52 protein-coding genes and 1 other annotated feature (1 of these 53 running past the window's edge) are annotated in these 57,671 nt (G+C 41.8%); of the genes, 30 read left to right on the plus strand and 22 right to left on the minus strand.

Annotation, left to right across the window (positions count from 1 at the left end):
• The coding region (gene rne / locus AB4298_RS16240; protein WP_371987491.1) for a ribonuclease E at positions 1–2,773 on the minus strand (2,773 nt) is incomplete at its 3' end.
• A gap of 600 nt (positions 2,774–3,373) precedes the next feature.
• Here rne and rluC point away from each other — a divergent pair.
• Together rluC and AB4298_RS16250 are read left to right on the plus strand one after the other, a co-directional pair.
• Positions 3,374–4,333, plus strand: coding sequence for a 23S rRNA pseudouridine(955/2504/2580) synthase RluC (gene rluC, locus AB4298_RS16245; RefSeq protein WP_248997440.1), 960 nt, complete (start codon positions 3,374–3,376; stop codon positions 4,331–4,333).
• Positions 4,330–4,977, plus strand: coding sequence for an HAD family hydrolase (locus AB4298_RS16250; RefSeq protein ID WP_248997439.1), 648 nt, complete (start codon positions 4,330–4,332; stop codon positions 4,975–4,977). The genes rluC and AB4298_RS16250 overlap by 4 nt, the downstream gene beginning before the upstream one ends.
• 130 nt (positions 4,978–5,107) lie before the next feature.
• On the opposite strand, the gene AB4298_RS16255 is transcribed toward AB4298_RS16250, so the two are convergent.
• Positions 5,108–6,469, minus strand: a complete 1,362-nt coding sequence (locus tag AB4298_RS16255) for a sensor domain-containing diguanylate cyclase (protein ID WP_371987492.1) — start codon at positions 6,467–6,469, stop codon at positions 5,108–5,110.
• A 199-nt stretch (positions 6,470–6,668) separates the two neighbouring features.
• Positions 6,669–7,250, minus strand: a complete 582-nt coding sequence (locus AB4298_RS16260; protein ID WP_371987494.1) for a Maf family protein — start codon at positions 7,248–7,250, stop codon at positions 6,669–6,671.
• 319 nt (positions 7,251–7,569) lie between these two features.
• On the opposite strand from AB4298_RS16260, the gene AB4298_RS16265 reads away from it, so the two are divergent.
• The 12 genes from AB4298_RS16265 (at position 7,570) to AB4298_RS16320 (ending at position 16,880) form a co-directional block, all read left to right on the plus strand.
• On the plus strand, positions 7,570–7,779 hold the full coding sequence (locus AB4298_RS16265) for a hypothetical protein (protein ID WP_248997436.1): 210 nt from the start codon (positions 7,570–7,572) through the stop codon (positions 7,777–7,779).
• Between the two features lie 582 nt (positions 7,780–8,361).
• Entirely contained in the window at positions 8,362–8,886 is a 525-nt protein-coding gene (gene yceD / locus AB4298_RS16270) for a 23S rRNA accumulation protein YceD (protein WP_248997435.1), read from the plus strand.
• 17 nt (positions 8,887–8,903) lie between these two features.
• On the plus strand, positions 8,904–9,074 hold the full coding sequence (gene rpmF / locus AB4298_RS16275) for a 50S ribosomal protein L32 (protein ID WP_020913118.1): 171 nt from the start codon (positions 8,904–8,906) through the stop codon (positions 9,072–9,074).
• A gap of 15 nt (positions 9,075–9,089) precedes the next feature.
• Positions 9,090–10,118 carry a phosphate acyltransferase PlsX gene (plsX, locus tag AB4298_RS16280; RefSeq protein ID WP_248997434.1) on the plus strand — a complete coding sequence of 343 codons (1,029 nt, stop codon included), beginning with the start codon at positions 9,090–9,092 and terminating at the stop codon, positions 10,116–10,118.
• Positions 10,119–10,128: 10 nt separating this feature from the next.
• Positions 10,129–11,088 carry a beta-ketoacyl-ACP synthase III gene (gene fabH / locus AB4298_RS16285; protein ID WP_248997433.1) on the plus strand — a complete coding sequence of 320 codons (960 nt, stop codon included), beginning with the start codon at positions 10,129–10,131 and terminating at the stop codon, positions 11,086–11,088.
• Positions 11,089–11,142: 54 nt separating this feature from the next.
• Positions 11,143–12,069: an ACP S-malonyltransferase gene (fabD, locus tag AB4298_RS16290; RefSeq protein WP_248997432.1), complete on the plus strand. Its 927-nt coding sequence runs from the start codon at positions 11,143–11,145 to the stop codon at positions 12,067–12,069.
• 9 nt (positions 12,070–12,078) lie between these two features.
• Complete coding sequence (gene fabG, locus AB4298_RS16295) at positions 12,079–12,825, plus strand: 3-oxoacyl-ACP reductase FabG (RefSeq protein WP_248997431.1); 747 nt, start codon at positions 12,079–12,081, stop codon at positions 12,823–12,825.
• Positions 12,826–12,984: 159 nt separating this feature from the next.
• Positions 12,985–13,218, plus strand: coding sequence for an acyl carrier protein (gene acpP, locus AB4298_RS16300; protein WP_011496723.1), 234 nt, complete (start codon positions 12,985–12,987; stop codon positions 13,216–13,218).
• Between the two features lie 242 nt (positions 13,219–13,460).
• A complete protein-coding gene (gene fabF, locus AB4298_RS16305; RefSeq protein ID WP_371987497.1) occupies positions 13,461–14,699 on the plus strand; it encodes a beta-ketoacyl-ACP synthase II in 1,239 nt (412 codons plus the stop codon).
• A 235-nt stretch (positions 14,700–14,934) separates the two neighbouring features.
• Positions 14,935–15,303, plus strand: a complete 369-nt coding sequence (locus tag AB4298_RS16310; protein ID WP_248997429.1) for a hypothetical protein — start codon at positions 14,935–14,937, stop codon at positions 15,301–15,303.
• 64 nt (positions 15,304–15,367) lie between these two features.
• On the plus strand, positions 15,368–15,868 hold the full coding sequence (locus AB4298_RS16315) for an acyl-CoA thioesterase (RefSeq protein ID WP_248997428.1): 501 nt from the start codon (positions 15,368–15,370) through the stop codon (positions 15,866–15,868).
• 136 nt (positions 15,869–16,004) lie between these two features.
• A complete protein-coding gene (locus tag AB4298_RS16320; RefSeq protein ID WP_371987499.1) occupies positions 16,005–16,880 on the plus strand; it encodes an NAD(P)-dependent oxidoreductase in 876 nt (291 codons plus the stop codon).
• A gap of 88 nt (positions 16,881–16,968) precedes the next feature.
• Here the strand turns inward: AB4298_RS16320 and cdd are convergent, their stop codons facing one another.
• Both cdd and sbcB read right to left on the minus strand, forming a co-directional pair.
• The gene (gene cdd / locus AB4298_RS16325) at positions 16,969–17,859 is read right to left on the minus strand and encodes a cytidine deaminase (protein ID WP_371987500.1); all 891 of its coding nucleotides are present in this window, start codon (positions 17,857–17,859) and stop codon (positions 16,969–16,971) included.
• Positions 17,860–17,954: 95 nt separating this feature from the next.
• A complete protein-coding gene (gene sbcB / locus AB4298_RS16330; RefSeq protein WP_371987502.1) occupies positions 17,955–19,367 on the minus strand; it encodes an exodeoxyribonuclease I in 1,413 nt (470 codons plus the stop codon).
• 366 nt (positions 19,368–19,733) lie between these two features.
• On the opposite strand from sbcB, the gene rlmA reads away from it, so the two are divergent.
• Both rlmA and AB4298_RS16340 read left to right on the plus strand, forming a co-directional pair.
• Positions 19,734–20,540, plus strand: coding sequence for a 23S rRNA (guanine(745)-N(1))-methyltransferase (gene rlmA, locus AB4298_RS16335; protein ID WP_371987504.1), 807 nt, complete (start codon positions 19,734–19,736; stop codon positions 20,538–20,540).
• A gap of 304 nt (positions 20,541–20,844) precedes the next feature.
• Complete coding sequence (locus AB4298_RS16340; RefSeq protein WP_012155714.1) at positions 20,845–21,051, plus strand: cold-shock protein; 207 nt, start codon at positions 20,845–20,847, stop codon at positions 21,049–21,051.
• A 669-nt stretch (positions 21,052–21,720) separates the two neighbouring features.
• Here the strand turns inward: AB4298_RS16340 and AB4298_RS16345 are convergent.
• The 4 genes from AB4298_RS16345 to AB4298_RS16360 all read right to left on the minus strand — a co-directional run bounded on the left by AB4298_RS16345 (position 21,721) and on the right by AB4298_RS16360 (position 25,233).
• Entirely contained in the window at positions 21,721–22,620 is a 900-nt protein-coding gene (locus AB4298_RS16345) for an ABC transporter ATP-binding protein (RefSeq protein WP_371987507.1), read from the minus strand.
• Positions 22,617–23,426, minus strand: coding sequence for an ABC transporter permease (locus AB4298_RS16350; protein ID WP_371987625.1), 810 nt, complete (start codon positions 23,424–23,426; stop codon positions 22,617–22,619). Before AB4298_RS16350 ends, AB4298_RS16345 begins: the two co-directional genes overlap by 4 nt.
• A gap of 162 nt (positions 23,427–23,588) precedes the next feature.
• Positions 23,589–24,281 (minus strand): YceH family protein, encoded by a 693-nt coding sequence (locus AB4298_RS16355; RefSeq protein ID WP_371987508.1) that lies wholly within the window; start codon positions 24,279–24,281, stop codon positions 23,589–23,591.
• Between the two features lie 118 nt (positions 24,282–24,399).
• A complete protein-coding gene (locus tag AB4298_RS16360; RefSeq protein ID WP_248997421.1) occupies positions 24,400–25,233 on the minus strand; it encodes a CvfB family protein in 834 nt (277 codons plus the stop codon).
• A gap of 627 nt (positions 25,234–25,860) precedes the next feature.
• Here AB4298_RS16360 and speA point away from each other — a divergent pair.
• From speA to AB4298_RS16395, 7 genes are all read left to right on the plus strand, one after another.
• Positions 25,861–27,774, plus strand: coding sequence for a biosynthetic arginine decarboxylase (gene speA / locus AB4298_RS16365; RefSeq protein WP_248997420.1), 1,914 nt, complete (start codon positions 25,861–25,863; stop codon positions 27,772–27,774).
• A gap of 175 nt (positions 27,775–27,949) precedes the next feature.
• Positions 27,950–28,870, plus strand: coding sequence for an adenosylmethionine decarboxylase (locus AB4298_RS16370; RefSeq protein ID WP_371987509.1), 921 nt, complete (start codon positions 27,950–27,952; stop codon positions 28,868–28,870).
• A gap of 25 nt (positions 28,871–28,895) precedes the next feature.
• A complete protein-coding gene (speB, locus tag AB4298_RS16375) occupies positions 28,896–29,825 on the plus strand; it encodes an agmatinase (protein WP_248997418.1) in 930 nt (309 codons plus the stop codon).
• Between the two features lie 154 nt (positions 29,826–29,979).
• Positions 29,980–30,618, plus strand: a complete 639-nt coding sequence (pdxH, locus tag AB4298_RS16380) for a pyridoxamine 5'-phosphate oxidase (protein ID WP_371987510.1) — start codon at positions 29,980–29,982, stop codon at positions 30,616–30,618.
• Positions 30,619–31,074: 456 nt separating this feature from the next.
• Positions 31,075–31,650 carry a YceI family protein gene (locus tag AB4298_RS16385; RefSeq protein ID WP_371987511.1) on the plus strand — a complete coding sequence of 192 codons (576 nt, stop codon included), beginning with the start codon at positions 31,075–31,077 and terminating at the stop codon, positions 31,648–31,650.
• Between the two features lie 285 nt (positions 31,651–31,935).
• A complete protein-coding gene (locus AB4298_RS16390) occupies positions 31,936–32,289 on the plus strand; it encodes a DUF3802 family protein (RefSeq protein WP_248997415.1) in 354 nt (117 codons plus the stop codon).
• Between the two features lie 556 nt (positions 32,290–32,845).
• A complete protein-coding gene (locus AB4298_RS16395; protein ID WP_371987513.1) occupies positions 32,846–33,718 on the plus strand; it encodes a putative ATP-dependent zinc protease in 873 nt (290 codons plus the stop codon).
• A 160-nt stretch (positions 33,719–33,878) separates the two neighbouring features.
• Here AB4298_RS16395 and AB4298_RS16400 read toward each other — a convergent pair whose 3' ends face one another.
• Together AB4298_RS16400 and AB4298_RS16405 are read right to left on the minus strand one after the other, a co-directional pair.
• Complete coding sequence (locus AB4298_RS16400) at positions 33,879–36,488, minus strand: PDC sensor domain-containing protein (RefSeq protein WP_371987514.1); 2,610 nt, start codon at positions 36,486–36,488, stop codon at positions 33,879–33,881.
• Between the two features lie 204 nt (positions 36,489–36,692).
• The gene (locus tag AB4298_RS16405) at positions 36,693–38,189 is read right to left on the minus strand and encodes a methyl-accepting chemotaxis protein (protein WP_371987515.1); all 1,497 of its coding nucleotides are present in this window, start codon (positions 38,187–38,189) and stop codon (positions 36,693–36,695) included.
• 440 nt (positions 38,190–38,629) lie between these two features.
• On the opposite strand from AB4298_RS16405, the gene pheS reads away from it, so the two are divergent.
• From pheS to lpxM, 4 genes are all read left to right on the plus strand, one after another.
• Entirely contained in the window at positions 38,630–39,613 is a 984-nt protein-coding gene (gene pheS / locus AB4298_RS16410) for a phenylalanine--tRNA ligase subunit alpha (protein ID WP_220761390.1), read from the plus strand.
• Positions 39,614–39,629: 16 nt separating this feature from the next.
• A complete protein-coding gene (pheT, locus tag AB4298_RS16415; protein WP_371987517.1) occupies positions 39,630–42,017 on the plus strand; it encodes a phenylalanine--tRNA ligase subunit beta in 2,388 nt (795 codons plus the stop codon).
• Positions 42,018–42,021: 4 nt separating this feature from the next.
• Complete coding sequence (gene ihfA, locus AB4298_RS16420) at positions 42,022–42,318, plus strand: integration host factor subunit alpha (protein WP_012142935.1); 297 nt, start codon at positions 42,022–42,024, stop codon at positions 42,316–42,318.
• A gap of 78 nt (positions 42,319–42,396) precedes the next feature.
• The gene (lpxM, locus tag AB4298_RS16425; protein ID WP_371987518.1) at positions 42,397–43,335 is read left to right on the plus strand and encodes a lauroyl-Kdo(2)-lipid IV(A) myristoyltransferase; all 939 of its coding nucleotides are present in this window, start codon (positions 42,397–42,399) and stop codon (positions 43,333–43,335) included.
• Positions 43,336–43,407: 72 nt separating this feature from the next.
• On the opposite strand, the gene AB4298_RS16430 is transcribed toward lpxM, so the two are convergent.
• From AB4298_RS16430 to hisG, 10 genes are all read right to left on the minus strand, one after another.
• Positions 43,408–44,511 (minus strand): phosphoribosylaminoimidazolesuccinocarboxamide synthase, encoded by a 1,104-nt coding sequence (locus tag AB4298_RS16430; protein ID WP_371987519.1) that lies wholly within the window; start codon positions 44,509–44,511, stop codon positions 43,408–43,410.
• Between the two features lie 173 nt (positions 44,512–44,684).
• Complete coding sequence (locus AB4298_RS16435) at positions 44,685–45,464, minus strand: transporter substrate-binding domain-containing protein (RefSeq protein WP_371987521.1); 780 nt, start codon at positions 45,462–45,464, stop codon at positions 44,685–44,687.
• Between the two features lie 425 nt (positions 45,465–45,889).
• Entirely contained in the window at positions 45,890–46,525 is a 636-nt protein-coding gene (hisIE, locus tag AB4298_RS16440; RefSeq protein ID WP_371987522.1) for a bifunctional phosphoribosyl-AMP cyclohydrolase/phosphoribosyl-ATP diphosphatase HisIE, read from the minus strand.
• Positions 46,526–46,583: 58 nt separating this feature from the next.
• A complete protein-coding gene (gene hisF / locus AB4298_RS16445) occupies positions 46,584–47,357 on the minus strand; it encodes an imidazole glycerol phosphate synthase subunit HisF (protein ID WP_371987524.1) in 774 nt (257 codons plus the stop codon).
• On the minus strand, positions 47,339–48,076 hold the full coding sequence (gene hisA, locus AB4298_RS16450) for a 1-(5-phosphoribosyl)-5-[(5-phosphoribosylamino)methylideneamino]imidazole-4-carboxamide isomerase (protein WP_371987526.1): 738 nt from the start codon (positions 48,074–48,076) through the stop codon (positions 47,339–47,341). The genes hisF and hisA overlap by 19 nt, the downstream gene beginning before the upstream one ends.
• A complete protein-coding gene (gene hisH, locus AB4298_RS16455) occupies positions 48,073–48,801 on the minus strand; it encodes an imidazole glycerol phosphate synthase subunit HisH (protein ID WP_371987527.1) in 729 nt (242 codons plus the stop codon). The genes hisA and hisH overlap by 4 nt, the downstream gene beginning before the upstream one ends.
• The gene (gene hisB / locus AB4298_RS16460; RefSeq protein WP_371987528.1) at positions 48,798–49,892 is read right to left on the minus strand and encodes a bifunctional histidinol-phosphatase/imidazoleglycerol-phosphate dehydratase HisB; all 1,095 of its coding nucleotides are present in this window, start codon (positions 49,890–49,892) and stop codon (positions 48,798–48,800) included. Before hisB ends, hisH begins: the two co-directional genes overlap by 4 nt.
• 136 nt (positions 49,893–50,028) lie before the next feature.
• Positions 50,029–51,093, minus strand: a complete 1,065-nt coding sequence (hisC, locus tag AB4298_RS16465) for a histidinol-phosphate transaminase (RefSeq protein ID WP_371987529.1) — start codon at positions 51,091–51,093, stop codon at positions 50,029–50,031.
• Positions 51,093–52,409, minus strand: a complete 1,317-nt coding sequence (hisD, locus tag AB4298_RS16470) for a histidinol dehydrogenase (RefSeq protein WP_371987531.1) — start codon at positions 52,407–52,409, stop codon at positions 51,093–51,095. The genes hisC and hisD overlap by 1 nt, the downstream gene beginning before the upstream one ends.
• Positions 52,410–52,413: 4 nt before the next feature.
• The gene (gene hisG / locus AB4298_RS16475; RefSeq protein WP_220781009.1) at positions 52,414–53,313 is read right to left on the minus strand and encodes an ATP phosphoribosyltransferase; all 900 of its coding nucleotides are present in this window, start codon (positions 53,311–53,313) and stop codon (positions 52,414–52,416) included.
• Between the two features lie 56 nt (positions 53,314–53,369).
• Positions 53,370–53,489: a sequence feature (His leader region), on the minus strand.
• A 412-nt stretch (positions 53,490–53,901) separates the two neighbouring features.
• Between hisG and yoaA the strand changes: the two genes are divergently transcribed.
• Entirely contained in the window at positions 53,902–55,827 is a 1,926-nt protein-coding gene (gene yoaA, locus AB4298_RS16480; protein ID WP_527251185.1) for a DNA repair helicase YoaA, read from the plus strand.
• Here yoaA and AB4298_RS16485 read toward each other — a convergent pair.
• Positions 55,820–56,245 (minus strand): hypothetical protein, encoded by a 426-nt coding sequence (locus tag AB4298_RS16485; RefSeq protein ID WP_248997398.1) that lies wholly within the window; start codon positions 56,243–56,245, stop codon positions 55,820–55,822. The genes yoaA and AB4298_RS16485 overlap by 8 nt on opposite strands.
• A gap of 355 nt (positions 56,246–56,600) precedes the next feature.
• Between AB4298_RS16485 and tsaB the strand changes: the two genes are divergently transcribed.
• Entirely contained in the window at positions 56,601–57,317 is a 717-nt protein-coding gene (gene tsaB / locus AB4298_RS16490) for a tRNA (adenosine(37)-N6)-threonylcarbamoyltransferase complex dimerization subunit type 1 TsaB (RefSeq protein WP_248997397.1), read from the plus strand.
• 215 nt (positions 57,318–57,532) lie between these two features.
• A protein-coding gene (locus tag AB4298_RS16495) for a hypothetical protein (RefSeq protein ID WP_371987533.1) crosses the window boundary here: on the plus strand, positions 57,533–57,671 show its 5' end (the start). It continues 179 nt past the right edge of the window; the window shows 139 of its 318 coding nt (coding positions 1–139); it begins with the start codon at positions 57,533–57,535; the stop codon falls past the right edge of the window.

Raw genomic sequence — 57,671 nt, forward strand, 5'->3', positions numbered from 1 at the left:
CTTTCACTTCAACAGGCGCTGCAACTTTAATTTCAACAACTGGCTCAGCTTTCACTTCAACAGGCGCTTCAACTTTAGTTTCAACCACTGGCTCAGCTTTCACTTCTGCAGGTGCTTCAACTTTAGCTTCAACAACTGGCTCAGCTTTCACTTCAACAGGTGTTTCAACATGTGGCATCTGTACTGATGCAACTTCAATTGGCTCTACGATAGTTTCAGCAACGACAACTACTGGCGCTGGTGTTTCTGCTGGTTTCTCAAGTGCAACCTCAACAGCGGTTTCTACCTCATTAGGTACAAAAGCGGGGACAGCTGAGCCATCTTCATTATTTTGAGCATCTTCATCACGACGACGACGTTGACCAGCGGCTCTCAAATGACGTGGACTACGTCGACTTCTGCGCTGACCTTCACGAGGTTCACGAGTATTGTCTTCTGATGCCATAGTTTCTTCTGAACTTTCAACTGCACTTGTTACTGGCGCACTGTCAGTGGTTTCAAGTTTTGTTTCAACGACAGGCTTTGTTGCAGCAACTGCTGAATCTTCAGCATTAACGGTTTCAACAGCTTCTGTTTCAACAGTTTCCACTTTAGCTTTCGGCTTACGTGGTTGACGTTTTGGCTTAGCTGGCTTGTCATCTGTCGATGGTTTCGCTTGTACTGGCGCGTCAGTTACTACAACGTCCGCTTTTAGCTCTTCTTGCTGTTCGTTGTTCACACGTACTTTACGACGCATGTTACGACGCTGGCGACGTTCACGTGCAGCTTCTTGCTTTGGCTGTTCATTCGTTGCCGAATCAGGCTTATTGTCTTTACGCGCTTTATCGTTACGTGGTTGACGCTTGTTCGTCTCTTCAGAAGTTGAACGAGAGTCATTGTTATCATTGCGACTATTTTTCGCTCTCTTCTCTTTAGACTGTTCCGTGTCACCGCGTGAATCGTTACGGTTATCGCTGCGATTGTCGTTGCGGTTACGACGAGGATCATTACGGCGATTACTGTTACGACGGTTATTATTGCGGCCTTGATTGCGGTTGTCTTTGTCTTGCTTCTTAGGCTCGACTTTTGGCTCTTCTTTTGCACCAAATAGTGAGCTAATCGCTGCGGCTATCTTAGCAAAGAAACCTGGCTCTTCTTTCTTAGGAGCTGTTGCAGGTTTAGCTTCTTCAATGACCGCTTTTTTCGGCGTAGAGAAACCTTTGAGTGCTGGTTGTGGAGCTGCAGCACGTTCTAGTTTACGTGGTTCATAAAGCTTAGCTTCTTCTTTTTCAAGTAGCTTGTAGCTAGATTCACTGATTTGATCATCTTTACGGTGACGTACAACGCGGTAGTCAGGTGTTGTCATATTTGGATCTGGAATGACATACACTTCAACATTGTGGCGTTTTTCAGTAATACGAATTGCTTTACGTTTTTCGTTCAATAGGAAAGCGGCAACATCAACAGGCACAACCGCTTCAATTTGCGATGTGTTTTCTTTAATTGCTTCTTCTTCCATTAGACGAAGAATTGATAACGCTAAAGATTCAGTACCACGAATAGTACCTTGGCCATGACAGCGAGGACAAAGGTGCGCAGCTGATTCTTCTAGAGAAGGGCGTAAACGCTGGCGTGACATTTCCATCAAACCAAAACGTGAAATACGACCTAACTGTACGCGTGCACGGTCATGGTGAACAGCGTCTTGCATACGCTTTTCAACTTCACGCTGGTGACGTACTGGCGTCATATCGATAAAGTCGATAACGACCAAACCACCTAAGTCACGTAGACGTAATTGGCGTGCAATTTCATCAGCAGCTTCTAAGTTGGTATTTAGAGCAGTTTCTTCGATATCGCCGCCTTTAGTAGCACGAGCAGAGTTAATATCGATAGAGGTTAGTGCTTCAGTTGGGTCAATAACAATTGAACCACCAGACGGTAGGCGCACTTCTCGTTGGAAAGCTGACTCGATTTGAGTTTCGATTTGGTAGTGCGTAAATAATGGTACTTCAGCGTCATAACGCTTAATACGCTCAACAAAATCAGGACGAACTAATGAAACGTGTTCTTTTGCTTGTTCGTAAATGCGTGGGTGGTCAATTAAGATTTCGCCAACATCACGACGTAAGTAGTCGCGAATTGCACGAACAATCACGTTACTTTCTTGATGGATTAAAAATGGAGCTGGAGCACTCTCTGCAGCTTCTTTAATGGCTGCCCAGTGGTGCTGTAGTACCTTAAGATCCCATTTCAGCTCTGCTGGGTCTTTACCAACACCGGCAGTACGGACGATTAAGCCCATGCCTTGTGGTACTTCAAGCTCAGCAAGTGCAGCTTTCAGTTCAGTACGCTCATCACCTTCGATACGACGTGAAATACCGCCGGCGCGAGGGTTATTTGGCATTAAAACTAGGTAAGAACCTGCCAAACTGATAAAGGTAGTAAGGGCTGCACCTTTGTTACCGCGCTCTTCTTTATCAATTTGAATAATAACTTCCTGACCTTCTTTGACCACTTCCTTAATGCTAGGACGGCCTTGGAAAGAGTAACCTTTAGGGAAGTATTCTCGTGCAATTTCTTTTAGAGGAAGGAAGCCGTGACGCTCAGCACCATAATCAACAAAAGCCGCTTCTAAAGACGGCTCTACACGCGTGATTGTGCCTTTGTAAATATTGGCTTTCTTTTGTTCATGACCTGGGCTTTCAATATCCAAATCATACAGTTGTTGCCCATCAACAAGGGCAACGCGCAACTCTTCAGATTGAGTCGCATTGATTAACATCCGTTTCATGATGACGTAATTCTTCTTTATATAAGGTCATCAAACGTTACTACTTTCACTGCATTACGGGCCTAGGATTAAAAAACAGAACCTCACGGTTAGTCTCTAGGCAAGGTGCGCATTAACTGTTAGACGCATTCGCTGCGTGTCGCATCCTATTTATGGCTTATTTTTTTATGTTTACAAAAAACAAGGAATTCGTTGTTAAATGTCAACCAACCCCATAAATTCTTTAAGTACTTTCCAGTAATGCCAATTCGAAATGGTAGCGTCTGACGACGAGTTAAAATTATTCTTCGAAATTGGGGCCGTTTCAGTCGAGAAACCAGTTGTAAGTTGGGTTTTCATTTTGATTTAGTCGTGAAGGCGTATGTTCTTGCCTTTTGATTGATACAACGACCCGTAAATCAATGATTTACTATCAAACTTTAAACGTTTTTAGTCTCGTTCTGGAACGTCATGTAAGGCCGACTTAGGCATGTTTTACCCAGTCATAGTCGGCGATAGCGAGGGAAATATAGCAATAATAGATAAAATCAGCAAATGGAAAGGCACAATTCTTTTCAGTTGTTGTACAATGCGTGGCAACGAAATACATAACGGCGCAGTATGAATACTCCATCTCCAAAAGCACAAGTCCAAATGGTTACGATTGATGAAGACCACGTTGGGCAACGTATAGATAATTTTCTTCTAACAAAACTTAAAGGCGTGCCTAAAAGTATGATCTATCGGATTGTACGTAAGGGCGAGGTGCGTGTGAATAAAAAGCGCATAAAGCCAGAGTATAAATTAGCTGATGGGGATGTGGTACGTGTTCCACCTGTTAGGGTATCAGAGAGTGAAGGGCGTCCGGGTCCCTCTGCTAAATTGACAAAAGTTTCGCAACTTGAAGAACGTATTTTATTTGAAGATAAATACCTCATTGTACTAAACAAGCCATCAGGTATTGCTGTGCACGGTGGTAGTGGTGTTGAATTTGGTGTTATTGAAGCGATGCGCTCGTTGCGTACTCAACAGAAATTTCTTGAGTTAGTGCACCGTTTAGATAAAGAAACATCTGGTGTGTTGTTAATTGCTAAAAAGCGCAGTGCACTAAGACATCTGCATGATCAGTTAAGATATAAGAAAATGCAGAAAGACTACGTAGCACTGGTAAGAGGTGAATGGCAAGCACACGATAAAGTGGTAAAAGCACCGTTACTAAAACTTACGCTTAAATCAGGTGAACGTATTGTTCGTGTGAATAAAGAAGGCAAAGAGTCTGAGACTCGCTTTAAAATTTTACAACGCTACAGCGATTCAACGTTAGTCCAAGCGAGCCCTGTTACCGGACGAACTCATCAAATTCGTGTTCACTGTCAGTTTACTGGTCACCCAATTGCCTGCGATGAAAAATACAGCGAGCAAAAGTTTGATGACTCAATGCGTGCTCAAGGATTAAATCGATTATTCTTGCATGCGGCGCAGCTAAAATTTACTCATCCGGAAACGGAAGAGGTTATGCAGGTTAAAGCGCCATTAGACCCAATACTAGAATCAACCTTAAAGAAGTTAAAGAAAGTATGAAGCCATACGAATTAGTCATTTTCGATTGGGATGGAACCTTAATGGATTCCATCAGTAAAATTGTTACTTGTATGCAGCAGATGGCTCAAACGTTATCTATTGATACGCCGACTGAACAAGCGGTGAGAGATGTCATTGGCTTATCAATGGAAGAGGCGCTAAAAACGCTTTATCCATTGAAGTCAGTGTTAGACTTTGAACCTATGATTAATTCGTATAAAGAACATTATTTGACACTTAATAGCACTCCTAGCCCCTTGTTTGATGGTAGTGCTGTGTTACTTAATGAATTACGTAGCATGGATTATCGTTTGGCTGTAGCAACGGGTAAAGGCCGTAACGGCTTAAACCGAGTGCTTACAGAAACGAATTTAGGGCATTACTTTGAGTCGAGTCGTTGTGCTGACGAGTCAAAGAGTAAACCTAACCCTGATATGATTTTTGAATTACTTGAAGAGTTAAAGGTTAAGCCTGAGAGTGCCGTCATGATTGGTGACTCTCTGCATGATCTGAATATGGCAAATAACGCGGGTATCGATTCTGTGGGTGTCAGTTATGGTGCACATAGCGAATCAACATTGCTACTGGCTAAACCCAAAGCGATTATTCATCAGCCATTAGAATTACTGCAAATACTAAGGTAAGCCTGCATCAATGTGATTGGCTACTCTGAGGCACTGGGATTTAATCGATAAAGTGGCTGTAAATTAGACGTTGAGCGTAACTTATCCATTGTGTATTAGCGTGAAATAAACAGTATAGTTTATTGGTTTATTATTGCTGAGCGGCGCCATTTTGTTTGTGCTTGAACATCTCATTGTCAGCATTACTGATTAGTGACGATAGTTCTGTCGATGTGTCTGTGACTAAATGTAAACCAATACTAGCACTTAATGTTATCTCGTATTCATCAATAGTGATTTGTTTACATAAGGCTTGCTGTAACCGCTTTCGCCATCGATGTAATAGGCTTTGATAACCAAAGTCTGTCATGTTATTGCAAGTTGTGAACAGTACAAACTCATCACCGCCTATTCTTGCAACAGTATCTTCGCCTTCACTGACTTTGGTTAAAGTATTGGCCACCTCCTTTAAAACCAAATCACCGATTTTGTGGCCAAAGTTATCGTTAATCGATTTAAAGTCATCGATATCGATATAGGCTATGATCATTTTTTTATCGTTACTAACGCCTTGATCCAATAAACTATGGAACTGTTCGAACAATGAACGCCTATTGGCGAGCCCTGTTAAGCTATCGTGGTTGGCTAAATACTCAACCTTATTTTTTGCTTTCTCGAGCTCGGTAATATTGTGTGCTGAGACAATCGCGCCTTTAATTTTGCCGTTGGCATCATAATATGGGTTGTGGTGGATGTCTAAAAAGATGGGCTTTTCTATATGTGGGGGGTGAACCCACAATTGGGTTTTTATCTGTTCACCTTGCATACAGCGATCTAGTAACGGCTTTATTTGCCCTTCAAAAACGGCTAAACCATGTAATTCATAAACAGGGCGGCCAATAATATCAGCTTGATTAAGGTTAAATAATGATTCGTAGCCCTTTGATACGACTCTGTAGATATAATCTGTATCTACAAAAGACATATATTGCTCAGATGAAGCGATCATATCCTGACGTTGTTTTAGCTCTCGGTTAATGATCTGACGTTGATATTCTACGCCCACTCGCTGAGCTAATAATCTGAAAAACTCTTTTGATTTGGTATTTTCAACTTGTGGTAAAGAATCTATGACGAAAATATGCCCGAGTATATCGCCCTGTTCGTTGAATATTTTTTCAGCTTGATAACTATTGGCTCCCAATTTTTTTAGGAGCTCAAATTTGGGGAAGCGTTGCTGTAGTTCGTTAGTAAAAGTAAGGTGTTGTTTATTCTGTGCTAGGTAGATTTGTTCGCAAGGGGAGTTTTTAAATTCAAATTCGAAACCAGGTAGGCTTTTCTTCCCGTCGCAAAAAGCCACGACTTCAGCAAAGCCTTTCTTAGTTGAAGGTCGGACAAAGCCAGCCCATCGACATTGAGTCACGAGCGTTAATGCACTTAACGCTCGAGGAAAAAAACGTTCATCGGTACACGGGGCAGCAAGCAGTGCAAGCGCTTCTTCAATATTGGTCATATCCCTTTCTCAATCGTTGAACCGCATGCAGAAACTTTCTATTCATTAAGCAATTGTTTATTGGTCAAGATTTGTATTTACTGAATGAAAGTTACGATACCTAAATCTAATTAGTTAGCCTTATTTTAGTGTAGTTCCCTTATATCTGCCGTATATTTTATCGCTCAATGCCTGTAATTGTGTGCTTTGTGGTAAAAGTTTACAGTACATTGATACCTTGTAGGTGGAGTAAATCAATCAGTGAAATGAGCGGTAAACCAATTAATGTATTAGGATCTTTTCCTTCAAGCTTTTCAAACAATGCAATGCCAAGTCCCTCGCTTTTAAAGCTGCCAGCACAATATAAAGGTTGCTCTATATCAATATAGCGGCAGATCTGTTGGTGGGTTAATGTGCGAAAGTGGACAGTAAAAGGTTCAACAATTGCTTCAATTTGCCCACTGCTACTATTGTGTAATGCAAGTCCGGTATAAAAGGTAATTGCTTGTCCGCTTGCCATGCAGAGTTGTTCAATGGCTTTTTCACGGGTATGTGGTTTGCCGATAATAGAGCCGTTAATTACAGCAACTTGATCTGAACCTATAATTATACTGTCTGGATGTTGCGCGGCGCCTGCGGCAGCTTTTAGTTTTGCTAAACGTAAAACCAGCTCATAAGGTGATTCATTTTCTAGAGGTGTTTCGTCGACCTCTGGAGAATAAGTTGTAAACGGCAGTTTCAGTTTTTCTAATACCTGTTGGCGGTATGGAGAGGTTGATGCAAGCACTATAGCAGCTGTCATTGATATACCTTGTTGGTGTTAAACGTGTATAACTTACGCGAGCTTTCGATAAGCAACTTATACACGTCATAAGTAAAATAGTTCTACTATTTTACTGGATTAGATTCGCTTTGTCGGTAAATGGCTTATTTGTTATTAGACGTTTATAAATACCCCCGTTTGTGTGTCTGTGAATAACTCCTGTGGATTACCTATTATAAAATCGATTTCTACATTATAGATCGAGAAGGTGGGGATTATGATGCAATAGTGTCGTATTCAGTTTCTGTACAGGCTAACTCGTTATAGTTGTAAGCAAGTTTTAAGGCGGAGAAGTTAAATGTTTAAGTTGTGGTTTGCGATCATAATCATGTTATCAGTAGTTGTTCATTTGAGTGGTGATGTTAGTCGTCCTTTTTATCCCACTATTTTAGCAGCTATGGTGCTAGGTGCTTTGGCCAGAGAAGTTATAGCTAAGCTAGACCACGTGGTAGTTGATTGGGCATCGGGCATTAAGCAGATAGAAAAAGCGACTAAAGCGGACCATTAACGGTATAGGTGTTTTGGTAGAGTAATATCTCTTAGTCACTGCACAATTATAAGGTTCGTAGTTAGAGTGGGTAAAGGTAACTATTGCCCTCTATAAGCATATAAAGGCGCTTTAACTTTATATTGTTCATAGCAGGATCTAGTGCGTCAAAGATTCACGAGTGAGAATAGCGCTGTAGAATTTACCTAAATAGATAAATTTCTATGTTCGATGAAGGAGCTTTTACCACTCATTCCCTAAGATTTTCACCATTCATTCCCCAAGAAAAGGTATTTCAACTGCTGATAGTACTAATAAACTCAGCGCCTATCTGCAAACTCTGCTAGTTTTAGCCATATATAAAGAGGCTGTTATGCAGACTTTTGTGATGCGCTTTATTAACAGCATCACAAAAATAGAATGACGCGATGGATTAACGAACACTTAAACGTATTTATAGATGAAATATAATGTAATGCCTGCTTTGTTTCTTGTACAATGCGGTTACCTAACAACTCACTTAACCGGTGAAGTCAGCAATAATTCAATACGTTCTTATGAGGGTATTGACTTTGTGGAATTTCACGGTAATATGCGCGCCTTATGCAAACAGTAAAGATACCGGTTTCAATTGATCCCGTTCGCGCTGCCAGTAGCCAGATTTCGTATGAAGGCTTGGTGCCTGGTAAGCAGTTAAAGCGATTAAATGAATTATGTGCCGGCGACTGTTCTGATGTGGCAGTGTCGCTTGAATGTGGCGTCGATATACAGGGGATAGTCTACCTTAACGGGAAGGCTGTGACGGAGCTCACTCTGGATTGTCAACGTTGTATGACACTATTTACCACTGAGGTTACGGTCGAGTTTAGTTTCGGCCTTTGTAAGACTGAAACTGAAATCGATGAGCTCCCGGATGCGTATGAGCCTATTGAGTGCAATGAAATTGGCGAAATTCGTCTGCATCAATTGATCGAAGATGAATTGATAATCGCTATGCCTCTAATTGCCATGCATGAGAATGAAGATTGTCATCTTGGTAAGCAAGATATAGTGGTAGGCGAGATCGAACCCGCTCAAGAGGAGCGTCCAAATCCGTTTGCAGTGTTAGAAAAACTGAAGAGCAAGTAATCTAGGAGACAGGGCCAATGGCTGTACAACAGAATAAAAAATCTCGTTCAAAGCGCGGTATGCGTCGTTCACACGATTCTTTGAGCACAGCTCAATTATCTGTGGATGCAACGAGTGGTGAACTTCACCGTCGTCACAACGTGACTGCGGACGGTTTCTACCGTGGTCAAAAGGTTATCAACAAGTAATTTGTTGAGACCCTTATGACAAATCTGACGCTTGCGTTAGATGCGATGGGGGGCGACTTTGGTCCCCGCATCACAGTGCCTGCAACTTTGCAGGCACTTCGCTTAAACCCCCTCCTAAAAATCGTACTAGTGGGCGATAAATCCCAAATAGACGAACATTTAGCATCTGCCGAACCAGCAATCAAAAGTCGCATTGAGATCAGACACACGACAGAAGTCGTTACTATGTCAGATCGGCCTGTACACGCCCTCAGAAACCGTAAGCAAAGTTCCATGCGTTTGGCTATTGAGCTCGTTCGTGATGGAAAAGCGCAAGCGTGCTTAAGTGCAGGCAATACCGGTGCGTTAATGGCGATGTCTAAAGTTTTACTGAAGACCTTACCCGGCATCGACCGCCCAGCTCTCGTTAGCTGCTTACCTGCGGTCAATAACACGCCAGTTTATTTGCTAGACTTAGGTGCGAACATTTCTTGCGATTCCGAAACGTTATTTCAGTTTGCAGTTATGGGCTCTGTACTCAGCGAGACTGTTGATAAAACAGTGGCGCCAAAAGTCGCTTTACTCAATGTCGGCATTGAAGAAATTAAAGGTAATGATCAGGTTCAACAAGCTGGTCAATTACTGCAACAGATCCCTCAAATAAACTATACCGGTTTTATTGAAGGTGATGAAATTTACTCTGGTAACGTAGACGTAATCGTCTGTGATGGTTTTGTCGGTAATATCACTTTGAAAACTTCAGAGGGTATTGCTCGCTTGTTGGTTCACCAACTAAAAAAAGGACTCGGAGAGGGCTTTTTTGTACGCCTACTTTCGAAAATCATCGCTCCACGGATACGTTCTTTGTTAAATCAGATGAACCCCGACCACTACAATGGTGCAAGTCTGATAGGATTGCGCGGAATTGTAGTAAAAAGTCATGGGTGTGCGGATGAAGCTGCTTTTTTACAAGCAATTAATTTAGCAGTGACAGAAGCGCAACGTCGACTCCCACAGATGATTGAAGATCGTCTTGAGTCGATTCTTTTAGACATTAATAGCTGATAAATTCCTTATGCATACAAAAATTCTTGGTACTGGTAGTTATCTACCCGTACAGGTACGTAGTAATCTCGATCTTGAAAAAATGGTTGAGACCACTGATCAATGGATCGTTGAACGTACTGGTATTTCAGAACGTCGAATCGCTGCAGCGGACGAAACCGTTGCGACCATGGGGTATCAAGCAGCCTTAAAAGCTATTGAAATGGCTGGTATTGATGCCACAGAAATCGACATGATTGTTTGTGGTACCACAAGTGCAGCTAATGCATTCCCTGCAGCAGCTTGTGAAATCCAAGCCATGCTAGGCATTCATACTATTCCTGCATTTGATATCGCAGCGGCTTGTTCTGGCTTTGTTTATGCATTGTCTGTTGCCGATCAGTTTGTTAAGTCAGGTGCTGCAAAAAATGTATTGGTGATTGGCGCTGATGTACTGTCACGCTTATGTGAGCCAGAAGACCGTTCAACCATTATTTTGTTTGGTGACGGTGCTGGCGCGGCTGTTGTTGGTCGTTCAGAGGAACCTGGGATTATCTCAACTCATATTTATGCAGATGGTCGTCAAGGCGATTTGCTTAAATGTTCAATCCCACCCCGAAAAGGTGAGACTTCTGAAGCTGTTGGTTATATGACAATGAAAGGCAATGATGTATTTAAAGTTGCTGTGACTCAGCTGTCTCATGTTGTGACTGAAACATTACGTCACAATAATATTGATAAATCTGAGATAGACTGGTTAGTGCCGCATCAGGCTAACTTTAGAATCATTAAAGCGACAGCTAAAAAGCTTGATATGAGTCTAGATAAAGTAGTGTTAACGCTTGCTAAGCACGGTAATACGTCAGCAGCCTCTGTGCCTATCGCGCTAGATGAAGCGGTTAGAGATGGTCGTATTCAGCGCGGTCAAATGTTACTACTAGAAGCTTTCGGTGCAGGATTTGCCTGGGGAAGTGCTTTAGTTCGTTTTTAATGATGGTCTTCATTTGTATTCGTTAGTAGACATCGATTTTAAAGGTAGATAAATATGGAAAATACGGCTTTTGTATTCCCTGGTCAGGGCTCACAAGCATTAGGTATGTTGGCTGAGCTAGCTGAGCAACATGCTGTTGTGGGTGAGACATTTGCACAAGCAAGCCAAGTCCTAGGATATGATTTATGGGACTTAGTTCAGCAAGGTCCAGTTGAAACCCTAAATGAAACCGATAAAACCCAGCCTGCTTTATTAGCGGCAAGTGTCGCGATTTACCGTGCATACCTGGCATCAGGTAAGGCACTACCAAGTGTCATGGCAGGCCATAGCTTAGGTGAGTATTCAGCACTCGTTTGTGCAGGTGTCATTGATTTTGAAGCGGCAATAAAATTAGTTGAGCTTCGTGGCCAATTAATGCAACAAGCTGTTCCTGCTGGGACAGGGGCAATGTTCGCCATTATCGGTTTAGATAACGATGCGATTGCTAAAGCTTGCGAAGACGCCTCCGAAGGTGCAGTAGTGAGCCCTGTTAACTATAACAGCCCAGGTCAAGTAGTTATTGCTGGTGAAAAAGCCGCTGTTGAGCGTGCTGCTGCATTATGCAAGGCTAACGGCGCTAAGATGGCAGTTGCATTACCGGTTAGTGTGCCTTCTCACTGTGAGTTAATGAAACCTGCAGCAGAAAAGCTTGCTATAGCACTTGATGCAATAGAATTTAATGAGCCAAGCGTAAAAGTGATTAACAATGTTGACGTAGCGAGCCCAGCGGCAGCTGCTGACATTAAAGATGCATTAGTACGCCAACTTTATCGTCCAGTACGCTGGTCAGAGACTGTTGAGGTAATGGCGTCTGAAGGCACAACTAAATTATTTGAAATGGGACCTGGAAAAGTACTAACAGGTCTTACTAAGCGTATTAATCGCTCACTTTCAGCGCAAGCTGTAAACGATGTAGCATCATTAACGGCGTTGACCGAATAAGGAAATCTGATGAGTATAAGTTTTGATCTGACTGGTAAAGTCGCCTTAGTTACTGGCGCGAGTCGTGGTATTGGCCGTGCAGTTGCTGAAACTTTAGTTTCTGCAGGGGCTGTGGTTATCGGTACTGCAACCAGCGAACGTGGCGCTGAAGCAATTCAAGCTTACTTGGGCGATAAAGGTCATGGTCTTGTTTTAAACGTAACAGATTCAGATTCTGTTAAGTCTTTGTTTGAAACAATTAAAGAAAAAGCTGGCGATGTTGATATCCTCGTTAACAACGCAGGTATCACTCGTGATAATTTGTTAATGCGAATGAAAGATGACGAATGGCAAGATATCGTAGATACTAACCTAACATCTATCTTCCGCACGTCAAAAGCGGTGATGAGACCAATGATGAAAAAGCGTCACGGACGTATTATCAATATTGGTTCTGTCGTAGGCACAATGGGCAATGCAGGGCAAACTAACTACTCTGCAGCTAAAGCTGGTTTGATCGGATTTACAAAATCTCTTGCAAGAGAGGTTGCATCTCGTCAAATTACAGTTAATGCTATTGCTCCTGGATTTATTCAGACAGACATGACAGATGAGCTGACGGAAGAGCAGCAAAAAGCTATTATGTCTCAGGTGCCAATGGAAAGGCTTGGCCAGGCGCAGGAAATTGCTAACGCAGTCCTCTTTTTAGCGTCTGACTCTGCTGCTTACATTACTGGAGAAACTCTTCACGTAAATGGCGGCATGTACATGGTTTAAAGGGAACGGCAGGCTGTTACCGCCTTCATGGGGTGATCTGCATCAACTGCAGGCTTGATTGTGGTTAGACCACGAAATTTGAGCTTGCAATGTCTGCCAAATTCAATAAACTACTCGCAATCTTGCGCAAGTGCGTAATTTGAATAGGAAAGAAAACTAATGAGCAACATCGAAGAACGTGTAAAGAAAATCATCATCGAGCAACTAGGTGTTAAAGAAGAAGACGTTAAATCAGCAGCATCTTTCGTTGACGATTTGGGTGCGGATTCTCTAGACACTGTTGAGTTGGTTATGGCTCTAGAAGAAGAGTTTGACACCGAGATCCCTGATGAAGAAGCTGAAAAGATCACTACTGTTCAAGCAGCGATCGATTACGTTTCTAAGAATCAGTAATCTAGAATTCTAGAAAACAGGCGGCATTTTTGCCGCCTGTTTTTGTTTGTAAAGCCGCTGGTTGATGCTCCGTTTTACTCTTCGCTTTTTCAATACTTATTGACCTAAGTAAGTATTATTCCAACCAGAATTGGCTTTTACCTGATGAACGCATATGTTCATGTTACAAGGTTTAGGTATTGGTAGTTCAAACCCTTTGCAGCTATCATCATTATTCATTTTTAAAGTAAAAAGGTGACCGCGTGTCTAAACGTCGAGTAGTCATAACGGGCTTAGGCTTAGTTAGCCCTGTGGGAAATACAGTTGACTCTTCTTGGAAAGCTCTAGTTTCTGGTAAGAGTGGTATTGCACCAATCACTAAATTTGATGCAAGTGAGTTCACAACGCGTATAAGCGGCTCTGTTAAAGACTTTGATGTCGAACAGTACATGTCCCGTAAAGATGCACGTAAGATGGACTTGTTTATCCAATACGGCATGGCAGCAGGGATTCAATCTGTAGAAGATTCGGGTCTTGAGATGGATAAGCTTGACCCTGCTCGTGTCGGTACGGCTATTGGTGCAGGCATGGGCGGAATGCCACTTATCGAGCAAAACCATTCGGCAATGATTAAAGGTGGACCGCGAAAGATCTCTCCTTTCTTTGTTCCTAGCACCATTATTAATATGATTGCTGGCCACCTGTCGATAAAATACGGCATGACCGGACCAAACTTCGCTGTGACGACCGCTTGTACAACTGGAGTGCATAATATTGGTTTTGCGGCGCGCACGATTGCTTATGGTGATGCAGACGTAATGGTTGCGGGCGGCGCTGAAGATGTGACTTGCCCATTAGCAGTTGGTGGCTTTGGCTCTGCGAAAGCGTTATCAACCCGCAATGATGATCCACAAGCTGCAAGTCGTCCTTGGGATAAAGACCGTGACGGTTTTGTTATCGGAGATGGCGCAGGTGTGATGGTCGTTGAAGAATACGAGCACGCTAAAGCGCGTGGAGCAACTATCTATGCAGAGCTTGTAGGCTTTGGCATGAGCGGTGATGCGTTCCATATGACATCACCACCAAGTGACGGCGCTGGCGCTGCTGCAGCCATGGTTAACGCGATTAACGATGCAAAAATTGGTCGTGAAGAGATTGGTTATATCAACGCTCACGGTACCTCTACACCTGCAGGTGATAAAGCTGAAGCGGCAGCGGTTAAGTCGGTATTTGGCGATCACGCTTATGACTTACTTGTTAGCTCAACAAAATCAATGACCGGTCACTTACTGGGCGCTGCAGGTTCGGTCGAAGCCATTATCACGATTTTGGCGCTTCAAGATCAGGTGATCCCACCAACGCTTAACTTAGATAATCCTGATGAAGGTTGTGATTTGGATTTTGTGCCGCACACAGCACGTGATTACAAGTTTGAATACGGTCTATGTAACTCATTTGGCTTTGGTGGAACTAACGGCTCATTACTGTTTAAAAAAGTATAGTGAGTTAAGTACGATAAAAAAAAAGCGCCTAAAGGCGCTTTTTTTATATTTAGTCTTCATGTGTATCATGAACTATCTCACACTAATTTGGCCTTATATTAAAATTTTATATCGGCAAGATTAACCTTAGTTAATCTGCTGATATGCCACTAGAATATACGTGTTTTTAGGCAGATACTGCTGGCGTCGGCTCAAGTGATGAGCTCAATGCAGAACTTACCTAAGGGACACGAAAGTGCTAAATCCAATTGTTATTCCTATCATGCCAGTTCTAGGCATTATTACTGCTAATATTAATGAGCTTATTCGTGGCGAATCCGCAACACGTTTACCTCAGCTGCAGTTAGGTGTTAAAACATTTAATATGGCCGTAGCTGCCTTTAGTATTGTTTGGTTTGCACTCTTGATAACCGCAATTGACGTTAGCAATGCCAACAGTGTTATCGCAGGTATTGAGGTCATGGGGCTGTTTTTAGCGGGTATCGCAGCTTACACCTTATTTAATGGTGGTAAGTACTTCGGAGCGACTACACAGCTTTGGGTTTATCGCCTATCTTTGCCTGTTGTTCTAAGTGGTAGCTTTTTAGTCGGTCAGTTTGGCTAAACGTGCCGATGTAAAGAATTTGGCGTAAGATACTCAATAGTCAGTAAATGCATTGAGGTCCAATATGGCCGGTTTAGAAAGACAATTAACATTAAGATTCCTCGCAGAGCCTGCCGATGTTAATTTTGGCGGAAAAGTACACGGCGGCGCCGTGATGAAATGGATTGACCTTGCGGGCTATGCATGTGCAGCTGGCTGGAGCGGTAAGTATTGTATTACCGCTTATGCAGGCGGTATTCGATTTGTTAAGCCTATTCATGTGGGCAATATCGTTGAAGTGACTGCAAAGGTTATTTATACCGGTCGCACGTCAATGCACTTAGGTGTTGATGTAAAAGCGGGTGACCCTAAAAATCAAGATCGGCATTTAACCACTCACTGTGTATTAGTGATGGTAGCGGTTGACGATGAAGGTCAACCGACCGAAGTACCTGATTGGAAGCCAGAACTGCCAGCGGATATAGAACTGCGAGAATCTGCAATACGTTTGATGGAAATGCGCAAAAAGATTGGTGCGGAAATGCAAGCGCACGTTGATCTACAGCCTTCGTTACAACTTCCCTAAAGTGTCGATTTTGTTCACGCATAAAAGCTAGCCTTTGGGCTGGCTTTTTTATTTCTTTTTTCCCTGTTATTTTTCAATCAAGCCTTTAGAATGGCTTCAAAATATAAACAATCTGACTCTACAAATAGGAAGTGAAATGGCTAAAGTTGCATTTATCGGTTTGGGCGTAATGGGTTACCCAATGGCGGGGCATTTGGTTAAAAATGGCCATCAAGTGACTGTTTATAATCGCACTGAAGCTAAAGCAAAAGCGTGGGTTAACGAGTTCGGTGGCGAATATCAACTAACTCCCAAAGCGGCTGCTAAAGGACAAGATATTGTGTTTGTGTGTGTCGGTAACGATGATGATTTACGCGAAGTGACTTTAAGTGATACTGGCGCATTAGCCGGCATGACAGCAAATAGCATTTTAGTTGATCACACAACCGCTTCCGCCGATGTCGCGCGTGAAATTGCTGCAGTCGCCGAATCACTTAATATTGGCTTTATGGACGCTCCGGTATCTGGTGGTCAGGCTGGGGCAGAAAATGGCGTATTAACCGTTATGGTTGGCGGAGAACAAGCAACGTTTGAAGCTGCAAAGCCGATTATGGATGCCTATGCTCGATGCGCTGAAAGGCTTGGTGAGGTAGGTGCAGGTCAGCTCACTAAAATGGTCAATCAAATCTGTATCGCAGGCGTAGTACAAGGTTTATCTGAGGGATTACATTTTGCGCGTAGCGCAGGCCTTGATGGCGAAAAAGTGGTTGAGGTGATAAGCAAAGGTGCTGCGCAGTCTTGGCAAATGGAAAATCGTTATCAAACCATGTGGCAGGGCGAGTATAACCTAGGGTTTGCGGTAGATTGGATGCGCAAAGATCTTGGAATTGCACTCACTGAAGCGCGTCGCAATGGCTCACATTTGCCTTTAACAGCATTAGTCGATCAATTCTATTCAGAAGTGCAAGCTATTGGCGGTGCACGCTGGGACACATCAAGTCTGTTAGCAAAACTTGAGAAGAATCGCGGTTAGTGGTTTAGCTGCGAAGATAGTTTAATTTATTATAAAAGGACCACATTCGTGGTCCTTTTTACTTTGTGACTAATACACGACAGATTGGTTATTCTGGTTCAACCACAATATGTTCGAGCTCAACTACAGCAACACTGTGTAGAGCGTCCATAGCTGCACCCACTAGTGATACAACACCTTTAGATGATTCAATCAATACCGCGCGATTGATCTCGCTAAAGTCACGATTATGGCGCGCCATTGTCGATAATGCCATTTGCATTGGCTGCATCGATGGATTAAATGCTGCGTTCTCGGCATAACGGCCACAGTATGTTGCACCATCTTTAGTTTCTAGTACCACTGCTGCGTAGTTTTTAGTGTACGGCGCGTAACTGAGGCTTGCATGGTCAAGCGCTTCAATGATCATCGGGTCATTGGAGTCTAGTGTTAACGTGTGCAGTTGCTTGCTTAGTAGTGGCTCTGTGATATTTAAGTCGCTTGGGCCAAAAGCATAAGGTAAATAGTGAGATAAAGGTGCTGTTGCTTGGTCTGGAAGGTGGATTTTTACTTTGCTGCCTTCAACTAGCTCATTAATAAACTGACGGCAATGTCCGCACGGTGAAGCATTAACAATAATGTCCTCAATTGCACTTTCACCACTTAACCAAGCATGGCTGATTGCACTTTGTTCTGCATGTACTGAGTGAAATAATGCTTCGCCTGGTAGTTCAATATTCGCGCCCATATAGATATCGCCACTTTTGCCTTTGGCAATGGCACCTACAAAAAACTCACTAATAGGTGGACGCGCTAAAGCTGCGGCTATTGGTAGAAGCGCTAACAGTAATTCATTTAACTCCATATCAGTTTGAGCTTGCAGCTCAGTAAGTTGCTGCGCATCAATATGGCCAGCAAAGTCTTGATCAAGTAACGGCACAATTGCAGTTGCTAGTTTCTCAGGTAACTTAGCTATGCTTTTTAAAAATCGGTCCTGCATACGCTATTTCCTTTTGTTAACGCTAATGAAATATCATTCTAGTAATCTTGTTACAACTAGAATGCGATAAAGGTCTCATTTATTACTTAGAGAGTCTATAAGCTTCTAAGATAATGACACAAAGCTTGTAATAATTTTTGCTTAGATTCGTCTTGCTCTGTTTCTTCGAGCAAGTTCTCTAGGCGAATAATATAGTCAGGATCATTTAATCTGCTTTGGCAGAACTCACGCCAGCGATATTGCTCAGAGTCGCTTAATGTTTCAGGGTAATTGCGAGCGCGATAACGGTACAGCATCTCTGCAAGGCGTCCATCGTCGAAATCAAGCTCAAGTGCTGCTAGGTTGTTTGGTTGAGTGTTACGGATGATTTCAATTTTTGCTTTGTCTGCTGAGCTGAAAAAACCGCCACTATATAAAGCTTGGTCGGCATCAATGGCTCTGTCGTCGTGTTTAAGATCAAATACGGCAACCAGTTTTTCTCTAAGCTCAGGATGTTGTTTTAACTTCTTATATTGTTCTCTTGCAAAGGCTTTATCGAAGTCCAGTCTGGCTGCATTTTCATCGGTTAATGTATTTGCTGGCGCAATGAATGGACTCTTATTGATGTGGATTTGTTTTAAACCAATAGGTAGTTCATCAGGCGCTAAATCACTGCGTCGGGTATACATGCGCTCACGTATTTCATCAACACTAAGTTCAATGAGTGGAGCGATATCCATTGCCAAGTTAACGCAAATCACCGCATTTTTATTGGTTGAGTGATAAGCAACGGGGGCGATGATCGTTGTACAACCGTTTAAGGCGCTGATCTTGGAGCTAACATGCACCAATGGCTTCATATCAAGCACGTCAATCAATTTAGATACTGCTTGTTTCTGTCTTAAGCTAAAGTAATAGTCAAACAGCTTTGGCTGCACTGACTTTATCAATTTTGCCATGTCGATGGTGGCATAGACATCAGACATGGCATCATGGGCTTTTTCATGGCTTAAGCCATTGGCAACGGTGAGTTGTTCTAACTTAAAACTAGGAGAACCGTCTTCTTTTTCTGGCCAATTAATACCTTCAGGTCTAAAAGCATAACAAGCACGCACGAGATCGATGATGTCCCAGCGGCTATTGCCGTTTTGCCACTCACGGGCATAAGGGTCGATAAAATTACGATAAAAACCATAGCGCGATACTTCATCGTCAAATCGAAGCGAGTTATAACCCACAACACAGGTTTTTGGCTGACTGAATAGACCATTAATTTTATTCATAAACTCGGCTTCTGGCATACCTTTTAGGTTAGCGAGTTGCGGAGTGATCCCGGTGATTAAAATCGCTTCTGGTGACGGTAGATAATCATTGGCGACCTTACAATAAAAGGTTTCTGGCTCACCGATGATATTGAGGTCCATATCCGTGCGAACGCCAGCAAACTGAGAAGGCCTGTCTTTGGCTGGGTTGGCGCCAAAAGTTTCATAATCGTGCCAGAAGAGGGTGGGTTGGTTATTCATAGGCATAAAGTGTTGTGGCTATTACAAGCAATAAATGAGTTCATCATAGCACTGCCTCGATAGGAATGTCCTAGTTTCCTTAATACAACTCAAGTACTTTGCTGGAGTTTGCAGCAGTTTTATCCGCTGGTTCCAAATGGGTTGACGTAGTAGAATAAGCGTCCTTTTTAGACCTGTGATAACAAGCATTATTTCCCTAAGCGAACTATTGGCCTCAAATGATTCAAACGATCTGTATGTAAGAGTGATTAAATGGCATTTGCTTATTGTTTTGTAGGTTCTCTGCTTGCACGTCTAACAGGTTATTATCCGACTATATTTGTACGTGTTATTTAAATTACGTGCGTCAGGCTTTGCCGTTTGGAGATTGAAATGATTTACCGTTGCCCTTTATGTCAGCAAGCATTATCTAAAGCGGATAAGACTTGGTGTTGTCCTGCCAACCATAGGTTTGATTGTGCCAAAGAGGGCTACGTTAATCTGTTACCTGTTCAGAAAAAGAAGTCTAATGATCCAGGTGACAATAAAGAGATGATGTTTGCTAGACGTGAATTTCTTAATAAAGGCTATTACCAAGTATTAAGCGATAAAGTAAACCAGCTTGCTAATGAGTATGCTCTAGATGCACGTTTTGGCGTTGATATTGGTTGTGGTGAAGGCTATTACTCGAATCGACTAGTAGAAAGTCTGCCAGACGGCTTCAGTCTTTATGGCGTTGATATCAGTAAGTCGGCACTTAAGTATGCCGCTAAGCGTTATCCAAAAATTAGTTTTAGTGTCGCAAGTGCGTTTGATATGCCATTTCCTGATCAGAGCTTTGATTTTATGCTACGGATTTATGCGCCGTCATTAGATAAAGAACTTAAAAGAGTGGTTAAATCAGGTGGGATACTTATTACCGTTTGCGCGGGACCAAGGCACCACTACGCTCTTAAAGAGCTTATTTATGATAATCCGAAAGAGCATACTCAAGAATCGTCGCAGATAGATGGCTTTGAATTGATCCATCAAGAGCGAATTGAGCAGTTGTTGACACTGACCGATGCAACAGACATTAGTCACTTTTTACAAATGACTCCTTATAACTGGAAATTAACAGAAGAGAATAAATTAGCCTTAGCTAAATCAGGTGTAAGCTGTGAACTCGATTTTAAAGTAGAAGTCTTCCGAGCCTTATAAATCAAAGGTTACAGCTTGCTGGTTGTTTTTTAAGCGGTTATAGGCGCGTAAGTTTTAATTTGCAGAAGTGTATTTTTTGATCCATTTAGCAAGCTGTAGAATTATAAGTAAAAACACCTTAAATTCTGACACGAATGAGTGTTGACTTATGATGAGAATGGTTTATAGTGTTTGCAGCTTGAAGGTTAGGCTTATTTTTATGTGTTCAATACGACAATGTTCGTCCTGTTAACATTAAGTAAACCGGCATTTTCCAGCTTTACCGCCGTTAAGGCTTTAATTTATATTTACAGGATTCAATATTATGTCTCAAGTTACTGGCGTTGTTAAGTGGTTCAACTCTGATAAAGGTTTCGGATTTATCGAGCAAGAGTCTGGTCCAGACGTATTCGTACACTTCCGCGCTATCAACTCTGACGGTTTCAAAACTCTTGACGAAGGTCAAAAAGTTCAGTTTACTGTTACTCAAGGTCAAAAAGGCCCACAAGCTGAGAACGTAACTGTAGTTTAAGTTACCAGCTTGATTAGCACTAGCTAATCACACAGAATTTCGAAGAGCCGTAGTTTACTACGGCTCTTTTTTCGTTTTAAAACGGTAAATTATTTTCGTCAGTCATTTTGTCGTATCACCGAACACTGCTAGATATGGCTGTTTAGTCGTAACATCATACAAAACCACCTTCTTTCAAGCTGCTTCACAACCCCTTGCTTTGGAAAGCCAGCCTATTCAGTATATTGTTAAAGATAAAAATACTGTCTTGACGTAAATCTATGTTCTAGTTTTTGGTTAAATGGTTTGTTTATTTAGTTTTTGCTAGCGGATATATGCCTGCTTTATGGTTGCAGCCTTGTGACTTTGGTCAATGTAAATTTGTATATTCTATGGAGTGTTGGCTGGTAATTTAGTGTGCATGTTTTTTGTGCTGCAACTTTCTTGTACTGCATTATTTGATAGAAGGGGAGCTTTAAAAGCGATAATATTTTGATTGTTGCTAATACGGCAGGTGTAAAGTATAAATCAAGTCTTACTCTAGACTAGACTAGCCGAGCTTGCTATTAAATTATCCACTTAGGCAAGAAATTCTATCCGATTAACGAATCTTTTTTGAGTTAACTTGTATAAAAAAACGGCGCTATTTGCGCCGTTTTAAGTTTAATTATTTAACTAGTGTAATGATGATTAAGAAAAGAGTTTTTCTTCTAAGGTTCTACCTTTCAATATCGCTTTATATTGCCAGTTTCTTTCTTTAAATAGTGTTAGTAGCGAGATTTCAATTGCGTAGCTTTCAGCGCTATTGTGCTTAATCAGGAACTGATTAGCTTGACGCTCCTCGATTGAACTAATGTCGGCAAGCTTTAGTACTGCCTCAATAAGAGACGCTGATTCACAGCCCTGCATTGTTAGCGTGATATAGTCGTCATGCTGGGACTCAGCCATAGATACAGACTGACGCAGCTGTCCGTGCTCAAGGTAAAGCACTTGATCACACAGTTTTTCTAGTTCATCTAAATTGTGCGAACTAATAATAAATGTTGTAGTACCAGCAAGAGATTTGACTAACTCACGAATTTTCTTGGCATTTGCAGGATCTAAGCCAGCAGTCGGTTCATCGAGTAGTACCAGCTCAGGAGAACCCATCAATGCCTGTGCAATTGCTACTCTCTTCGCCATACCATGACTAAGTGCTCTAGGTTTTTGTTTAGCGCTATCAGCTAAATCAACCAAGTTAAGTACACGTATCGCTTCGGCTTGAGCATTTTTACGATTGTATCCTTGCAAGGTGCCAAAGAAAGTCAATTGGGTTAGAACATCGAGGTTAGGGTCAAGAGAAGCATCTTGCGGTAGCGAAGCTATACGCCCTAGTAGTTCCGCTGAGCCTGGTTTATGGCCAAGTAAACTCACTTCACCTGATGACGGTGTGATATAACCACACAATAAGCTAAAAAGAGTCGTTTTACCGGCGCCATTTGGACCTACTAAAGCGATAGGGCTGCCAGCATTGAGCGTTATATCAACCTGAGATAAGGCTTTTTTATCGCCATAGGATTTAGATAACCCTTTGCAGTTAACTAAACTCATAGTGCGCTCCTATTGATATACACTTTACCCAAAAATAACAGTACAGCAGCTTGAACTAATGCCACAGGTGCATACATAAAGGTTTGTAAGCCTTGGGTATTTATCATCAATGAGATCTGCGAGCCAGGTAGGATCCATTTTAACTCACTAATGATTGGCAAATAATTATTGATAATGGCGATGCTTATCGACATTGCAGCCCATACCAGAATCGCATAGATAGTTGCTTGGCGTGCAGAACTGGCATATAGGGACAAAATAGCCATTAATGCGGTGTACGGTAGTAGCACGATAATTAAATTTAAAGTCACAATTAGCCCAGAGATTAAAGCCGGTAGTAATAGACTCATGTCTCTATTTGCTGCCAGTAAAATAGTAGCGATGACAGTTAGGCATAGGAGTATGCTTTGCAGGGCTATATGGCCTAAAAATCTGCCGAAAAACAGACTGTCTCTACCTACTCTTAACGTTAAAAATCGAAATATTCCTCGTGATTTGTCGGTTGCAAACTGATCTGCAGAAACAAATATACTAAAAAGAGGGAAGATATATAGCGCGGCAATCCAGTAAACTGCCAGCTCTGCAACAGGCCATTTAAATAGCTCACTGACAGCGTCAGGGCCAAATATGCCTTCTATAATCCCTCTAAAGTCCGGGTTAATCAAAAAGCTTGATGCACTGCTAATGGGGTAGAGTAAAATTAGTAACCAGACTAAGGCAAATGCAGCGAGTGCGACTAGACCACGAGGATTAAATAGCATTTTTTTGACTTCAAACTGCACGAGCAACAGAGTGTTACGCAGCATGCTATTTTTGGGGGCTGTTTTTTGGGGAGTGTGTTCCAAAAGGATCCCTTAGTTTTAAATACAAAGATTGCAAATAGGTTAACACTGATTGGAACTCAGCGTTAACCCTAAGTTGATGCGAAACATTAGCAATAATTCATAATGTGAATAGGTAATCGACTTTTACTCTAGCAAGTCTGCAAGCTGCGCTTTTAATTCGGCTAATTCAAGTTCGAGTTTACTGACTCGATCTTCTAGTGCTGTATTACTCTCTTGCGCGGTATCAGTTGCTGTTGATGCAGGGCTCGGTGTCGATTGTTGTGCAGTAAAATTATCAAGGCTGTGTTGAGAGGGAGGGTTTTGCTCATCTGCATTAACGGGAGTAAATAACTGACGATAGCGAGCTTCGCGTTTACCAGGTTCTTTTGCTAACAACATCACTAATGGAGACTCTCGTCTTTGTAAGTCATGTAATGTTGCTTCAGCTTCACTGACATCATTAAACTCATATAAACGGTTGCTACGTGTTCTGAGTTCACCGGGGGTTTGTGGACCTCGCAGCAGTAATAAACAAATCACAGCAAGTTCTGACGATTTAAGTTGCAGATCGCTAAACTCAGTATTGCAAAAACGGTGCTTATATTTAACGACACGGCTGCCAAAACCAGATTGCTCTGAAATCAGTCTTTTTTTGCTTAGGCTGTCTAAGGTGTTTTGTACCTCCGACTCACTGAGGTTTAGGACTGGCTCTCGACTGGTTTTTTGATTACAGCCAGAGGTTAAACTGTTTAAAGAAAGGGGATATTGCTCAGGTGTTGTGATCTCTTTTTCAAGTAACACACCAATGACGCGAGCTTCGTGTAAAGTCAGTTCCATAATAACCTCTTAAGAAAAAAGCATGACTTTGTTATATCAGAGCCATGCTTTAATGCAAGAGACTATCTATGGTTTAGCTATATAATTGCTTGTTTTACAAGCAGTATAGCCAAATTTATTAATCTTCTAGACGGATCCCATCAGGGGAAATAGTGATCTGTTTATTCTTATAAAGGCCACCAATACTCTTTTTAAAGGCTTTCTTACTCATCGATAATTGTGAGTAGATGACTTCTGCATCGGTTTTGTCATTGAGTGGTAAGAAACCACCGGCTTGTTTAAGTTTGATCATTATCGTTACTGAGTGCTTATCAAGTTCTTCTTTTGCGCCTTTTTGTAAGATAAGGTCAATCTTACCGTCGCTGCGCATACGCTTAATAAAGCCTTTTAGCTTTTGGCCAAAGCTTAAACGTGTATACACTTCATTTTTGTACAATACGCCCCAGTGGGTATTGTTGATAATGGCTTTGTAACCAAGATCGGTTGAGCCACCAATAATTAGATTCACTTCTTCATCATTGCGGAATTTAGGCTCTGTTAAATCAAGGAACTTATCGACCTTAGCTGATGCAACAATGCGGTCATCGACATGGCTAGTATAGATGTAAACCAAGTAAGATTTACCTACCTCGATGTCTCGGTGTTGCTCACCGAAAGGCAATAACAAGTCTTTTTCTAAGCCCCAGTCTAAAAAGGCGCCATATGGACCGTTTTCTTTGGCTTCTAAATAAGCAAATTGACCGACTTGAGCATAAGGACGTTTAGTCGTTGCAATGATCATGTCTTCTGAATCTAAATAGAGAAACACATTAACCATATCGCCAACTTGGCATTCCTTCGGCACAGCTTTACGCGGAAGGAGGACCTGGCCCATCTCTTTAGCGTCTAAATAGACACCAAAATCAACTTGTTTGACGACTTCGAGCTTACAGGTTTTACCTATCTGGATCATGATGTTCTCTACTTTAAAGACAGTAACGATTAATTTCAGCAGCGATTATAGTGGAAATCATTTCAATATGCTTTAGCCCATTCAAACTTATGCCGCATCAATATGGCCTTTACTGTAATAAAATGGCGTTAATTATCACTATTTAGGCTCGAAAGGGTACGTATTGTTATCACCCTATTGTATGGTGATAATGATATCTTGGTTAATTAGCAATTATTGGTCTATTGAGTCTTGCAATCTCGTGTATCTCAAGGTTTAATTGCGCCGCAAAAATTTCGAGAGATTAGCGGTTTGTTTGTCTACTTAGTGTTGGTGGGGAGTAACCTACATCAATTAAGCCGTATTTAAGCAAACAAATAGATTTTTTATGGATTGGGTTTTACATGCTGGCTTTAAAGGCATAGATTTAAGTCATACCATAAAAACTTGAAGACTCTTTGGTTTGAAGAGACACTTTTTTTATGCCGAATGCTTGCTTGTATAGGCAGTAAGACTGTTTCTGAGTATGCATTTGAATAGTTTGTACTTTTATTAGTAAATAATTATTGATTTAAACAATCGCAAGTTGACTCTAGCCAACTAGGGGCGGTCAACTTATTTGAGTTAAATAGACAGGTTAGGACAAATATGAGCAATTGGTCTATTGATGATGCACGCGCAAGTTATAACGTAAATCACTGGAGCCAAGGACTTTACGGCATTAGCGACAATGGTGAAGTGACAGTGTCACCTGATCCAAGTCGACCAGACTGTACCATTGGTTTAAATGAAATGGCTAAAGATATGGTTAAGTCAGGTGTGGCTTTACCCGTATTAGTGCGTTTCCCACAAATTTTACATCATAGAGTAAATAGCCTGTGCCAGGCATTTAATCAGGCGATTCAAAAGTACCAATACGAATCTGATTATTTGCTGGTTTATCCTATTAAAGTAAATCAACAACAGACGGTTGTTGAAGAGATCCTAGCCAGTCAAGTTGAAAAAGAAGTGCCGCAACTTGGTCTCGAAGCGGGTAGTAAGCCTGAATTAATGGCTGTGCTTGCGATGGCGCAAAAGGCGAGTTCGGTTATCATTTGTAATGGTTACAAAGATAAAGAATATATTCGTCTTGCATTAATTGGCGAGAAGCTTGGCCATAAAGTTTACATCGTGCTTGAAAAGATGTCAGAGCTAAAAGTGGTACTTGAGCAAGCTAAAGAGCTTGGTGTTAAACCACGTTTAGGTCTGCGTGTTCGTTTGGCTTTCCAAGGTAAAGGCAAGTGGCAAGCAAGTGGTGGTGAAAAGTCTAAGTTTGGCTTGAGCGCGGCTCAAGTTCTTCAAGTGATTAACTCGCTTAAGCAAGAAGATATGCTTGAGTCTTTAGAGTTGTTGCATTTCCACTTAGGTTCGCAAATTGCCAATATTCGTGATATCCGCCAAGGCGTAAGCGAAGCGGGTCGTTTCTACTGTGAATTGATGAAGCTTGGCGCAAGTGTTAAGTGTTTTGACGTTGGTGGTGGTTTAGCGGTTGATTACGACGGTACGCGTAGCCAAAGCAACAACTCAATGAACTACGGTTTAACTGAGTACGCCAATAATATCGTCAGCGTGTTAACCGACATGTGTAAAGAGTACGAGCAGCCGATGCCGAGGATTATCTCTGAATCGGGTCGTTACTTAACTGCACACCATGCGGTTTTATTAACAGACGTAATTGGTACAGAAGCTTACAAACCTGAAGATATCCAACCACCAGCAGAAGATGCACCGCAATTACTGCACAACATGTGGCAGTCTTGGGTTGAAGTGAGCGGTAAAGCTGATCAACGTGCACTGATCGAGATATTCCATGACTGTCAAAGTGATTTGACTGAAGTGCACTCATTGTTTGCTGTTGGTCAGTTAGGTTTAGCTGAGCGCGCTTGGGCTGAGCAAGTTAACTTACGTGTATGTTACGAGCTACAGGGTAGCATGAGCTCAAAATACCGTTTCCACCGTCCGATTATTGATGAACTAAATGAGAAGTTAGCTGATAAATTCTTCGTTAACTTCTCGCTATTCCAATCATTGCCAGATGCTTGGGGTATCGATCAGGTATTCCCTGTCATGCCGCTATCTGGCCTTGATAAAGCACCAGAAAGTCGCGCCGTAATGCTAGATATTACCTGTGACTCTGATGGTACCGTGGATCAATATGTAGATGGTCAAGGTATTGAAACGACATTACCAGTACCTGCTTGGACTCAAGAAAGTCCATACTTAATTGGTTTCTTCTTAGTGGGTGCATACCAAGAGATTTTGGGTGATATGCACAACTTGTTTGGTGACACTAACTCTGCCGTTGTGCGTCTAGATGATGATGCGCGTACTAATGTTGAGTCGGTACTTGCTGGTGACACGGTTGCTGATGTTTTACGTTATGTAAACCTTGATGCTGTATCGTTTATGCGCACCTATGAAGAACTCGTTAATAAGCATATTGCTGAAGATGAACGCGCCAATATCTTAGAAGAGTTACAACTAGGTCTTAAAGGTTACACTTATCTAGAAGACTTTTCGTAACGAGTGATGATTTAAGCGAATTGCAACGTAATAAATGTAGCAGGCGTTTTAGCTTGTGTACTATAACCAGTTTTGAGTTCGCTCAAAACTGGTTTTATTTTTAGGTTACTGTAAAGTCGCTCACTTACTTTGGTGGCATTTAATAACACGTAATTTTGTTTAGGAGCTTCGATAGATGTTTTTTGAAGGTTCGGAGAAAAAAGTAGAGCTGCAAACCTGTGCGACAGCTGTTTCATTAAAGCAGTTACCGGTATCATTTTGGCGGCAAGCGTTGGCATTGGCTGATGCAGAGATCTTATCCAACCTTTCAAATACTTATTGCGATGCCTATGTGTTAAGCGAATCAAGTTTGTTTGTGTGGGATCACAAATTGTTATTGATTACCTGTGGTAATACACGTTTAGTCGATACCGTTATGTGTGTTATTGATAAAATTGGCTCCGATGGTATATCAGGGCTTAGTTATCAACGTAAAAATGAATTTTCGCCCCATCTACAAACAACTCGTTTTGAAGATGATGTTGCTCAGCTTAGAACCAAAATTGCTGGTTCGGCATACCGGGTAGGCCACTTAGACGGTCATCATCATTATCTTTACAGTGCTAAACATGCAGCACAAACAGAAAAAAGTGCATGTTTGTTGATGTACCATCTTAATGGTGAGATTGCGCAATATTTACGTAGTGACAAGCAATCAAGTATTGAAATTCGCAAACGACTAGATTTAGAGCGTTTATTGCCTGATTTTGAGTTTGACGATCACCTGTTTCAACCGTGTGGATATTCAATCAATGGATTGTTTGAAGACAAATTTATAACGATACATATCACGCCTCAAGAGCGAAGCTCTTATGTGAGTGTCGAAACAAACATGGATTTTTTACACTATCCGTTCAATATTTTTTCCGAATTGCTAATGATATTGAACCCCCGCAGTTGGGACATCATTGGGATGAATATGCAGGTAGATAACTTGTCTTTTCCTTCAAATAGAAGGCTTGCGAGTTGTGTTCTACAGTTAAATCAATCCAATGAATTTAATTATAATCACTATACTCAAGCAGATACTGAAATACTGTCCGCCGAAGTATTGTGACTCTAGACACTTTTATGGAGTATTTATGACCACTATTGCAGATAAGCCAGATTATTCGCTTTATTCAAATGCATTTGGTTACTTAAGACAGCCGCTAGACTTCAAACCGCTTGAAGGTGATGCAGACGTTGTCGTTTTAGGCCTGCCATTTGATATGGCTACTACAGGCCGTTCAGGTGGCCGTATGGGGCCAGGTGCAATTCGTAATGCATCTGTTAACCTTGCTTGGGAAGAAACTCGCTGGCCTTATCAGTTTAAACTTAGCGATCATGTTAAAATCGTTGATGCTGGCGACTTAGTATACAACTGCGGCGACTCTGCTGACTTTACGCAACGTGTTGAAGACTTTGCAACTAAGATTTTAGAAGCAGATAAAGCCATGCTGAGCTTTGGTGGCGATCATTTCGTTACATTACCTTTGCTACGTGCTCATTATAAGAAGCACGGAAAAATGGCGCTGTTGCACTTTGATGCGCACACGGATACTTATAGCCAAGGTAGCAAATACGATCACGGTACTATGTTCTACCATGCGCCAAATGAAGGCATTATTGCCGCAGAGAACTCAATTCAAGTGGGTATTCGCACTGAGTACGATACTGCTAATCATTTATTTAAAGTGATTGATGCTGCCACTGCTAACGATTTGACTGCCGATGAAATCGTTGCGCAAATTCGTGAGCGTGTTGGTGACATGCCACTATACGTGACTTTTGATATCGATTGTTTGGATCCAGCTTTTGCTCCTGGCACAGGCACTCCGGTTTGCGGTGGTTTAACAAGCGATAAAGCCATGAAGATTATTCGTGGTCTTAAAGGTATGAAGATTGTTGGTATGGATGTTGTTGAAGTTGCTCCAGCATACGATAGTGCAGAGATCACTGCTCTTGCTGGTGCAACATTAGGTCTTGAGATGCTGCACGTATGGGCTGAAGCAAACGGTAAGATTAAGTAATCCTATTTATTTGATAAGCTTTGCAATATCAAGACTGTCAGCAGGCGACAAACTATTAGTTAAAAGTCTCCCGCTATGGGTCTAAGGTTGTTATTATTAAAGAAGTGCTGTTTACAGCGCTTCTTTTTTTATGCCGTTTTGCAAGGGATCTAGGATGTCAGAGATTAGCGATATTAGACGAGAATACACGTTAGGCGAGTTACACAGTGAAGATGTACCGAGTGATCCTATGGTGCTGTTTAACGCTTGGCTTGAGGTGGTTCGCGATTCAAAAATTCAAGACCCTACCGCCATGTCTGTGGCGACAGTTGATGAGCATGGCCAGCCGTTCCAGCGTATTGTGTTATTGAAGCGTTTTGATAATGATGGCTTTGTATTTTTTACCAACCTAGAAAGTCGTAAAGCACAGCATATTGCTAATAATGCCAACGTTAGTATTTTATTCCCTTGGCACAGTCTAGAAAAACAGGTCGCTGTGACCGGTGTGGCCGAGCCATTATCAAAGACAGAAGTATTGAAGTACTTCATGAGTCGACCTAAAGAAAGCCAAATAGCAGCTTGGGTCTCTAAGCAATCGAGCCCGATTAGCGCCCGAAAAGCATTAGAGTCTAAGTTTGCTGAGATGAAAGCAAAGTTTGCTAATGGTGATGTTCCTCTGCCTAAGTTTTGGGGCGGCTATGTGGTTCGCCCAAGCAGCATTGAGTTTTGGCAAGGTGGCGAACATAGGCTGCATGACCGTTTTATATATACCAAAGTTGCTGACGCTTGGCAGCGCAGCCGCTTAGCGCCGTAATTGAAATTAAAAAGCCACGTTCAGCGTGGCTTTTTAATTGTTTTTATTGGTATTTATGTGTTTAAAATGTATATGCTATACCAGCTTGTTTATCCTTTGAAATCATAACTATTTTTAAATGGTTCCTTAATAAGAAAGTTGCCCATCTCACTTCTATACTCGTTAGTCAAACGAGAAAATCATTAAAAGGTTCGGAGCTTAGCTCGAACAATCTATAAGTCCGTTGGTTTGCAAATACCGGCTATTTCCCCAGTTTCCTAGAACCTTTAGATCTTTAAAAAGCGGCTAGGACAGTAAACATGCCCTAAAATAAGTGATGAATATAAATTGTTATAGGTAAAAATCGCTCCGCCTAATGTGGAAGCATGTTAGATTAGTGCTAGCTTAATTATTGATAGATATCATAATTTAAACACTACAATTTAAATATCATTTTCTAAATAAGAGGGAACGGACATGAAGAGTATCATTACGGGTTTATTGCTATTGCCTTTATCGCTAATGGCTTCAGCCGGTACATGGAATGTTGACAACACCAGTTCAAACGTAAACTTTATCTCTATTAAAAAAGGGGATATTGCTGAAGTTCACCACTTTACTTCGATAGATGGCACGTTAAATGATAAAGGACAGTTTAATTTCGCCGTTTCTCTTGCCAGCGTTGTTACTAATGTTGAGATAAGAGATGAACGTATGGGCTCATTGCTATTTGAGGTGGATAAGTACCCTAAACTAACGCTAACAGCTAAGGTTGATCCTAATCTGGTTAAGGGATTAGCTGTTGGGGCAGCGAAAGTCGTAACAGTTGACGGTGAAGTTGAATTACACGGCCAAAAGCAAACGATGGCTTTCACTGTGAACATTGCTAAGCTTTCAAATACACATTTATTGGTATCGAGTGTAATGCCTGTTATTGTAAATGCTGATAGCTTTGGTTTATCGGCTGGCGTCGAAAAACTACGCGAAATTGCAGGGCTGTCGGCAATCAGTAAGGCTGTACCTGTATCGTTTATTCTTAACCTTACACAATAATTAAGTTTGTTATTGTCATCGCTTAATCGGTCAATTAATTGATTTTTTTCGTTGATTAATTGGCCTTTTTATTGCGATTTTTTAGAGGAAAACTTCTTTATTAAAAAAGAAGTCGCGAGCCTATAGTATATAAGTGAATGCTATGAGTTTTACCATTTAGCTTACGAATATTTCAATTATAGCAAAACTCAGATAATATTCGGCCTAGAACAATTGAATAATAATGGTGGCTAAGCCGTTTTTAAGTGCTTAGCAGTGCACACATTTATGTGTTTTAGGTTGAATATGGTTACCGATAAAGATGGGTACATCCACCTAGTTCAGTATTTGACTGAACATTTAGGTATTTTTGCAGATTCACATCAGAAAAGCGCTGCAGATGACACCGTGATGGAGTTATTTGAAGAGCAACTTGCTGCCCAAATCATCATGGTTTGTGGTCAAAACCCCTCGTTAACTTTTGCACAGCGCAATCTTGTGGTCCGTGAAGTCGATTCGATTGTTTATGATTTAGAAGAGATTTTAGCTCGAGTTGCAGATCAAAAAGCAACAGCTGAGCAGACCTTATTTATTGCTGAGTTTTCATGCTTAATTAAGAACCTATTTGATCAAGAGATCGGTCGATTGTTGGCTGCATAGGCATACCTATTTTATATTTAGTTACAGTATTTTAGTCTAGCTCGCTTGTTGGTTTTGACTTATAGGCATAATGTTGCAGTATCGATAAAGGAGAAAGCGATGCTCAGCAAGGTTAAAACCTCACTAAATAAACAGCACTTGCTTGTCTATGCTTGTTTATTAATATTTTTGTTTTGTCTTAGACTATTTAGTCACAATGCTTTCGATCTTGGTTGGGGCTTTTTTCCATTAGTGATTTCTTTACCGTTTGTGCCCTTTATTTTAGTCTGGCTCGCGGTGCAATTTTATCGTAATTTCCGTTCTTTAAATGCTCCAGTTAATTTGAATTGGCCGTTATGCCATTGTGTGTGTACGGCATCATTGTTTAGTTTGTTTGTGCTTAATTTTATCGGTTAAGCTATAACCCTGTTCATCAACATTCAATCGAGTTATATGTTTTAAGCAAGCTTATATTCAGCTTTGCTGTGGCATATTAACAGGTGCATCAATGATGGCTAAACCTTGCTATCATTAGCGCAAGATGTTCCAGATTATTTTTATTTATTAAGGAATTACAATGCTTAAAAGAGTTGGGTTGTGCTTATTGATCCTCAGTACTTCTGTATCTGCGGCAAGTGACAAAGCTGTCATCGGCTCAACAGCTGAAATGTCAGTAGCCCATGCAGATCTTTCCTATGTTGCTCGTATCGACACCGGAGCGGGAAATACCTCTTTGCATGCTTTTGATATTAAGGTTGAAGGTGGAAGTGCCAAACGAATGAAAGACAATGTTGGCAAAATGGTGTCTTTTACTACTGAAAATAATGCCGGTGAGCAGAAACGTTTAACAGCTAAAATCGTTAAGACATCTACCGTGAGTAACTCTCAAGGTAGAGAGACTCGTTATATGGTCGATTTAGACGTCGGTTTTAAAGGAAAGGAGCGAACGGTTAGAGTTAATTTAAGAGACCGTAGCCACATGGATTACAAGTTGCTTATTGGTCGTAATTGGCTCAAAGACCGGTATGTCGTCGATGTTTCCGAAAAGAAACTGATTGGCCCAACGGCATCAATTAGCATTGTCGAGTCGGGTTTAAAGTTTAAGACTCGTATTGATACTGGAGCTGTAGAGAATTCGTTGCATGCTTATGACATGAAAATTGACAATGAAGACCCTGATATGGAAAAGAATATCGGTAAAGTTATTCATTTCACGACCGAAAATGAGAAAGGCGAGTCTCATGTGGTTAAGTCACGTATTGTCGAAACGTCACTAATTAGAAACGCACAGGGCAGTGAGATCCGTTACATGGTTGAGTTGAATGTGGGGGAGCCGGGACAAGAGTATAAGGTTAAGGTTAATCTAAGAGATAGAAGCAAAATGTCTTACAAACTATTAATAGGCCGCAACTGGCTCCAAGGCCACTATATCGTTGACGTATCACTTTAGCTTATTACTAGACTCTATAAAGCTACGAGTTTAACAAGAGACACTAAAAAGCGCCGTACATTGTATGGCGCTTTTTAGTGGCGAAGTGAGAGTCACTTAACGGTTGATACGAGTCGATATAACTCGTGTGGGCCGGCGAGGTGATTTTGTTACTGCTTTGCTATTTGCTAACTAATAATGTGCAGTTTAATTGGGTCGAAAAGGCATTATCAGTTAACGAGCTCACTGTAAGTTGGCCATTAAACTCACTCATAAGCCAAATAGATAACGCTGACAGTGTGCCTTTGACTTCGTTATTAGTCAGTGCTGATTGTAATTTATCTAGGTTTTCTTGTGTAAAGCCTTTGCCATTGTCACTGATATTAATATGGATTTGCTGATTGTCTTTGCTCAGGTTGACGTTAATTTTTTGCCCTGTCGCTTTTTGATAAAAAGCGTCATTAATTGTGTTACTAATGGCTCGATAAAACACCAGTAAATAATGCCAATGTATCCCCTCGACAATAAGTCGACTCTCACTGTGGATGCTTAGCTCTATATCCTTGCTACTTAACTTCGGAGCGAGTAGGGCGACGATATGCTCTAATAACAGTACTAGGTCGATTGGCTTGGTGACATAATCTTGAGCGGAGAATAGATATTCTAAGTGCCGTAGCCTCTCGGTTTGAGCTGAAAGAGAGTGAGTAAACTCTTTGGCATCAAGATCACCATTTGCTAAGCGATAGGCATTAGCAGCTAAATCATCTTGTTTTCTAAATATAGGTTTAACAATCGCAGCCACTAAAGATGGATATAAAGCCTGATTATCTAACTTTACTTGTTCAAAGTTGACGCGGCGATTCGACTCTGCTTTAGCATTTTGCGATTCACTTAACAGACGCTTATTCGTTTGTTCGAGTTTCTCTATAAAACGAATATTATCGGAAGTCTCTTTGGCTAAAATTTCAAACTGGGCACTTTTTTTACGTTCGAGAACTTTACTGGCGCTAATGTCAAATGCAATGGTGCCCACTGCGCTTATCTGGTTTTGATTATTTAAAATGGGGAATTTAGTGACTAAGTAGGTATGTTGTTTATCTTTTACCGGAAAGCTTTGCTCATAGCTGAGCTCTTGCTGTGTATCGATAACGGTTTGATCATTCTTTGCATTAACTTGAGCGATTTCTCTTGGCATTATTAAATGGGTTTTAGCACCAAGAAGCTCACCTCTATTACGCGCAAACGTCAAACAGACCTGATTATTGACTAAAGTTAATTGACCATTTAGATCACTAATAAAAATTAAGTTACTGGCAGAGTTAAGTACACTATTGAGTTGTTCTGTTTTTTCTTTTAGCTCTGTTTGTGCTTGTTGTTGTACATCTAATTGTTGCTCTAGTGCGAGGTTTGTTGCATCTAAGCTTGCCAACGCGATCTCTAGCTGCCTAGTACGTGAACTAAATGCTTTTGCCAACATGCCTATTTCATCATTTCGCGTGGTTGCTTCTAACTCAACTTTTGCAGGGTTACTGTCATTTAATGCGGCAACCATTCTGCTAATCGGGTGTATGAACAACTTATTCTGCATAATAAACAGCAACATTAATGCGAGAATTTGGATACCAACCAAATAGATCCCCACTGAGCTTGCTAAGGATTGACTGTTGTAGTTAATACTCGATAACGGGGTAACCAGAATGATTTTCCAGTAAGTGCCTGGCATCAAAAATACACTAACCAATACAGGCTCATTTAATCTTGGATCGTTGGTCAATTGGATGCTAGCTAATACTTCGACATCTTTAAGCGGGTTGTTGGCGTTCTGATTAATCATAGCGATTAACTTTTCACGCTCTTGAGATGGGGTATTGGTTATCACATTGCTCAGTTGACCATCTTCATAGGCTTTCGTATTGTTTGCAGTCTTTATGAACTGCTGATCAATCTTCGAAATTTTATTTTGTAATGGTGTAAAAGCAGGGTGGCTTTTGGCAAAGTTGGCGAATGGCTGGAAAAGCTGACTATTTTTGATTGCCTGGTTATCGTTACTCTCATTGTCTGGGTAAGATAATAATCGATTCTGTTGATCGAGGGCAAACACATAGCCACCAGTGTTTGCGACCGCAGTGCTGAAAAAGTCATCGAGACTCGACAGGGCTATATCAACGGTTGATACGCCAATAAACTGATGATCTGACCACATAGGTACAGACGCTGTGATCATGGCGTTTTGAGTGTAAGGGTCAATATAAGACTTTGACCAATAAGTGGTATCTTTCGGGTAAAATTTGGCGGGCACATACCAATTTTCGTCAACGTAATCTGCAATTGATTCCGCATTATAATCATTGACTTTTATTAGCTCATCAACGCTATTACGGGACCAGAAGTAGCTATCTTTTTTGCGTGAGTTATCAAACATAAATGGCTCAGGCCAAATACCACCTCCAAGAATAACCTCTTGCTGACCAGTTTGATTCAGAATTGCAGGTACGGCTAGAATTAATTGCTCTGGGGTTTGTTGATTGATCTCTCCTAGAGCTCCAATGGAAACCGCAAGGTTTTCAATCCGGCTGGTTTTCTTTTGTAATTTTGCTGTAATGGTTTTACCGAGATTAATACTGAGCGAAGTTTGATTATCAACTAGTCTGTCACGTTCAATGGTTTTTAAAAACCAAACACTGGCAATAATTATCACCGCAGCGACAAAAAGTTGGATTAACATAAACTGCATTGGCAAACTTGATCGCCAGTTAGTCAGTTTTGCTTGTGTTGTTATAGGTTTGACCATGATAATTCAACGCTCAATGATAAATTATTCCTTTTATTCAGTTTCCTTACAGATAAAAGAATTAAGCTAAATGTCTTAGTGAACTAATTATACAAGTCTTGTTATTTTTTTGTAAAACAAACAGGTGTAACTATCAACGAAAATATTGATGAAAAACAAAAAAAGCAGCCTACGGCTGCTTTTTACTGGATAGTTGAAAAAACTTTAGATTTTTAAGCCGATGAGTAATTTGTCGAGCTGTTCTGCTGTTGCATGTAGTTCATCACACCCAGTAACTGATTGATTCGCTGATTGCTCAACATGGTGTGATTGATTGCGAATATCCATTAGGTTTGTCGCTATCTCATTGGCTACTGCTGATTGTTCTTCTGCAGAAGTAGCGATTAATACGCTCATCTCATAAACCTTAGCACTGTGATGAGCAATCCCTTCTAGATCCTTACCAGTATCAAGTACGTGCTTTTTACCTTCTTCAGCTTTCTCCACGGTACGACTCATTACCTGTTTTAAGTTACGAGCGCCTGACTGTAACGCTTCGATCATTGTCTTTATCTCAACTGTCGCGGCTTGGGTTCGGCCTGCTAAGGTTCTGACTTCGTCAGCAACTACAGCGAAGCCACGACCTTGTTCACCTGCACGAGCTGCTTCGATAGCGGCATTTAGTGCAAGTAAATTAGTTTGCTCTGAGATGGCATTAATGGTTGTAACGACTTCATCGATTTTGGCTGCATTATCGTTTAGATGGTTGACGGCATCAGATGCATCAGCTATTTCATTTGAAAGACCACCAATAGCTTCAACGGTAACGGCAATATCACGTGAGCCGGCGTCGACTTGCACATTAGCTTCTTGAGTTTCAGTTGATGACAGTTCAGCATTACGAGCCACTTCAATTACCGCAGCAGTCATCTGCTCCATGGCAGTGGCTAATGAATCAATATGTTGGCGTTGATCTACAGCCAAAGCCTGTCCATCCGTTGCAGTATTTCTGAACGCTTGAACAACGTTACGGATCTGTTCATTACCACTTGTCATTTCCGATACTAGCTTGTGTTGACGCTCAACGAGAGTATCGATGCTAATTGCTAAAATACTAAATTCGTCTTTGACTTCAAAGAAGTTTAATCGGCCTGTTAGATCACCGTCAGCTGCTTTTTTTAGCGCCATAACATTGGTATAAAGTGCACCGCCTACAAAGCTCGAAATGTAATAGCTAGCCAGCAAGATAATAAAGATGAGTAGCGTTAAAGCGATATATGCCAGACTTTGATCTTGGCCGCCTTGGATTTGCGTACTATTGAGGGTGGTTATTAGCCCGTTAGCACTAGCCATGCTGACACTTTCAACGCGATTTCCGATAATGCGAGTTTCGCCACCGCTGTTAGCAAGTGTTGTAAGTTGGCGTGTTGCGGAATCTTGATGAGTAATAGTTAGCTCACCCTGAAAGGATTCTAGATATGCAGCTTTGTCTTCTTGTGGAATATATTGATAAGCAGTATCAAGGGCTTTATTAAGCTTTTCGTTAAAGTTTTGAGTTTGCTTAACTTGATTTTCCTGTAGGTTTTGTTTGTAACCAGCGTTAAGCAGAATCGTTAAACCTATTAAGGCTATGATAGGGATTATCGCCAAAACGGCAAACTTTGCTTTGAGTGTCATGTGGATTAGGTATTTATCCACCCAGCGGAACTTAACTTCTTTCATAATGTTCTCTTATTGATAAATCGCCGACCTGACTCTTTATCGGACAAGAAAACAGTTTCTTAACTAATATTTGCTATTTTATAATCGTTCGCCTTCTTTTTAAACAGTGGCTTTGCTAACTTATTGAATGTTGGGATATCTAAAATATGTATAAGTGGTTGTATTTTAAATTAACCTATTCGTTTTGTATAAGAATTCTACGTTAGCTGCTTGAAAAAAGAGCGCTAACATCATGTTTTTGGAACCTCTACTGTCGACGTTAAAATTTAGTCGCATGTATAAGGACTAAACAAAATAGGGAGTTAGCGAGGAAAAAGGTGAATTAGTCCTAGTCAAATGTGGCTGTCTAACGTAAAATTTTAGTCTTTTTCTATTTTCACTAAGAAAATACGTTAGCCCAAAAGTCGTAGGTCTAAGACTTACTCGCACTGGAAGAGATGATGTCACAGTTAACAGAGATCGTAGAACAGGCTTTAGCCGCCATCGAAGGAGCTACAGATTTAAAAGCTCTCGATGACCTCCGTGTCGATTACCTTGGTAAAAAAGGTCAAATCACCGACATGATGAAAATGATGGGGAAACTTCCTCCTGAAGAGAAGCCAGCTTTTGGTCAAGCAGTAAACCAAGCTAAGCAGGCCGTTCAGCAGCAGCTTTCTATTCGCATTGATGGTCTTAAAGCAGCAGAGCTTGAAGCGCAGCTGAAAGCTGAAAGCATTGATGTAAGCTTGCCGGGTCGTCGCATTGAAAATGGTGGTTTACACCCTGTTACTCGTACGATTGAGCGCATTGAAGCTTTCTTTGGTGAGCTTGGCTTCGTTGTTAAAGACGGACCAGAAATTGAAGATGATTTCCATAACTTCGACGCACTAAACATCTCTGAGCATCATCCTGCTCGTGCTGATCATGATACGTTCTACTTTAACCCAAAAGTGATGCTACGTACGCAAACATCTGGCGTGCAGATCCGTACTATGGAGCATGAGAAGCCACCTTTACGTATTATTTCTCCAGGCCGTGTATATCGTAACGATTACGATCAAACTCACACACCAATGTTCCATCAGGTTGAAGGTTTGCTTGTCGCTGAGAACGTTAACTTTGCCGAGCTTAAAGGCATTTTGCATGACTTCTTACGTAATTTCTTTGAAGAAGATCTAGAAGTGCGTTTCCGTCCATCTTACTTCCCATTCACAGAGCCTTCAGCAGAAGTGGATGTTATGGGTAAAAATGGTAAGTGGTTAGAGGTCTTAGGTTGCGGCATGGTACATCCAAATGTACTTCGCAGCGTGGGTATCGATCCAGAGAAGTACTCAGGTTTCGCATTCGGTATGGGTGTAGAGCGTTTATCAATGCTTCGCTACGGCGTTAACGATTTACGTTCATTCTTTGAAAACGACCTACGCTTCCTGAAGCAATTTAAATAAACGGAGCTGTAATAGCATGAAATTTAGCGAATCTTGGCTTCGTGAGTGGGCTAACCCAAGTGTTAACCGCGAAGAATTATCACACCAAATTACCATGGCAGGTCTTGAAGTTGATGGCGTTGAGCCAGTAGCAGCAGATTTTAGCGGCGTAGTTGTTGGTGAAGTGGTTGAATGTGGTCAGCACCCAGATGCTGACAAATTACGTGTAACTAAAATCAATGTTGGCGGCGAAGAGCTAATCGACATCGTATGTGGTGCCTCAAACTGTCGTTTAGGCCTTAAAGTTGCTGTTGCTATGGTTGGCGCTGTGCTACCTGGCGATTTCAAAATTAAGAAAGCTAAACTACGTGGTCAACCATCATTCGGTATGCTGTGTTCGTTTGGCGAGCTAGGTGTCGATATCGAAAGCGATGGCATCATTGAATTGCCATTAGATGCACCTGTGGGTCAAGACGTACGTGAATATCTAGATCTAAACGATGCGGTAATCGACGTAGACTTAACGGCTAACCGCGCAGATTGTCTAGGTATGGCTGGTCTTGCTCGTGAAGTTGGTGTTCTTAACCGTCAAGCAGTAACAGAACCTACTTGGGAAGCTGTTTCTGCAACTATCACTGATGAAGTGAGCATTGATGTGCAAGAGCCACAAGAGTGTGGTCGTTACTTGGGCCGTGTTATCAAAAACGTTAACGTGAAAGCTGAAACACCACTATGGATGCAAGAGAAGTTGCGTCGCAGCGGTATTCGCTCTATCGACCCAATTGTTGATATCACTAACTTTGTGTTGATTGAATTTGGTCAACCAATGCACGCATTTGACTTAGCTAAGTTAGATGGTGGCATTCAAGTGCGTAAGCCTAAAGGCGAAGAAAAGCTAACATTACTTGATGGCAATGAAATCACCATTCCAGAAGGCATGTTGATCATTGCTGACCAAGCTAAACCATTAGCACTTGCAGGTGTATTTGGTGGTGAGCACAGTGGCGTTACCACTGAAACTACTGATATTTTGTTAGAGTGTGCTTTCTTCGCACCTTTAGCTATTTTAGGTAAAGCACGTAAGATCGGTCTGCATACTGATGCATCACACCGTTTTGAGCGTGGCGTTGACCCAGAATTGCAACAAAAAGTAATGGATCGCGCGAGCCGTCTAGTACTAGACATTTGTGGCGGTGAAGCGGGTCCTGTCGTTGAAGCTAAATCTGACGAACACCTACCAAAGCCTGCACAAATCGTGCTACGTCGTAGCAAGCTAGATAAAACCCTAGGTCACCACATTGAAGATAACGATGTGACTGAAATCCTAGAGCGTTTAGGCTTTGTTGTTGAAGTCGCAGATGGGCAGTGGAATGTAACCACTGCAACTTATCGCTTTGACATGGCAATTGAAGAAGATTTAATTGAAGAAGTTGCCCGTATTTATGGTTACAACAATATTCCAAATATTGCGCCTGTTGCGCAATTAAGCATGTCTGATCATAAAGAATCAAACATCAACATTAAGCGCGTGCGCAGCATGTTGGTTGCTCGTGGTTTCCAAGAAGCTGTTACTTATAGCTTTGTTGATCCTAAGCAACAAGAGTTGATTCACCCAGGTGCAGAAGCAATGATCTTACCGAACCCAATTTCGGTAGAGATGTCTGCAATGCGTCTGTCTATGTTCACCGGTCTTTTGACTGCAGTGGGTTATAACCAAAGCCGTCAGCAAAACCGTGTCAGACTGTTTGAAACAGGTCTACGTTTTGTACCAAATGAAACTGCAGAATCAGGTGTGTCACAACAACCTATGCTTGCTGCAGTTATTGCTGGTAATCAAAATGATGAGCATTGGACAATGGAGTCAAAAACAGTTGACTTCTTTGACCTCAAAGGTGACTTAGAAGCAGTCATCGGTTTGACTGTTGCAGATGCTGAATTTAGTTTCAGAGCAGCAACACATCCAGCGTTACATCCGGGGCAATGTGCTGAAATCTTAAGAGATGATCGCGTTATTGGTATTATAGGTACGGTTCACCCAAGCCTAGAAAAGCCATTTGGCCTTAACGGAAAAACAATTATTTTCGAGCTAGAATTAGACGCTTTATTGCACGCTAATTTGCCGCTAGCCCAGACTGTATCTAAGTTTCCAGCAAACCGTCGTGATATCGCCATCGTAGTAGATGACGCTATTTCAGCCGATGATGTTGTAAAAATGATAAGAAAAGTTGGCGAAAATCAGTTGGTTGGCATAAACTTGTTCGATGTATACCGAGGTAAAGGTGTAGAGGAAGGCAAAAAGAGCCTTGCAATAGCACTCTTATTACAAGATAACGCTCGTACACTGGAAGAGAAAGAAATCGCAGAGATGGTAGAAGTCGTGGTTTCTGCTCTGAAGGACGAGTTCAACGCATCGTTGAGGGACTAAAAGTATGGCACTTACCAAAGCCGAAATGGCAGAACATCTTTTTGAAACGCTAGGTATCAACAAGAGAGTAGCGAAAGAGATGGTAGAGACGTTTTTCGAAGAAATTCGTCAAGCTCTTGAAAGTGGTGAGCAGGTCAAGCTATCTGGCTTTGGCAACTTTGACCTGAGGGACAAGAATCAAAGACCGGGAAGGAACCCAAAGACGGGAGAAGATATCCCAATTTCGGCACGTCGTGTAGTGACGTTCCGTCCAGGACAGAAGCTGAAAAGCCGAGTCGAAGAAGCTAACGCGAAGAAGTAATCGTTTTAGCATCGTTATGAAGAGGCCACTCAATAGAGTGGCTTTTTCTGTTATTCACTTGCTGTAGAGGTTTTAGACTTGTCTAGAAAGCCTAAGTATTTTGACCGTCGTTTTAGCTTGAGTCTGTTACACCCTAAATATTGGCCTACCTGGGTGGCGATTCTGGTTTTAGTTATTTTTGGCTTAATGCCAGCTTGGCTTCGAGACCCTATTGCTCGTACATTGGCCAAATTGGTGATGCATATTGCTAAGAAGCCGATTAAGGTTGCTAGAGCAAACTTAACCACTTGTTTCCCTGAAAAGTCGACCCTTGAGATTGATGCGTTAGTTAAAGATAACGTTGAAAACTTTGTGATGATTTTATTGGCACAATCAGAGCTTATGCTTAAGTCGCGCGCGCATATGAGGCGTCGTGTACAACTACATGGCTTTGAAAATGTTGAACAAGCACGTGCTGCAGGGCAACCGGTGATTTTTATCATGCCTCATGTTTGGGGAATAGAGTATGCAGGTTTGCGCTTAAATATTGACTTGCCAATGGTCTCAATGGCTAAAGCCCATAAAAATGGTTTATTTAACTGGTTTAATAACCGTATGCGTAGTTCGCAAGGCGGTAATATCTACATGCGTGAAGCAGGGATCCGCGCATTGTTATCAGAGCTAAAGCAGGACAATAGCTTCTTTTATTTGCCAGATGAAGATTTAGGCCGTGATAAAAGCGTGTTTGCTCCATTTTTAGGCACGACTAAAGCGACATTACCTGTAGTTGGGCGCTTAGCTCAAGCGGGCAATGCTCAAGTTATGCCTGTTAAAATTGGTTATGATAAAGCTAAACATCGCTTTGATTTAACGGTGATGCCAGCAATTGAACCTGAAACCATGCAAGGTAAAGAGAATGAAGCTATCGCTTTGAATAAAGCGGTTGAACAAGTTATTTTGGCTTACCCTGAGCAATACATGTGGTTTTTAAAGGTGTTGAAAACTCGCCCTGAAGGCGAAGCATCAATTTATAAGTAGGCACTAAGTTGAGTGTTAATTGTTCAATAAAAAGCCGCATTTTATTGCGGCTTTTTTATATCAGGAAATCGCTTATACGATTAGTTGATATTCATTACGTAAGATCGCAATGATCTCTTGCTTAGGATTTTCGCTGATATGTAGTTTTTTACCAATAATTTTCTCTGCGATACCGACGTAGGTATTAGAGATATCCATCATTACTGATTCTGGTAGCTTATTATCAACGGCTAGAGCAAGGCGTTCTTCCATACGATTCTTATTTAATAAGATATCAGGATCTGGGAAGTGGTTTAGTAGCCACTGTCTAAAGCCTTCTTTAGATTGTTCAATGATCTTACCATCGCGGTGTGATGAACCATCCCAAATACGCGAGCTATCAGGGGTGCCAACTTCATCCATATAGATAAGCTTTTCGTTACCCGCGGCATCATTGACATAGCCAAATTCAAATTTTGTATCAACAAAAATCTGATCATGCTCAGCTAGTGCGGCACTAATGACATCAAATCCTTCTTTTAGGAGCTTTTCGTAAAGATCGATGTCAGACTCATCGCTGAAATTAAAGCCCTTAACGTGGCGTTCAATGTCGCTACGCGATACGTTAACATCATCAGCTTCTGGCACGCCTTCGAGACCAGTTAATACACCTTTAGTGGAAGGAGTAATTAATAGCTCTGGCAGCTTTTGATCTTTCTCTAAGCCTTCAGGGATCGTAATGCCACAAAATTCACGTTCACCTTTAGTGTATGAACGCCACATTGAGCCAGTAATATACTGACGTGCAATCGCTTCAATCATCACTGGACGCGCTTTCTGTACAATCCATACCAATGGGTGCGGGATATCTAGAATATGGCTGTCAGCAAGGCCTTTGTCTTTGAAAAGTTTAAACCAATGGTTTGAGATAGCATTTAGTGCTGTTCCTTTACCAGGAACACCATTTAAGCCATTTTCACCTTGCCATACGCAATCAAAAGCTGAAATACGGTCACTTATCACCATAATGGCAAGTGGGGCATCGGCTGGTACATCGTAACCTTTGTCTTTAATTAACCGAGCGCTATCTTCTTCGGTTAACCAGTAAACACTGCGAACTTTGCCTGAGTGGACTGGTTGGTTAGTACGAATTGGAAGGTTGTCATTTACGACTAAAACTTTATCTGCAAGATTCATAGGGCACACTTTTATTATTGAGAAGCTTAATTTTAGTGGCGCAGATTGTAACAGAAGTTACCAGGCGCAACACCCTAGGTAAGCGGGTTTTACTCTTTGTAAAAACAGTGTTTCCTATAGTGTAAAATAATGAGGGTTAATCTGGTTAAATCAACATATTATGCTGCTATTTTCTATTGATACCGATTAATTATCGACTCTAGTTGTGCATTGGCTTTCATGATCACGATTTGGTCATCTATCCAATTAATCGTATCTTGGCTAACACTATCACCGTATGATAAGTGGATATTTAAAGATGGCGTAATATTCGTTGCATTGGTTAGTTTTAACGGACTTTGGTCAATACTATGCTGTTTTATGGCATAACGAATTCGGTTTTCCATTTCAATGAATACCTCACCACGCTTATTTATTAACGCTTGTAGCGCACTTTGATGACTTCTTGCTTCCACTTTTTTAATTTGGCCATTTTCTATAAAGGTTGTCAGACCTGGGTAAGAAAAACCTTTTAGCAGAATGACAGTTTTACCGAAAAGGTCTTCTACATTGCTATACGTATTTCGGTCACTATTAAGCTGTACGAGAGAGTGATTGACGCTAAATAAGGCTTGTTTAGATAGACGTTTATTCTGTGTTAATACTTGTTTATTATCGCGCCATGCAGGTGAGCCATAACTTATCCATTTTGTATAGGTTTTTGCCTTTATTTCATGATTGTAGCGTTTAAAAGGCATAACATGTGGAACTATTTTGAACGGCTTTTTAGTCGCCAATAGAGAGATCACATCACTGATAATGCCTGAGCTAGCTTGGTGATTTGAAGTGTTGATTTGAAATGGTTCAGCTTGATTGGCAATGATCAAATAGGAGAGTTCTTCCGCCGAAACGGTATCAGGCTGTACCCAAAAGAGCATTATCATTAAAGAATAAAGTGCAGGGGACAACTTCATAAATGATCACTTAACATCAGTTGCTCATGACCTCTAATTTGATTCTGTTTAATGGCAGAATGCTGTTTGTATTCTCTATGCTTCACAATCCAATGATAGTTAAAGCGGAAACGCCGTCATTTAGAATTTTATGCTAGCGGATTATTATCAACAATGCATTTGTTTTTTATAGAGTAATTGCTCCCCTTATCACATGCAGGGCGATAAGATGTAGCGGCAACTTGAATGAGGAAAATACAAGTTACCCGCTACACTAATTATTTGTGTTTTACATGGATTAGTAAGCTCTGTCATTTTGAGTTGTCTATTAAGGTTATCAGCTAAGTTATTAACTGAATTATCACTTCAGTTTTCTCAATAACGCTCAAAGTCGCTTTCGATATAGCTTTCATATCGTTAATTGCAATCAAGTGCTTAAGACTGGGCTATTTATTGTGCCTTTTCAGTAAGTTTAAATTGATATCTTGCATGCTGAGCTCTTGGTCTTCAAGCAGTACTAGCAAGTGATAGATAAGATCTGATGCCTCATCAATCAGCTCTGGTTTGTCATTAGTCGCTGCAGCTAAGGCCGTTTCTAACCCTTCTTCACCTACTTTTTGCGCAATCCGTTTCGTTCCGCGCTCAAATAGATGAGCTGTGTAACTCGACTCTGGGTCTTGACCCTTTCGTGATGCAATTAGCGAAGATAGATTGTCAATAAAGCTGTGGGCATGACCATCGCCCCAGCAGCTTTCTGTGCCTTTGTGGCAAGTAGGCCCATTGGGGACGACTTGTACCAATAGACTGTCATTATCGCAATCTTTATCGATAGCCACTAAATCTAAGGTGTTGCCTGAGGTTTCGCCTTTGGTCCATAGTCTTTGTTTACTGCGACTAAAGAAGGTCACTTGCTTGCTTGATAGTGTGTTATCTAATGCCGCTTTATTCATATAGCCCAGCATCAGTACTTTGCCGGTTAGGTGATTTTGTACAATGGCTGGGATTAGTCCATCAGTTTTTTCCCAATCGAGTTGATTGATTAAGTCAGCGCAGTTATTTGTCTGTTGTGTAAGCGTGCTCATACTCGTTCCTTAAATTTTGCATACGTCACTTATTTCGCTCTTAGCTTATCTGTTAGGCTTAAACGCGAATGGCGATATTGTTATTCTTGAGGTAGCGCTTTAAATCTAGGATATCGATGATCCCTTTATGAAACACGCTTGCAGCTAAGGCTGCATCAACGTTTGCTTCGGTGAATACCGCTTTAAAATGCTCTATTGTGCCTGCGCCACCAGAAGCAATAAGTGGTACATCACAAATAGCTCTAATCATCGATAACTGTTTGATGTCATAACCTTGCCTAACACCATCTTGATTCATCACATTGAGTACGATTTCACCACAGCCCTGCTTTTGCACTTCTTCAACCCAGTCTTGAGTAAACCATTGGGTATCTTTAGTGGCCGTTTCGTCACCAGTAAACTGTTTGACTAAATAGCTGTCACGACTAGCGTCAAAATATGAGTCGATACCGATAACGATGCATTGGCGGCCAAACTCATCTTGTAAGCGAGCGATTAAGCTTGGGTCGGTTAATGCCGGTGAGTTAATCGAAATTTTATCTGCGCCAAAGGCAAGTTTTTCTCTTGCTTGCTCAATGGTTTTAATGCCACCAGCGACACAAAAAGGGATATCAATTTGTTCAGCGACGCGGCTTATCCAAGACTTATCAATGACCCTATCATGGGCGCTGGCAGTGATGTCATAAAATACCAATTCATCGGCGCCTTCTTCAGCATAGCGTTTAGCGAGCGGCACAATGTCGCCAACGATCTCATGGTTGCGAAATTGCACCCCTTTAACCACTTTGCCTTCTTTTACGTCCAGGCAAGGAACTATGCGTTTGGCCAGCATGCAATAGCCTCCTCAACATTAAACTGATTTATTAACAGCGCTTTACCGATAATTATGCCGTTAGCGCCACTTTTTTTCACTGCTTGAACATCATCTAAGGTGGCGATACCACCAGAGGCTTGCCATTGGATCTCGGGATAGCTTGCTGCAATTTCAGTGTAAAGTGCGGTGTTAGCGCCCAGCAGGGTACCGTCTCGACTAATATCTGTGACTAGAGCATGCTTTAATCCTACGCATTTAAACTCTTCAACTAGTGATTCTAAGCTTTTACCGCCGCCACTTTGCCAGCCTGATACAGCAACAACCTTCTCACCTTGTTCATTGATGTTGACGTCAAGAGCGAGGCAGATAGCCTCATTACCGTATTTTTCAAACCAACTCTTTACCAGTTCAGGTTCTTTTACGGCCAAGGAGCCAATCACCACTCGACTAACACCAATTTCTAATAACTCATTTAATTGTGCCTCGGTACGAATACCGCCGCCGACTTGAATCGGCGTATCGAGGTTAGTGACTAGCTCAGAAATTAAAGCTGTTTGACGCTGATTAGGATCTTTAGCCCCCGTTAAGTCAACAATGTGCAGTAAGTTAGCGCCTTGTGCTTGGTAGCTTCTTAGCTGCTCAAGAGGACTTAAATTGAAAGTGGTTTGCTGGGCATAATCACCTTGATAGAGGCGAACCACTTGTCCATCGATAAGATCGATTGCTGGAATAATCATAACTGCGCCTCGTTTAATAGGTTACTGCTCGCCAATGACTTGGTAGGCGATTGGACAAAAGTGTCTTTATTCATATACAGGAAGTTTTGTAGCATTTTTGCGCCCACTTCACTGCTTTTCTCTGGGTGAAACTGCACCCCTATAAAGTTATCTTTAGCAATGGCGGCACTAAAGGTTTCTCCGTGTTGCGCAGTGGCTATGGTGTACTCGCTAATTGGCGCCCGGTAACTATGGACAAAATACACATAGCTGCCAGCACCTATACCAGCAAATATCGGGTGGCTTGATGGTGTTATTTGATTCCAGCCCATGTGTGGCAGCGGTAAACCTTGGCTATCAAGTTGTTCAATATCAGTGGCAATAATATTTAAGCACGGGCTATCATCACTTTGACCTCCGCGCTCTTTAGAGACGCGAGTCAGCATTTGCATGCCTAAACACACACCAATCACCGGTTGTGTCAACTCGGGAATAAGTTGTACTAAGCCTTTGTTCTTTAGAGCGCTCATGGCTGCTGCTGCGGTGCCAACACCTGGTAACACTACCCGTTCAGCGGTTTTTATCATCTCAACATCATCGGTGACAAATAGACTTTCGCGTTCAATATCCGTCATTAAGCGCTCAAAGGCATACCTTACTGAACTTAAATTGGCGCAGCCGGTATCTATAATCACGGTATTACCAATGATATTAGTTTGATTAAGAGTTATCTTTTGCTTACTCATAACACACCTTTGCTTGAGGGAAGGGCATCACTTTCAATGGCTATCGCTTGTCTTAACGTACGACCAAGGACTTTAAACAAGCTCTCTACCTTGTGGTGATCATTATCACCTTGAGTACTGATGTGTAGAGTGCAGCGTAGGCCATCGGCGAATGAGCGGAAAAAGTGCGGCACCATTTCAGTTGCCATTTGACCAACAAGTTCGCGCTCAAACTCGCCGTTAAATTTAATAAATGGGCGGCCTGAGAGATCTAACAAACAGGCGGCACTCGCTTCATCCATCGGGATAGCCTGTTGGAAAACATCATCTGACGGCGTATTGCCAAAGCGGGCGATACCGCGTTTGTCACCGAGTGCTTGGCGCAGTGCATCGCCGATTGCCAACGCGGTATCTTCAACGCTGTGGTGATCATCAATCTCTAGATCACCATCGACTTTGATGTCCATTTTAAAGTTACCGTGAGTGGATATTTGTTCAAGCATGTGGTCATAAAACCCGATGCCAGTGTTGATCTCACCTTTGCTATTTGAATCTAAATCCACCGTAACGCGAATATCGGTTTCTTTTGTGGTACGGATCACCGTTGCTGTACGGTTTTTATTAAGAAGCTGATCGGCAATGGCATTCCAGTTCAAAGTTTCAGGGTTATATTGCAGACCGAGGATCCCCATAGAGTCGGCAAGCCCCATATCGGTTTCACGATCGCCAATCACGGCTGATTGGGTGAAATCAATTTTACCAGAGGTTAGGTACTCTTTGACTAAGCCTAATTTGGGTTTGCGGCAGCTACAGTTTTCATCATCAAAGTGCGGGCAAATAAGCACATCGTCAAATAATACGCCTTGGCTATTTAAGATCTGCATCATCATATTTTGCGGGGCATCAAAGTCATTTTTAGGGAATGACGGCGTGCCTAAACCATCTTGATTACTCACCATCACCAAACGGTAGCCGGCATTTTGTAATTTAAGCAGTGCAGGGATGACATTCGGCTCAAAGACTAACTTTGCTAGGCTATCAACTTGTTTATCTGTTACTGGCTCTTCGATTATGGTGCCGTCACGGTCAATAAATAGGATTTTCTGTTTCATCGCGCTCTACCTTTCAAATCTTGATACTTAAGTCAAAATAGACTCTCGTTTTGTTATTTTTCTATGTTGCTAGTGGCTTAACCATTTAGCGACTTATTTTGATGCCAATAAAATAGCTTTACTGAGAGCTGAGTTACTAGGATCTAAATAGCGCAACGAGATAGTCAGTTTGCGCCTTGTTACTAAAGCTAAAACGAATGGCTTTGCTTAAGCGGGGATCGCTGTAACTTCTTGCTATTACGCCGGCGTCATTGAGCGATTTTTGCACCAGTTCTTTATCGTCAAATTCAGCGAGTACATAATTTCCGTGTGCTTTAATCACCTTGGCGCCAAAATTATCTAGAGCGTTCGCTAAGCGGGCGCCTTGAGCTTTCATTTCATTAACCTGTAAGGTCATGGTTTTTAGGCCGTCGGCACTTAACGCTTGAGTAGCGAGCTCGCTAACAGGTAGTGGCACTGGGTAAGGCGCTATCACTCGCATACAAATATCAATAATATCTGTGTTAGCAAGTAAGAACCCGCAGCGAGCACCCGCTAGCGCAAAGGCTTTGGATAAGGTACGTAACACCACGAGGTTATCTGTGCTAGCAATTAACTCGGCAACGCTGTACTCAGGACTAAACTCGATATAAGCCTCATCAACGACAACAATTGCGTTGGGACAATTTTTAATGACTGCGGTAATCTTTTGCTTAGTGATAACGCTGCCAGTTGGATTATTGGGATTACAGATAAAAACCAGTTTAGCGCCGTCAACTTGTGCCTGATAATCTTCTGGTAGCTGAAAATCTTCAGTTAACGATAGTGGCTTAACACCCACATTGAAGGTTTTTGCACTAATGGCGTACATGCCGTAAGTCGGCCCAAAAGTAGCGATACTGTCTTGACCTGGGATACAAAAAGCGCGAATAAGCAGTTCAATTGCTTCATCAGCGCCGCGGCAGCTAATTATGCAGTCAGCATTGACACCACTATAGCGACCGTAGGCATTTATCAACGCTGGAGGTTGGCATTCTGGGTAACGATTAAGTCCATTAATATCACTGTTATTAAATGGGGACTCATTAGCGTTAATCCATATATCGCCTTGACCACCAATACGTCTTGCCGATTGGTAAACTTCGAGATCCAATAATTCAGCTCTAGCAAGGCGCTGCGCAAGGTTAAGTGAACTGGCGTTAGATTGATTAAGTGCCGTCATTACGCCTCCGTATTCACTAAGTTATTGTTATCAAGACTTGCTATACGCACGGCAATGGCATTTTTGTGGGCATCAAGTTGCTCAGCTTCAGCCAATACCATAACGCTATTGCTTAAGGTTTTAAGCCCATCTGCTGATAGTTCCTGCACGGTAAATCGGCGGCTAAAGTCTGCTAGGGATAAACTTGATACGGTTTTGCTGTAGCCATAAGTCGGTAAAACATGGTTAGTACCGCTGGCATAATCACCCACAGATTCTGGCGTATAAGCGCCGACAAACACTGAGCCAGCAGCGCGAATATTTTTAAGCACTTGTCGAGGTTGCTCAGTTTGAATGATTAAGTGCTCTGGCCCATATTGGTTAGATACTTGGGCAGCCATTGCCATATCGTTAACAATTATGCTGCGACTGCATTTTAGCGCTTCGACAGCTATTTCTGCTCGTGCTAGTTTTGCAAGCTGCTCAATGAGTGCTTGGTTAACGTTATTTGCAAATAGCTCGCAATCGGTCACTAACATCACTTGAGAGTCTGCGCCATGCTCAGCTTGGGATAACAGGTCTGCCGCGACAAACTCAGGATTTGCTAGTGCATCGGCAATGACTAGCACTTCAGATGGGCCTGCAGGCATATCGATACTCACAGTACAGCGATTATCTTGACTCACCGCGCGCTTAGCTTCAGTGACAAAGCGGTTACCTGGCCCAAAAATTTTATCCACTTGAGGAATAGTCTCAGTGCCAAATGCCAATGCAGCTATGGCTTGGGCGCCGCCCACCTGGTAGATCTCGTCAATACCGCATTCATTAGCTGCGTAAACAATAGCGTCATTAATTGGCGGTGGGCTAACCAATACTCGTTTGCAGCAACCGGCTATTTTGGCTGGTAGCGCTAGCATCAGTACCGTCGAGATCAACGGCGCTGTTCCGCCAGGGATATACAACCCCACACGCTCTATCGCTTCCGAGCGCAGCTCACAGCGAATACCAGACTGAGTTTCAATATCAATGTTCGGCAGCACCTGTGCTTGGTGAAAACACTCAATATTGGCTTTCGCTTGAGCAATAGCTTGTTTTATCTCAAAAGATACCTTGGCGCAGCTTTGCTCAATCTCTGTTTTAGAGAGTTTTAAGTTATCGATATTGACGCCATCGAACTTTTGATTAAATTCAAATAGCGCACTGTCACCTTGTTCACTCACAGCATCGATTATCTGCGCAACGCTTTGCTCCAGATTGCTGTCGCCAACAAGCGGCGAGCGAGCAAGTGCATTGCTTTTCGCTTGTTGGTTGAGAGATTGCCAATTGAGGATCTGCATATTGTTACCCCATCATTTTTTCGATTGGCATCACTAAAATAGAGCTAGCACCAAGCTGCGTGAGCTGCTCCATGGTGTCCCAGAACAGATCTTCGGTACTAACAGCGTGGATAGCAACACGGTTAGTGTCGTCATTGAGCGGGAGTACTGTTGGGTTTTCAGCACCAGGTAGTAAAGCAACAATCTGATCTAAGGTTTCAGTCGGTGCGTGTAATAAGATGTATTTGCTTTCTTTAGCGCGAACAACCCCATTAATACGCGATAAAATTTTATTAATCAGTGCTTGCTTGTCATCGGGCTGAGATTGGGTTGATTGAATGATGCACGCCATTGAGCGGTAGATGACTTCGGTCTCATATAAGCCATTTGCCTCAAGCGTGGCGCCGGTTGATACTAAGTCACAGATCCCATCAGAGAGTCCGGCGCGCGGCGCCACTTCTACCGAGCCTTTAAGCATACAGTCGCGATAGTTAATGCCTTTCTCTTGCATATAGCGGCGAAGCAGGTTGGGGTAAGAGGTGGCGATTCTGAGGCCTTCAAGCGAGCTGGCATCTTGGTAGCTAAATTCGTTCGGTACCGCCAGTGATAAACGACATGCGCCGAAATCGAGTTCACGTAGTTTGATACACTCAGCTGGCTTACCTAAGCTTTGGCGCTCAATTTGTTCTTCTTCTAATACATTCTCACCAATAATGCCTAAATCAACGACACCGTCCATCACGAGGCCGGGAATATCGTCATCACGCACACGTAATAAATCGATTGGCATATTGTCAGAGTGGGCGATAAGGCGCTGTTCATTCACATTAAACTTTACGCCACAGCTCTTTAAAAGCTTTTGTGACTCTTTGGAAAGACGACCTGATTTTTGAATTGCGATACGTAATCTAGTTGACTCTGACATGGAATACTTCCTATTAGTTAATTTAAAAATTCTTATAAAACAATTTGTTAAGATAAAACCAAAAAACCCTTGGAATTCCTTCCAAGGGTTTTTGATATTTTTAAATCAACCGCCGGAAGGAAATAGTCCTTCGGCAGTAAGCTTCCGAAGGCTACCGCATATGGTGGTGATGATGGATAGTGTTCAAAAGCTGTGTCATATTCGTTTCTCTCAATTTTGAGTCAGGGACAAGTTTACATAAGTGCCCAGTTATTTGCTTCAGCAAACTGTTTCATTAGTGAACATTGCTGGTGGTTAAAGCAACGCTTGCTGCTTGGTATTTAAACTAATCAGTTTTAAAAATGATTGCAAGTGCTTATTTTGGCAGATGAGTAAACTTCATCTAAATGTCATCTTAAGAACAAAACCGTTAATCTCATTTAAAAACTCTAGTCGCTTGTTCTTAAAATAACACAATGGCTCTTGTCTACTGCAAAGTGTCATTTCGTCTTGGGATAGCAACAAAAGCTAATGCTATCTTAATAATTAAGATAAACTGCATGGCATATTCAAAGTCTCCTGTTAGGTCAAATAAAGGTCCATTTTCTCTTGAGCGCTAAATTAATCCAACAAGTTGCCGCCGCATTTTCAAGCCAAGGGGTAATGGCCCAATCGATTAAGGGTTTTAGTCGCAGAGCGGTGCAAGCAGAAATGGCTGAAGCGGTTGCAGAATCTATTGCGAGTCGAAATAACCTGGTGGTTGAAGCGGGTACTGGTGTGGGAAAAACCTTTGCTTACTTGATCCCAGCACTACTCAGTGGCAAACAAGTTATTGTCAGCACTGGCAGTAAAAACTTGCAAGAGCAGTTGTTTTATAAAGATTTACCGGCACTGCTTGCTATGCTGGGCTTAACGCCAAAAGTTGCACTACTTAAAGGGCGTAATAACTACTTATGCCAGCACTTGATGGATAAGGAGTTATCGGGTGCTAGCTCAATGGATACTCAAGTTCTTGACGACTTATTACGCATCAATCAATGGGCGGGGCAAACGACTGACGGTGATATTGGTGGTTTAACTGCGGTGACAGAAAACTCGGCGGCATTACCGTTAATTGTGAGTGCTAAAGAAACTTGTATTGGCCAGCGCTGTGACCACTATGATGATTGTTTTACTCGCAAAGCACGTAATAGAGCGATGGATGCACGTGTCATTGTCGTCAATCATCATCTTTTTCTCGCTGATAGAATTTTAAAGGAAACCGGCTTTGCTGAGTTATTGCCTGACTCAGATGTGGTTATTTTTGATGAAGCACACCTGTTACCTGATATAGCAGTCACTTACTTTGGACTGCAGTGTGCAACAAGGCAAATAGCCGATCTCTTTGACAAACTCATTGAGATCTATCGCTTTGAACTCCGAGACGCCAAACAAATAGAATTATTGAGTGCTCGCTGCGCAGCGCTGTTAAATGAGTGGCAACAAGTGTTGTTTGCTATTGGTGATACAGATTGGCGCCGCTTGTTATCGAACAAAGAATTGTCGGTGCTGTCGTGGGGTTTAATTAAAGAAATTAAAGCTTTGCAAAGTGTGTTGATGAGCCATGTCGGCCGCAGTGATAACTTAGATGATGAGATCCAAAAACTCGATGTTTTAGCCAATAAGTTAGAACTATTTTTCTTGTGTGAGAACAATCAGGCGGCTTACAGCATTGATTATGGACATCGTTATTTAGTGTTACGTATTGCGCCAATTGACGTTGCTAAAGAGTGTCGCAAACTGTTTGAGTCGAATATTGCCTGGATTTTTACTTCTGCGACATTACAGATTAACCGCGACTTAAGCTTGTTTACCCGTCAACTCGGGTTAACTCAATGCCAAGAGATGCTGCTTGAGAGCCCATTTGATTACCGTAATAACGCGCTGTTTTGTGTACCGCGTCATTTAGCCAGCGTTAATAATCATCATGCAGCGCTTAATCAATTTGTCGATGTGTGTGTAAAGGCGGTTAATGCAGCCAAGGGGCGCACCTTTATCTTGTTTACCAGTCATAGAATGCTCAACTTAGTGGCGCCAGCGTTGCAACGGCGAGTGACATACCCTTTACTCGTTCAAGGTCAGGCAAACAAGCAAAGCCTACTGAAAAAATATCGACAGTTAGGTAATGCAGTACTTTTAGGTACCGGCGCCTTCTGGGAAGGAGTTGATGTACGAGGTAGGCTACTCAGCTGCGTTATTATTGATAAACTGCCCTTTGTGTCCCCTGATGACAACTTGTTTAGAGCCCGAAGTGAAGCTATTGAGCGCGAGGGAAAAGATGCATTTAGCGAAATATCATTGCCACAAGCGGTGATCACTCTTAACCAGGGGGTAGGTCGTTTGATCCGTGATGAAAAAGATAAAGGCGTACTTATCTTGTGCGATAACCGCATTGTGAATAAACCCTATGGACAGGCATTTTTAAATTCATTGCCGCCGATGGCAAGAACGAGAGATTTAGAAAAAGCGACGATGTTTTTAGAGCAAATTAAGTGATCAGTAATATCACCAAGTAGATAGCGGCCAATAGTATTAATGCTAGTAAGCAGCGCCTGCGGTAGGTTAGCCCTTGAGGATTGAGCAAACTAGGGAACAGTAAAAAATTGAGCGGATTAAATAACGTTTTATAGCTAATAATCGCGACACCGGGATTACGTCCGCGATAAAGCATTTTAGAAAAATAATACATAAAGCGAAACAGTAGCACCGGAAAGCTGACATATATGAGCAGTGTTAATGTGAGCTCTACAGTCATTTCAAACTCAGAAAAGGTTAACATAAGGCCTTTATTCCAAGCATCCTCCAAGCTATTAGAAAACCATATCAGCATAAAAGCCGTCATTAACATACAGAAAATGACAAACAACAGCGAGTAACGAAATAGACGAAACCAGTTTATGGTGATATGGCGCATTTACTCCTCCTTTAGCTTTGTTCATCCTGTATTTAGGGAAATTTATTATTCATTAAATTTAGAGTAAATTTTGCTCATTAGCCTAGTTTTAAGGGCAATTTATGTTGTTTGTTCTGCCTTCGCTAAGGGCTTTGTTAAAGTAAAATTGAATAAATTGCCGATAACAAAGCATTTGACCCGTAATTGGGGCTTAATCCTTTGCTTTAAGTTGAGGTATAATTGCTGAATTGATCTTAACTAAGCTTAGTGACTGAACGCTCGGTTAAGCTTTCCATGACCGCCTTTTTCTTGAGTGCTTAGATTGCACCTGTTTGCGGTATAAAATTATATAAATTATAGGTTTGGTAAGTAATTCATGACAAAAGAATCTAACGATACGACACAGCTGAGCATTTTAGCGCTCGATACATGTACTGAGTCGTGTTCTGCAGCGGTTAGCCACCTAGGTAAAACCTTTAGCGAGCAAGCCGATGCACCGCGTGAACATAGCCAGCGTTTGTTGCCTATGGTGAAATCGGTGTTGGGCGAAGCTGATCTGAAGCTGCAAGATGTTGATGTGATTGCTTACGGCAGAGGGCCCGGTAGTTTTACTGGTATTCGAATTTGCACCAGTATTACTCAAGGTTTAGCTCTTGGCCAAGAACTACCCGTTATTGGTATTTCAACTTTAGCTGCAATGGCGCAAGCTGCGATTGAACAGGGCGCAAGCCAAGTTCTCGCTGCAATCGATGCTCGCATGGGCGAAGTGTATTGGGGCCAATATATTGCAGTTGATGGTCTTGCAACTTTAGTTAATGAAGAAGTCGTGAGTGCGCCTGCTGATATTGTGTTAAGTCTAGATTTAACTCAGCCGATTGCAGCTTGTGGTACCGGTTTTGATGCTTACCCTGAAATACTTGAGCATAGTGAGACTATGTCTTTATGTGAGGCGGCGAAATTCCCTGAAGCCAAGTTTATGTTGGCGCTTGCCCAAGAGGGTGTGAATAACGGCTTGAGCACCAGTGTTGATGAACTGACTCCAGTATATTTACGTGACACAGTAACCTGGCAAAAATTGCCAGGTAGAGAATAAGCTGCGTAGTTAATTATGATCTACAAGCACTTTAGTTTTGATTAACTTTAAAAACCTAATCAAAAGTAATACCTTGTAGAACATTATTTAGGTTAAAGTCATAAGTTAAATAGCTGTTATAACAGTTGCTACTCAATATGAGTGATAGTGAACTCCCTTTTAATTAAGGTTAAATTAGCGAGTGAGCGATGACTTGCTAAATTAAGGACTGTGTCATGCTGATAAATGCCAGCCAGCTTGCAACAACGCATCAGGCTGCAAAAATTGAGGTCAACAAGTCTGTTGCTAGCCAGCAAACTCCGGCGATCACGCCTGAAGCTGTTGAAAGTTCTGCGGCAATTAATCCACAGCAAG

It is taken from the genome of Shewanella sp. 10N.261.52.F9 (assembly GCF_041471165.1).
Lineage (GTDB): Bacteria > Pseudomonadota > Gammaproteobacteria > Enterobacterales > Shewanellaceae > Shewanella > Shewanella marinintestina.

What these genes read in the sequence shown, in the direction of transcription:
- hisB (WP_371987528.1), bottom strand. Translation starts at nt 49,892, where the DNA reads ATGAAACAGAAAATCCTATTTATTGACCGTGACGGCACCATAATCGAA.
- AB4298_RS16485 (WP_248997398.1), bottom strand. Translation starts at nt 56,245, where the DNA reads ATGCGCCATATCACCATAAACTGGTTTCGTCTATTTCGTTACTCGCTG.
- rluC (WP_248997440.1), top strand. Translation starts at nt 3,374, where the DNA reads ATGAATACTCCATCTCCAAAAGCACAAGTCCAAATGGTTACGATTGAT.
- cdd (WP_371987500.1), bottom strand. Translation starts at nt 17,859, where the DNA reads ATGCAGGACCGATTTTTAAAAAGCATAGCTAAGTTACCTGAGAAACTA.
- fabG (WP_248997431.1), top strand. Translation starts at nt 12,079, where the DNA reads ATGAGTATAAGTTTTGATCTGACTGGTAAAGTCGCCTTAGTTACTGGC.
- AB4298_RS16405 (WP_371987515.1), bottom strand. Translation starts at nt 38,189, where the DNA reads ATGAAAGAAGTTAAGTTCCGCTGGGTGGATAAATACCTAATCCACATG.
- hisA (WP_371987526.1), bottom strand. Translation starts at nt 48,076, where the DNA reads ATGATTATTCCAGCAATCGATCTTATCGATGGACAAGTGGTTCGCCTC.
- AB4298_RS16360 (WP_248997421.1), bottom strand. Translation starts at nt 25,233, where the DNA reads ATGATCCAGATAGGTAAAACCTGTAAGCTCGAAGTCGTCAAACAAGTT.
- fabH (WP_248997433.1), top strand. Translation starts at nt 10,129, where the DNA reads ATGCATACAAAAATTCTTGGTACTGGTAGTTATCTACCCGTACAGGTA.
- speB (WP_248997418.1), top strand. Translation starts at nt 28,896, where the DNA reads ATGACCACTATTGCAGATAAGCCAGATTATTCGCTTTATTCAAATGCA.
- rpmF (WP_020913118.1), top strand. Translation starts at nt 8,904, where the DNA reads ATGGCTGTACAACAGAATAAAAAATCTCGTTCAAAGCGCGGTATGCGT.
- tsaB (WP_248997397.1), top strand. Translation starts at nt 56,601, where the DNA reads ATGACAAAAGAATCTAACGATACGACACAGCTGAGCATTTTAGCGCTC.
- fabD (WP_248997432.1), top strand. Translation starts at nt 11,143, where the DNA reads ATGGAAAATACGGCTTTTGTATTCCCTGGTCAGGGCTCACAAGCATTA.
- AB4298_RS16265 (WP_248997436.1), top strand. Translation starts at nt 7,570, where the DNA reads ATGTTTAAGTTGTGGTTTGCGATCATAATCATGTTATCAGTAGTTGTT.
- AB4298_RS16395 (WP_371987513.1), top strand. Translation starts at nt 32,846, where the DNA reads ATGCTTAAAAGAGTTGGGTTGTGCTTATTGATCCTCAGTACTTCTGTA.
- AB4298_RS16370 (WP_371987509.1), top strand. Translation starts at nt 27,950, where the DNA reads ATGTTTTTTGAAGGTTCGGAGAAAAAAGTAGAGCTGCAAACCTGTGCG.
- hisG (WP_220781009.1), bottom strand. Translation starts at nt 53,313, where the DNA reads ATGTCAGAGTCAACTAGATTACGTATCGCAATTCAAAAATCAGGTCGT.
- AB4298_RS16390 (WP_248997415.1), top strand. Translation starts at nt 31,936, where the DNA reads ATGGTTACCGATAAAGATGGGTACATCCACCTAGTTCAGTATTTGACT.
- hisD (WP_371987531.1), bottom strand. Translation starts at nt 52,409, where the DNA reads ATGCAGATCCTCAATTGGCAATCTCTCAACCAACAAGCGAAAAGCAAT.
- AB4298_RS16340 (WP_012155714.1), top strand. Translation starts at nt 20,845, where the DNA reads ATGTCTCAAGTTACTGGCGTTGTTAAGTGGTTCAACTCTGATAAAGGT.
- hisIE (WP_371987522.1), bottom strand. Translation starts at nt 46,525, where the DNA reads ATGAGCACGCTTACACAACAGACAAATAACTGCGCTGACTTAATCAAT.
- pheS (WP_220761390.1), top strand. Translation starts at nt 38,630, where the DNA reads ATGTCACAGTTAACAGAGATCGTAGAACAGGCTTTAGCCGCCATCGAA.
- AB4298_RS16435 (WP_371987521.1), bottom strand. Translation starts at nt 45,464, where the DNA reads ATGAAGTTGTCCCCTGCACTTTATTCTTTAATGATAATGCTCTTTTGG.
- hisF (WP_371987524.1), bottom strand. Translation starts at nt 47,357, where the DNA reads ATGCTGGCCAAACGCATAGTTCCTTGCCTGGACGTAAAAGAAGGCAAA.
- AB4298_RS16260 (WP_371987494.1), bottom strand. Translation starts at nt 7,250, where the DNA reads ATGACAGCTGCTATAGTGCTTGCATCAACCTCTCCATACCGCCAACAG.
- acpP (WP_011496723.1), top strand. Translation starts at nt 12,985, where the DNA reads ATGAGCAACATCGAAGAACGTGTAAAGAAAATCATCATCGAGCAACTA.
- plsX (WP_248997434.1), top strand. Translation starts at nt 9,090, where the DNA reads ATGACAAATCTGACGCTTGCGTTAGATGCGATGGGGGGCGACTTTGGT.
- AB4298_RS16430 (WP_371987519.1), bottom strand. Translation starts at nt 44,511, where the DNA reads ATGAATCTTGCAGATAAAGTTTTAGTCGTAAATGACAACCTTCCAATT.
- AB4298_RS16250 (WP_248997439.1), top strand. Translation starts at nt 4,330, where the DNA reads ATGAAGCCATACGAATTAGTCATTTTCGATTGGGATGGAACCTTAATG.
- yceD (WP_248997435.1), top strand. Translation starts at nt 8,362, where the DNA reads ATGCAAACAGTAAAGATACCGGTTTCAATTGATCCCGTTCGCGCTGCC.
- AB4298_RS16350 (WP_371987625.1), bottom strand. Translation starts at nt 23,426, where the DNA reads ATGCTGCGTAACACTCTGTTGCTCGTGCAGTTTGAAGTCAAAAAAATG.
- pheT (WP_371987517.1), top strand. Translation starts at nt 39,630, where the DNA reads ATGAAATTTAGCGAATCTTGGCTTCGTGAGTGGGCTAACCCAAGTGTT.
- AB4298_RS16355 (WP_371987508.1), bottom strand. Translation starts at nt 24,281, where the DNA reads ATGGAACTGACTTTACACGAAGCTCGCGTCATTGGTGTGTTACTTGAA.
- speA (WP_248997420.1), top strand. Translation starts at nt 25,861, where the DNA reads ATGAGCAATTGGTCTATTGATGATGCACGCGCAAGTTATAACGTAAAT.
- AB4298_RS16255 (WP_371987492.1), bottom strand. Translation starts at nt 6,469, where the DNA reads ATGACCAATATTGAAGAAGCGCTTGCACTGCTTGCTGCCCCGTGTACC.
- pdxH (WP_371987510.1), top strand. Translation starts at nt 29,980, where the DNA reads ATGTCAGAGATTAGCGATATTAGACGAGAATACACGTTAGGCGAGTTA.
- AB4298_RS16345 (WP_371987507.1), bottom strand. Translation starts at nt 22,620, where the DNA reads ATGAGTTTAGTTAACTGCAAAGGGTTATCTAAATCCTATGGCGATAAA.
- AB4298_RS16320 (WP_371987499.1), top strand. Translation starts at nt 16,005, where the DNA reads ATGGCTAAAGTTGCATTTATCGGTTTGGGCGTAATGGGTTACCCAATG.
- rlmA (WP_371987504.1), top strand. Translation starts at nt 19,734, where the DNA reads ATGATTTACCGTTGCCCTTTATGTCAGCAAGCATTATCTAAAGCGGAT.
- ihfA (WP_012142935.1), top strand. Translation starts at nt 42,022, where the DNA reads ATGGCACTTACCAAAGCCGAAATGGCAGAACATCTTTTTGAAACGCTA.
- AB4298_RS16315 (WP_248997428.1), top strand. Translation starts at nt 15,368, where the DNA reads ATGGCCGGTTTAGAAAGACAATTAACATTAAGATTCCTCGCAGAGCCT.
- AB4298_RS16385 (WP_371987511.1), top strand. Translation starts at nt 31,075, where the DNA reads ATGAAGAGTATCATTACGGGTTTATTGCTATTGCCTTTATCGCTAATG.
- hisC (WP_371987529.1), bottom strand. Translation starts at nt 51,093, where the DNA reads ATGACGGCACTTAATCAATCTAACGCCAGTTCACTTAACCTTGCGCAG.
- hisH (WP_371987527.1), bottom strand. Translation starts at nt 48,801, where the DNA reads ATGAGTAAGCAAAAGATAACTCTTAATCAAACTAATATCATTGGTAAT.
- AB4298_RS16400 (WP_371987514.1), bottom strand. Translation starts at nt 36,488, where the DNA reads ATGGTCAAACCTATAACAACACAAGCAAAACTGACTAACTGGCGATCA.
- sbcB (WP_371987502.1), bottom strand. Translation starts at nt 19,367, where the DNA reads ATGCCTATGAATAACCAACCCACCCTCTTCTGGCACGATTATGAAACT.